At 66.7% G+C, this 45,454-nt stretch carries 38 protein-coding genes (1 of these 38 running past the window's edge); 23 read left to right on the forward strand and 15 right to left on the reverse strand.

Annotation, left to right across the window (positions count from 1 at the left end; all coding sequences use genetic code 11):
- The 3 genes in view from cysN to TSH20_RS21670 are tightly spaced (each overlapping or abutting the next) and all read right to left on the reverse strand, a layout consistent with a single transcriptional unit that may run on beyond the window.
- Positions 1 to 750, reverse strand: partial view of a sulfate adenylyltransferase subunit CysN gene (gene cysN, locus TSH20_RS21660; RefSeq protein WP_109156542.1) — the beginning only. It extends 1,200 nt beyond the left edge of the window; only the first 750 of its 1,950 coding nucleotides appear in the window; its start codon is at positions 748 to 750; its stop codon lies off the left edge, out of view.
- The gene (cysD, locus tag TSH20_RS21665; protein WP_282183581.1) at positions 750 to 1,763 is read right to left on the reverse strand and encodes a sulfate adenylyltransferase subunit CysD; all 1,014 of its coding nucleotides are present in this window, start codon (positions 1,761 to 1,763) and stop codon (positions 750 to 752) included. Before cysD ends, cysN begins: the two co-directional genes overlap by 1 nt.
- On the reverse strand, positions 1,753 to 2,517 hold the full coding sequence (locus TSH20_RS21670) for a sulfotransferase (RefSeq protein WP_247871402.1): 765 nt from the start codon (positions 2,515 to 2,517) through the stop codon (positions 1,753 to 1,755). The genes cysD and TSH20_RS21670 overlap by 11 nt, the downstream gene beginning before the upstream one ends.
- A gap of 6 nt (positions 2,518 to 2,523) precedes the next feature.
- Between TSH20_RS21670 and TSH20_RS35335 the strand changes: the two genes are divergently transcribed.
- The 10 genes from TSH20_RS35335 (at position 2,524) to TSH20_RS21715 (ending at position 14,867) form a co-directional block, all read left to right on the forward strand.
- The gene (locus tag TSH20_RS35335; RefSeq protein ID WP_199232022.1) at positions 2,524 to 2,754 is read left to right on the forward strand and encodes a hypothetical protein; all 231 of its coding nucleotides are present in this window, start codon (positions 2,524 to 2,526) and stop codon (positions 2,752 to 2,754) included.
- Between the two features lie 672 nt (positions 2,755 to 3,426).
- Positions 3,427 to 4,257 carry an ABC transporter permease gene (locus TSH20_RS21675; protein ID WP_109156541.1) on the forward strand — a complete coding sequence of 277 codons (831 nt, stop codon included), beginning with the start codon at positions 3,427 to 3,429 and terminating at the stop codon, positions 4,255 to 4,257.
- Complete coding sequence (locus tag TSH20_RS21680; RefSeq protein WP_109156540.1) at positions 4,247 to 5,683, forward strand: ABC transporter ATP-binding protein; 1,437 nt, start codon at positions 4,247 to 4,249, stop codon at positions 5,681 to 5,683. The genes TSH20_RS21675 and TSH20_RS21680 overlap by 11 nt, the downstream gene beginning before the upstream one ends.
- Before the next feature lie 428 nt (positions 5,684 to 6,111).
- Complete coding sequence (locus tag TSH20_RS21685; protein ID WP_146205394.1) at positions 6,112 to 9,297, forward strand: rhamnan synthesis F family protein; 3,186 nt, start codon at positions 6,112 to 6,114, stop codon at positions 9,295 to 9,297.
- 4 nt (positions 9,298 to 9,301) lie between these two features.
- Positions 9,302 to 10,231, forward strand: coding sequence for a glycosyltransferase (locus TSH20_RS21690; protein ID WP_109156538.1), 930 nt, complete (start codon positions 9,302 to 9,304; stop codon positions 10,229 to 10,231).
- A gap of 99 nt (positions 10,232 to 10,330) precedes the next feature.
- On the forward strand, positions 10,331 to 10,882 hold the full coding sequence (gene rfbC / locus TSH20_RS21695; protein ID WP_109156537.1) for a dTDP-4-dehydrorhamnose 3,5-epimerase: 552 nt from the start codon (positions 10,331 to 10,333) through the stop codon (positions 10,880 to 10,882).
- Positions 10,883 to 10,969: 87 nt separating this feature from the next.
- A complete protein-coding gene (rfbB, locus tag TSH20_RS21700) occupies positions 10,970 to 12,037 on the forward strand; it encodes a dTDP-glucose 4,6-dehydratase (protein ID WP_109156536.1) in 1,068 nt (355 codons plus the stop codon).
- The gene (gene rfbD / locus TSH20_RS21705; RefSeq protein ID WP_109156535.1) at positions 12,034 to 12,924 is read left to right on the forward strand and encodes a dTDP-4-dehydrorhamnose reductase; all 891 of its coding nucleotides are present in this window, start codon (positions 12,034 to 12,036) and stop codon (positions 12,922 to 12,924) included. Before rfbB ends, rfbD begins: the two co-directional genes overlap by 4 nt.
- A gap of 12 nt (positions 12,925 to 12,936) precedes the next feature.
- On the forward strand, positions 12,937 to 13,800 hold the full coding sequence (gene rfbA, locus TSH20_RS21710; RefSeq protein ID WP_109156534.1) for a glucose-1-phosphate thymidylyltransferase RfbA: 864 nt from the start codon (positions 12,937 to 12,939) through the stop codon (positions 13,798 to 13,800).
- Between the two features lie 110 nt (positions 13,801 to 13,910).
- Positions 13,911 to 14,867, forward strand: coding sequence for a UDP-glucuronic acid decarboxylase family protein (locus TSH20_RS21715; RefSeq protein WP_109156533.1), 957 nt, complete (start codon positions 13,911 to 13,913; stop codon positions 14,865 to 14,867).
- 67 nt (positions 14,868 to 14,934) lie between these two features.
- On the opposite strand, the gene galE is transcribed toward TSH20_RS21715, so the two are convergent.
- Positions 14,935 to 15,951 carry a UDP-glucose 4-epimerase GalE gene (galE, locus tag TSH20_RS21720; protein WP_109156532.1) on the reverse strand — a complete coding sequence of 339 codons (1,017 nt, stop codon included), beginning with the start codon at positions 15,949 to 15,951 and terminating at the stop codon, positions 14,935 to 14,937.
- A 236-nt stretch (positions 15,952 to 16,187) separates the two neighbouring features.
- Here galE and TSH20_RS21725 point away from each other — a divergent pair, with 236 nt between their 5' ends.
- Positions 16,188 to 18,866, forward strand: a complete 2,679-nt coding sequence (locus tag TSH20_RS21725) for a hypothetical protein (protein ID WP_146205393.1) — start codon at positions 16,188 to 16,190, stop codon at positions 18,864 to 18,866.
- Here the strand turns inward: TSH20_RS21725 and TSH20_RS21730 are convergent.
- The 5 genes from TSH20_RS21730 to tnpA all read right to left on the reverse strand — a co-directional run bounded on the left by TSH20_RS21730 (position 18,829) and on the right by tnpA (position 24,837).
- Entirely contained in the window at positions 18,829 to 20,322 is a 1,494-nt protein-coding gene (locus TSH20_RS21730) for an HlyD family type I secretion periplasmic adaptor subunit (protein WP_109156530.1), read from the reverse strand. The two genes, TSH20_RS21725 and TSH20_RS21730, sit on opposite strands and share 38 nt — an antisense overlap.
- 3 nt (positions 20,323 to 20,325) lie before the next feature.
- Complete coding sequence (locus TSH20_RS21735) at positions 20,326 to 22,533, reverse strand: peptidase domain-containing ABC transporter (protein WP_199232020.1); 2,208 nt, start codon at positions 22,531 to 22,533, stop codon at positions 20,326 to 20,328.
- Positions 22,534 to 22,536: 3 nt separating this feature from the next.
- Entirely contained in the window at positions 22,537 to 22,947 is a 411-nt protein-coding gene (locus tag TSH20_RS21740) for a hypothetical protein (protein ID WP_109156529.1), read from the reverse strand.
- Between the two features lie 345 nt (positions 22,948 to 23,292).
- A complete protein-coding gene (locus TSH20_RS21745) occupies positions 23,293 to 24,435 on the reverse strand; it encodes an RNA-guided endonuclease TnpB family protein (protein WP_199232019.1) in 1,143 nt (380 codons plus the stop codon).
- Between the two features lie 3 nt (positions 24,436 to 24,438).
- Positions 24,439 to 24,837, reverse strand: coding sequence for an IS200/IS605 family transposase (tnpA, locus tag TSH20_RS21750; protein ID WP_109156527.1), 399 nt, complete (start codon positions 24,835 to 24,837; stop codon positions 24,439 to 24,441).
- A 124-nt stretch (positions 24,838 to 24,961) separates the two neighbouring features.
- Here tnpA and TSH20_RS21755 point away from each other — a divergent pair, with 124 nt between their 5' ends.
- Entirely contained in the window at positions 24,962 to 25,084 is a 123-nt protein-coding gene (locus TSH20_RS21755) for a BrnT family toxin (RefSeq protein ID WP_247874505.1), read from the forward strand.
- Positions 25,056 to 25,343: a BrnA antitoxin family protein gene (locus TSH20_RS21760; protein ID WP_247874509.1), complete on the forward strand. Its 288-nt coding sequence runs from the start codon at positions 25,056 to 25,058 to the stop codon at positions 25,341 to 25,343. The genes TSH20_RS21755 and TSH20_RS21760 overlap by 29 nt, the downstream gene beginning before the upstream one ends.
- Positions 25,344 to 25,406: 63 nt before the next feature.
- On the opposite strand, the gene TSH20_RS21765 is transcribed toward TSH20_RS21760, so the two are convergent.
- On the reverse strand, positions 25,407 to 26,879 hold the full coding sequence (locus TSH20_RS21765) for a mannose-1-phosphate guanylyltransferase/mannose-6-phosphate isomerase (protein ID WP_109156525.1): 1,473 nt from the start codon (positions 26,877 to 26,879) through the stop codon (positions 25,407 to 25,409).
- A gap of 238 nt (positions 26,880 to 27,117) precedes the next feature.
- Between TSH20_RS21765 and TSH20_RS35340 the strand changes: the two genes are divergently transcribed.
- From TSH20_RS35340 to TSH20_RS21775, 3 genes are all read left to right on the forward strand, one after another.
- A complete protein-coding gene (locus tag TSH20_RS35340) occupies positions 27,118 to 27,531 on the forward strand; it encodes a helix-turn-helix domain-containing protein (RefSeq protein WP_199232018.1) in 414 nt (137 codons plus the stop codon).
- Positions 27,532 to 27,538: 7 nt separating this feature from the next.
- Positions 27,539 to 28,261: an RNA-guided endonuclease TnpB family protein gene (locus tag TSH20_RS35345; protein ID WP_199232017.1), complete on the forward strand. Its 723-nt coding sequence runs from the start codon at positions 27,539 to 27,541 to the stop codon at positions 28,259 to 28,261.
- A gap of 627 nt (positions 28,262 to 28,888) precedes the next feature.
- On the forward strand, positions 28,889 to 29,833 hold the full coding sequence (locus tag TSH20_RS21775) for a replication protein RepA (protein ID WP_012978551.1): 945 nt from the start codon (positions 28,889 to 28,891) through the stop codon (positions 29,831 to 29,833).
- A 197-nt stretch (positions 29,834 to 30,030) separates the two neighbouring features.
- Here the strand turns inward: TSH20_RS21775 and TSH20_RS21780 are convergent, their stop codons facing one another.
- A complete protein-coding gene (locus tag TSH20_RS21780; RefSeq protein WP_247871400.1) occupies positions 30,031 to 30,522 on the reverse strand; it encodes a hypothetical protein in 492 nt (163 codons plus the stop codon).
- Positions 30,519 to 32,363: an ABC transporter ATP-binding protein gene (locus TSH20_RS21785; protein WP_158282044.1), complete on the reverse strand. Its 1,845-nt coding sequence runs from the start codon at positions 32,361 to 32,363 to the stop codon at positions 30,519 to 30,521. Before TSH20_RS21785 ends, TSH20_RS21780 begins: the two co-directional genes overlap by 4 nt.
- A 216-nt stretch (positions 32,364 to 32,579) precedes the next feature.
- Here TSH20_RS21785 and TSH20_RS21790 point away from each other — a divergent pair, with 216 nt between their 5' ends.
- The 6 genes from TSH20_RS21790 to TSH20_RS21815 all read left to right on the forward strand — a co-directional run bounded on the left by TSH20_RS21790 (position 32,580) and on the right by TSH20_RS21815 (position 41,022).
- Positions 32,580 to 33,878: a glycosyltransferase family 4 protein gene (locus tag TSH20_RS21790; protein WP_109156523.1), complete on the forward strand. Its 1,299-nt coding sequence runs from the start codon at positions 32,580 to 32,582 to the stop codon at positions 33,876 to 33,878.
- A gap of 142 nt (positions 33,879 to 34,020) precedes the next feature.
- Entirely contained in the window at positions 34,021 to 35,097 is a 1,077-nt protein-coding gene (gene pseB, locus TSH20_RS21795; protein WP_199232016.1) for a UDP-N-acetylglucosamine 4,6-dehydratase (inverting), read from the forward strand.
- Complete coding sequence (locus TSH20_RS21800) at positions 35,097 to 36,353, forward strand: aminotransferase class I/II-fold pyridoxal phosphate-dependent enzyme (protein ID WP_109156522.1); 1,257 nt, start codon at positions 35,097 to 35,099, stop codon at positions 36,351 to 36,353. Before pseB ends, TSH20_RS21800 begins: the two co-directional genes overlap by 1 nt.
- Before the next feature lie 184 nt (positions 36,354 to 36,537).
- Positions 36,538 to 38,082 carry a flippase gene (locus tag TSH20_RS21805; RefSeq protein ID WP_109156521.1) on the forward strand — a complete coding sequence of 515 codons (1,545 nt, stop codon included), beginning with the start codon at positions 36,538 to 36,540 and terminating at the stop codon, positions 38,080 to 38,082.
- 132 nt (positions 38,083 to 38,214) lie between these two features.
- Positions 38,215 to 38,511: a hypothetical protein gene (locus tag TSH20_RS21810; protein ID WP_044553747.1), complete on the forward strand. Its 297-nt coding sequence runs from the start codon at positions 38,215 to 38,217 to the stop codon at positions 38,509 to 38,511.
- A 72-nt stretch (positions 38,512 to 38,583) separates the two neighbouring features.
- On the forward strand, positions 38,584 to 41,022 hold the full coding sequence (locus TSH20_RS21815) for a hypothetical protein (RefSeq protein ID WP_109156520.1): 2,439 nt from the start codon (positions 38,584 to 38,586) through the stop codon (positions 41,020 to 41,022).
- Between the two features lie 446 nt (positions 41,023 to 41,468).
- On the opposite strand, the gene TSH20_RS21820 is transcribed toward TSH20_RS21815, so the two are convergent.
- Complete coding sequence (locus TSH20_RS21820; RefSeq protein ID WP_146205392.1) at positions 41,469 to 41,717, reverse strand: hypothetical protein; 249 nt, start codon at positions 41,715 to 41,717, stop codon at positions 41,469 to 41,471.
- Positions 41,718 to 42,296: 579 nt separating this feature from the next.
- Between TSH20_RS21820 and TSH20_RS21825 the strand changes: the two genes are divergently transcribed.
- The gene (locus TSH20_RS21825) at positions 42,297 to 42,887 is read left to right on the forward strand and encodes a YigZ family protein (RefSeq protein WP_109156519.1); all 591 of its coding nucleotides are present in this window, start codon (positions 42,297 to 42,299) and stop codon (positions 42,885 to 42,887) included.
- 263 nt (positions 42,888 to 43,150) lie between these two features.
- Here the strand turns inward: TSH20_RS21825 and TSH20_RS21830 are convergent, their stop codons facing one another.
- A complete protein-coding gene (locus TSH20_RS21830; RefSeq protein ID WP_146205391.1) occupies positions 43,151 to 43,618 on the reverse strand; it encodes a DUF6262 family protein in 468 nt (155 codons plus the stop codon).
- A partial coding sequence (locus tag TSH20_RS21835) for a tyrosine-type recombinase/integrase (protein ID WP_211100360.1) occupies positions 43,542 to 45,454 on the reverse strand: 1,913 nt, incomplete at its 5' end. The genes TSH20_RS21835 and TSH20_RS21830, both read right to left, overlap by 77 nt.

The raw sequence follows: 45,454 nt of genomic DNA on the forward strand, positions 1-45,454 counted from the left end.
ATCCACGCTCTCCAGATGGCCGAGCAGGGTGGGGCCGCCGTACCAGCCTATGGCATCCGACGGCTTGGTGACGTTGTCGCCGGTGAGCGCGGAGACCGGGATGCAGGTGACCTCGGTGATGCCGATGCGCGCCGCGAAGACGCGGTAGTCGGCGGCGATGCGCTCGAAGGTCTCGCGGTCCCAGCCGACGGCGTCCATCTTGTTGACCGCCAGCACGACATGGCGCACGCCCAAGAGCGAGACGATGGTGCTGTGGCGCCGGGTCTGGGTCAGCACGCCCTTGCGCGCGTCGACCAGCAGCACCGCGGCGTCGGCGGTGGACGCGCCGGTGACCATGTTGCGGGTGTACTGCTCGTGGCCCGGCGTGTCGGCGACGATGAACTTGCGGCGCTCGGTGGTGAAGAAGCGGTAGGCGACGTCGATGGTGATGCCCTGCTCGCGCTCCGCCGCCAGCCCGTCGACCAGCAGCGCAAGGTCGAGCTGGCCGGCGCCGGTGGTGCCGAAGCGGCCGGAGTCCGTCTCCAGGCTGGCCAGCTGGTCCTCGAAGAGGCATTTGCAGTCGTAGAGCAGCCGGCCGATCAGCGTCGACTTGCCGTCGTCCACCGACCCGCAGGTGATGAAGCGCAGCAGATCCTTGCTGTTCTGGCGGGCCAGGTACTCCTGCACTTCCCTATCGGCATCGGGGGCCGCGGCATCGGCGGGAGTGATGTCGGCGACGGTGATGGCGGCGGGATCGAGTTCCTTCAGCATCAGAAGTAGCCTTCCTGCTTCTTCGCTTCCATGGAAGCGGCGGCGTCCTGGTCGATCACGCGGCCCTGCCGTTCCGAACTGGTGGACAGCAGCATCTCGCGGATGATCTCGGGCAGGGTGGCGGCGGTGCTGCGCACGGCCCCGGTCAGCGGATAGCAGCCGAGCGTGCGGAAGCGCACCCAGGCCATCTCCGGCGTCTCGCCGGGCTTCAGCGGCATGCGGTCGTCATCGACCATGATGAGCGTGCCGTCGCGCTCCACCACCGGACGCGGCTTGGCGAAATAGAGGGGGACGACCGGGATGTTCTCCTGGTGGATGTATTGCCAGATGTCCAGCTCGGTCCAGTTCGACAGCGGGAAGACGCGGATGCTCTCGCCCTTGTTGATCCGGCCGTTGTAGAGGCTCCACAGCTCCGGCCGCTGGTTCTTCGGCTCCCAGCGGTGGGAGGCGGTGCGGAAGGAGAAGATGCGCTCCTTGGCGCGGCTCTTCTCCTCGTCGCGGCGCGCCCCGCCGAAGGCGGCGTCGAAGCCGTGGGCGTCGAGCGCCTGCTTCAGCGACTGGGTCTTCATCACGTCGGTGTGGACGGCCGAACCGTGGGTGAAGGGGCCGATGCCCTGGCGCACGCCCTCCTGGTTGATGTGGACCATCAGGTCGATGCCCAGCTCCCGCGCCGTGCGGTCGCGGAACTCGATCATCTCCCGGAACTTCCAGGTCGTGTCGACATGCAGCAGCGGGAAGGGCGGCTTCGACGGATGGAAGGCCTTCATCGCCAGATGCAGCAGCACCGAGCTGTCCTTGCCCACCGAATAGAGCATGACCGGCTTCTGGAACTGGGCCGCCACCTCACGCATGATGTGGATGCTCTCCGCCTCCAGCCGCTGGAGGTGGGTGAGGCGGGCCGGCGTGGTCAGGATGGCGGGCAAGCTGTCCTCAGAACCGGGTGCGGAAGCGGGGACGGAACCGGGAAGCTCCCTGGCCGCGGGGCGGGGGGCGAGCAATGGATCAAGCAGCATAGCCGGCCTTCTTCTGCATGTCTCCGGCCACGGCGTCGAACACGGTCCGACGCTTGCGCGGCCAGTCGATCTGGCGCTTCGACGGGTCGAAGCCTTCGGGTTTCTTGACGGGTGTCCAGCTGACCTCGCCATCGCGGCGCGAGACGCGGGACGATCCCAGGATGGGCAGGTCGCCGATCCGCTCGAACGGATAGCGCTCCTCGTTCAGGTCCAGGAAGCGCAGCAGGTCGCGGGCGGTGCCGTCGGGGGAGGCCACCGCGTCCTCGAAGCGGACCAGACGGCAGGCGTCGGCGCTCATCCGGCTCTGCGCCTCCAGCGCCGCCTCGGTGCCGAAGCTCCATTCGCGGCAGACGTCGGCGAAGGTGCGGCCGAGGAAGCGCAGCGGCCAAGTGTCGATGGTCGACTGCACGGCGCGCTTGCCGTCGCGGAGCACGATCAGGCAGCGTTCCGTCGGGAACAGGTAGGGGAAATAGCGCATCATCCGGGTGTGCGGCGACTTGATCAGCACCGTCTTGTCCGCCGGGAATTCGGCTTCGATGCGACGGAGGAAGCCGCTGACCATATAGCAAAAGGTTTCCAGATCGCCGAACGACTCCCGGTTGCGCTGATAGAGGCGCAGGAAGCGCCCCTCATAGATGCGCGCGTCCTCCACCGTGTTCAGGAAGGGAAGCTCCCGGACGCCGTAGGGGTTGACCACCACGTCGGGATGCAGCTCCAGCAGGCTCTGGAGATAGTTGGTGCCGCTGCGCGGCATCACCCCGTGCAGGAAGACGATGCGGGGGGTGGCGCGAGGAGTGGCACCGGCGGCATCCGGCGCGATCCCGCGGACCGCCTGGGCGACGGAGCGCAGATGACGCGCGTTCTCCTCCGTGAACCAGGGATCAAAGAAGCTCGATCTTTCCGTGCTGGGAAGTCTAAGAAGCCGCTTTCCAACAAAACCGATCTCTTTTTGAAGACGATGAACCGCACCATCACCGAAATGATTTCTTAATGATGTGGCATAGTGATCGGCTGTCAGAGTCTTTGCATTCCAAAACACAACGGCCTCCTTTTGCGTCACCGCTCTGCCGGGCACTCCGGTTTTTCCCGGTCTTCGGCAATCGGTGCGTCTTTCCTGCAAATCGGGCAATCGCCGCCTCTCAGGGCTAGTTATGGCCATATCTGATGGGCTTTTTTAGCTCTAATCCGGATCTAACCCCATGGGCTTATAAAGTTGCCGATGCGACCCCCAATGGTGGATCTCGCATCGGATAGCAACCTCATGACAAGGCATGTCCCTATCCTGCGAATAGGAAAGTCACGTTTGATTTCAACTTCAAATTTACTGATACGCATAGGACACAGAACTCCGTCGCTGCCTGTGGCATTAGCCCGGATAGTGCCGTCCTCCCAAATGTTTACTGTGGATTTTTCTTTCGTGATAACGGAAATCCCTGCGCAGAGTCACCATCTCTCCGATATTTCGAGTAAACGGAGGAAACCGAAGGTCTGTTCCCCCCCCTGCTCTTTTTCAGGAGAGTCCACCCGGCCGGCCGGTCCCGCTGCCGCCCCTCCGGTGCCGGGGATGCTTTCGCTTGAACGCCGCCGGGGCGGGGGGTATGGTCGGCCGGCCGCAGACGGGGAATACTTTAAATTGCTTAACTCTCAGTCGAGAAACCCTACGGTGGCGGGTTTCGGCGCCAGTCCCTTTGCCCTTTTCCAGACCGCCTGGCATCACAGGTCCCTGATCCTGCGGTTGGCCCGGCGGGAGATCGACGCGCGGTACCGCGGCTCCATGTTGGGCATCGTTTGGGCGGTGCTGAACCCGATCCTGATGCTGGCGGTCTACACCTTCGTCTTCTCGGTGGTGTTCCGCGCCCGCTGGGGCACGCCCGACGGAGCGGCGGGGGAGAGCAACACCGAATTCGCCCTGCTGCTGTTTTCCGGCCTGATCCTCTTCAACGTGCTGGGCGAATGCCTGAACCGGGCGCCCGGGCTGCTGCTGGAGAATGTCAGCTACATCAAGAAGGTGGTCTTCCCGCTGGAGATCCTGCCGCTGGTGTCGCTGGCCGTCGCCCTGTTCAACGCCGGCATCGGCTTTCTCATCCTGGTGGTCTTCCATCTGGCCGTGGCCGGACTGCCACCGCTGACGGCGCTGCTGCTGCCGCTGGTGCTGGCGCCCTTGTGCCTGACCACGCTGGGGCTGAGCTGGTTCTTCGCCGCCGCCGGCGTCTTCCTGCGCGACCTGCGGCAGGTGGTGGGGGTGGCCGTCACCATACTGATGTTCCTGAGCCCGATCTTCTATCCGATGAGCGCCATCCCCGAGCGCTTCCGCGCCATCCTGCACCTGAACCCGATGACCGCGATCCTGGAGCAGTCGAAGGACCTGCTGTTCTGGGGCCGCGTCCCGTCGCCGGTGGAATGGGGGCTGGCGATGCTGGGCTCCTGGGCGGTGGCCTGGCTCGGCTATCTCTGGTTCATGAAGACCCGCCGGGGGTTTGCCGATGTCGTCTGAGATCAAAGCTCCCGCCGCGGCGGCTGAAACGTCCCCTGCCGAAGCCCCCACCGGCTCCGCGTCCCAAGCCCCCGTCGTCATCCGCGCCGAGGGGCTGGGCAAGGCCTACGCCATCTTCAAGCGCCCGCAGGACCGGCTGAAGCAGATGCTGGTGCGCGGCCGGCGCAAATATTACGACGAGTACTGGGCGTTGCGCGGCGTTGACCTGGAGGTCCGCCGCGGCGAGACGGTCGGGCTGATCGGCCGCAACGGCTCGGGCAAGTCGACCTTCCTGCAACTGCTCTGCGGCACTTTGACGCCGACCTCCGGCCGCATCGCCGTCGATGGCCGGATCGCGGCGCTGCTGGAGCTGGGCGCCGGCTTCAACCCGGAATTCACCGGCCGCGAGAACGTCTATCTCGCCGCCTCGGTGCTGGGGCTGTCGAACGAGCAGATCGCCCAGCGCTACGACTCCATCGCCGAGTTTGCAGGCATCGGCGACTTCATCGAACAGCCGGTGAAGCTCTATTCCAGCGGCATGTACGCCCGCCTCGCCTTCGCGGTGGCGGCCCATGTCGATGCCGACATCATGATCGTCGACGAGATCCTGGCGGTCGGCGACGCCTCCTTCACCCAGAAATGCATGCGCTTCATCCACCGCTTCAAGGAGCGCGGCACCCTGTTCTTCGTGTCGCATGACACGGGGCAGGTGGTGAACCTCTGCGATCGGGTGGTGTGGCTGGACAACGGGTCGGTGCGGGCGGTTGGCCCGGCCAAGGAGGTCTGCCACGATTACCTCGCCGCGCTGTACAGCGACCAGGACACCTCCCGCGGCTTCCGCATCGGCGGCGCCCGGCAGGCGCTGCCCCAGGCCAAGCGCGAGGAGCCGGTGGAGGACGCTCGCGCCGAGCTGCTGAAATCCTCCCAGCACCGCAACGCCATCGAAATCTTCGATTTCGATCCCAACGCCCCCTGGTTCGGCGAGCGCGGGGCCAGCATCACCAGCGTCCGGCTCCTCGACAGCGGCGGCACGCCGCTGAGCACGCTGGAGGGCGGCGAGGAGATCGTCCTGGAGGTGGCCTGCCACGCCGAAAAGGATCTGTTCCAGCCCATCGTCGGCTTCTACGTCCGCGACCGGCTGGGTCAGAATCTGTTCGGCGACAACACCCATCTCACCTATCAGCTCGACCCCATCCGCGTGGTGGCGGGACAGGATTTCGCCGCCCGCTTCCGTTTCCAACTGCCCTATCTGCCGAGTGGCGACTTCTCCATCACCGTCGCGATCGCCGAAGGCACGCAGAACGACCATGTGCAGCATCACTGGATCGAGGACGCGCTGTTCTTCAAGGTCCATTCCAGCCATGTGGTGCAGGGGCTGGTCGGCATCCCGATGCTGAACATCTCCATCGACACGCTGGCCGGCGACACGCAGGCCGGCCCAGCCTGATGCGGCCCCATTTGATGCGACCCGGCCTGATGCGGCAATGACGCAAGACCTTGTGCAACTTGCGGGCCCGCCCGCGGCCGGCCGGGGGTCCAGGTTGACAGGGCTGGGGTTTGGCGATAAGCCACAGCATCTTGTGGTCTCTTGTCATTGCTGCCGGCCGCCGTGCCGATCAGCCGAATGCGTGAGAACTCCGTCGGGATTGGACAGGCCTTCAAGACGCCATGGCGCCACGCAACACAAAGCCGCCCCGCCTGTCGGCTTCCCGGCGCAGCAGCCAGCTTGATACCCCGCCAACCGTGACCAGCAGCGCCCTTTCCCCCGCCGCCGATGCGGCGGGCCGGGACGGCGCCGCCACGGATGGGGCTCCCACCGCGATGCCCCTCATTGTGCACAGCAGCCCCGAAGACCAGCCGGATATGCAGCATCAGATGCCCGATTCGACCCTCAGCCCCCACCCCGCCGACCATGCCGGGGACCGCCCTGAGACGCGGCCGCTGGATCTGCAGGCCCTCTACACGCCCATCACGCTGAGCGAACCGAACCGGCTCGTCTTCCCGCCGCCCTGGATCGGCCACATCCCCTTCGCCTTCTGGATCATCGAGGCCCTGCGGCCCACGTCGCTGGTGGAGCTGGGCACCCACAGCGGCAACTCCTACTGCGCGTTCCTGCAGGCGATCGCCGCCTGCGGCCTGTCGACCTCCTGCTATGCGGTCGACACCTGGGAAGGCGACCCCCATGCCGGGCTCTACGGCGACGACGTCTATGAGGATCTGCGCGCGCACCACGACGCCGCCTATGCCGGCTTCTCGCGCCTGCTGCGGATGACCTTCGACCAGGCGCTGGAGTATTTCCCCGACGCCAGCATCGACCTGCTGCACATCGACGGCCTGCACACCTACGAGGCGGTCGGCCAGGACTTCCGCAGCTGGCTGCCGAAAATGAGCGGCCGTGGGCTGGTGCTGTTCCACGACATCAACGTGCGCGAGCGCGGCTTCGGCGTCTGGCAGGTGTGGGAGGAAGTCAGCGCCGCCTATCCCTCCTTCTCCTTCCTGCACTCCAACGGCCTGGGCGTGGCTTATGTCGGCAAGCCCGAGGCGATGCCGCCCGCCTTGCGCTGGTTGTTCGAGGTCGCCGGCGAGCGCGAGCGGCTGGCCCTGGTCCGCCGCCATTTCGACCGGCTGGGGCAGGGGCTGATCGACCGCTTCTGGGCGCAGCACCGGCTGAAGCAGATCGGCGACTACACCAAGCATGCCGACGCCCTGTCCGCACAGGTCGCCGACCGCGAGGCGACGATCGAGCGGCTGACCGGCTGGGTCGCCGAGCGCGACACCGACCTCCGCGCGCTGCAGGCCCATGCCGCCGACACCGACCGGCAGCTCCATCTGCTGATGGACGCGCTGGGCGAGCGCGAGCATCAGCTCGCCGAGGCCGAGGCCGAGGCGGAGCGCCAGACGGCCGAGGTCCAGCGCCAGACGGCCCATGCCTGCGCGCTTCAGGACGAGCTGGCGCGCCAGACCCACCGGCTGGAGGCGATGGAACGCTCGACCTCCTGGCGGGCCACCGCCGGCCTGCGCTGGGCGAGCACGCGCTCGCGCACCGCCATCGTCAAGGCGCGCTTCATCGTCGGTATCTCCCGCCGCGCCCTGCCGATGCTGCTGAGCCAGCCCGAGTGCCGGCACCAGACCCTGGAGTCCGTGCGCCGCGAGGGCCTGCGCCCGGCATGGCGCCGGATCATCCAGCAGGTCCAGGGCAGCCGGACGCCGGTCCTGGCCCCGGCGGCGCTGGAGGCTCCCTCCTTCCCCGAGGTCGCCCGCCCGATCGAGATCGACCACAGCGTGGCCGTGCCTTTCGGCCACCGCCCGCCGCTCGCCGTCGATCCCAGCGGTACCCCTCCGACCGTCGCCGTCGTCTGCCACTTGTTCCACGAGAATCTCGCGGTGGAGTTCCGCCGCTATTTCCTGAACATCCCCGTTCCGGCCGACCTGTTCCTCTCGACCTCCGACCCCTTCAAAAAGTCGGTGATCGAGAAGGCCTTCTCCGGCTGGGACCGCGGCAGGGTCGAGGTCCGCGTCACCCCCAACCGCGGGCGGGACATCGCGCCCAAGCTGCTGGGCTTCCGCGACGTCTACGACCGCTACGAGCTGGTCTTGCACCTGCACTCCAAGCAGTCCGACCATGCCTCGGTGCTGGCCAACTGGCGCGGCCAGCTGCTGGAGACCCTGCTGGGCTCGCCGGAGATCGTGGAGAGCATCATCGGCGCCTTCGTCCAGCGCCCCGATCTCGGCATGATCGCCTCCCAGCATTTCGAGCCGGTGCGCCACTGGATCAACTGGGGCAACAACTTCCCCTACGCCGCCAAACTGATGGCGCGGCTGGGGCGGTCGCTGAGCGAGACCCAGGTGCTGGATTTCCCCTCGGGCTCGATGTTCTGGGCGCGCTCGGCCGCGCTGAAGCCGCTGCTCGACCTCGACCTGTCCTATGAGGATTTCGCCGAGGAGCGCGGCCAGATCGACGGCACGCTCGCCCACGCCATCGAGCGCACCTACTACCATGTCTGCGAAACCGCCGGCTTCGGCTGGATCAAGGTCGCCGTCCCGGACCTGTTCCCCAGCACGCCGGCGATCGCGCCGATCAACAGCCCGGCCGACCTCGACCGCTTTATCGTCGAGCATGGGCTCAAGCTCACCGGCAGCGAGCTGCCGGCCCCGCGCTCCGTCCATCCGACTCCGATCGCCCAGCCCGACCCGGCGCTGATCGACCGGCGCAGCGCCAAGGCCCTCGGCCTCGACAACGCGGTCGCACCGGCCGTCGTCGCCGTCGGCATCGTCACCTACAACAACGACGAGGCCGCCGTCCGCCGCATCGTCGAAAGCACCCGCCTTGCCCTGGTCGAAGCCGGCTGCCCAACCGACGGCCGCATCCTGGTCATCGACAACGGCGCCTCGACCGCGGCGACGACGGCCGGCGATCCCGCCATCCACCGCCTGGACAGTGCGGGCAACATCGGCTTCGGCGCCGGCCACAACCGCCTGATGGCCGCCGCTTTCGCCGCAGGCGCCGATCATTACATCGCCGCCAACCCCGACGGCGCCTTCCACCCGCAGGCGGTTCTGGCGCTGCTGCGCATGATGCAGGCCCAGCAGGACCGCGCCCTGATCGAGGCCCTGCAGTTCCCGGTCGAGCATCCCAAGCCCTACGACCCCTTCACCTTCGAGACCCCCTGGCTGTCGGGCGCCTGCCTGATGATCCCGCGCCGGGCCTTCGAGGAGCTGGGCGGCTTCGACGAATCCTTCTTCATGTATTGCGAGGATGTGGATCTGTCCTGGCGGGCGCGGGCCAACGGCTTCGTCCTGCTCAGCTGCCCGGCCGCCCTGTTCCTGCACGAGGTGACCAACCGGCCGCGCAATCCGACGGTTCTGCGCATGATCCACGAGTCCGGCATGCTGCTGGCGCGCAAATGGGGGGCGCCGCCGGCCTTCCACAGCTGGGTCGGCGGCGAGCTGCGCGGGCTCGGCCATCCGCCGCCGGAGACGCAGCCGGAACCGGTGCCCGCCGATTGGCGGCGCTACGCCGATTTCTCACATCACTTCAGCTTCGCGAAGGCCCGCTGGTAAGCCCATGCACGCCATGCAAGACGACACCCAACTGCTGGACTGCATCGTCCGCTTCCACGACCCCCGTCGGCTGGCGGAGCTGGAGCGCTGCGTCTTCTCCCTGACCGGTCAGCGCTATCGGCCGCTGAACATCGTTCTGGTGCTCCAGCGCTTCACGCCGGCCGAGATCGCGGCAACCGAGGCGGCGCTCGCCCCCATGCTGGCCCTGCCCGGCGCCCCGTCCCTGACGGTGCGGAACTGGAACGGGGAGGCGGTCACCGACGCCCGCACCCATCTGCTCAATTGCGGGGTGGAGGCCGCCCGGGGCCGCTATCTCGCCTTCCTCGACTATGACGACCTGCTGTTCCCCGAGGCCTATGAGCTGCTGGTGGAAAAGCTGCGCGACCAGGAGGCGGCGATCGCCTTCGCCTCGGTCCAGGTGATGCAGGTCGAGGTGCGCGACCGCTTCTTCCGCACCATCGGCCCGCAGACCCCGACCTACCGGGGCCGGGATCTGGGCGACCTGTTCGACCATAATTTCTGCCCGATCCACAGCTATCTGATCGACCGTTCGAAGCTTCCCGCCGATCTCCTGCGCTTCGACCCGACGCTGACGATCGAGGAGGATTATGACCTGCTGCTGCGGATCTGCGCCCAACATCCCGCCGATTTCTCGCTGATCGGCACCGAGATCGGCTACTACATCTACAAGACCGACGGCAGCAACACCGTCGGTCAGGCCGGCGGGCTCCATGGCGAGAAGCTGGCGCTCTACGAGGCGGTGCAGCGCCGCATCCGCGAACGCAAGGCGATGACCCCGGTGTCGATCCCGATCCAGGCGCGGCTCGGCCTGCCGCATCCGCGAGGTGGCCTGTCGATCCAGGACGTGCACCACCAGCTCCAGGCCAATGGCCGGATCAGGCAAAGGCTGGGTGACCTCATGGGTGCCCGCTGATCCTCCAGCGTCTGCCCTCCGACCATCGATTTGTCCAAAAATTTTGCAAACCGTGCCGCTGGCGGCAGTTCCGCCCGGCCGCCAGCCGGAGATTGAGTCATGGACGTCGTTTCTCTCGACATTCCCGACGTGAAGATCATCCGCCCGAAGAAGTTCGGCGATCATCGCGGCTTCTTCTCGGAGACCTACAGCAAGAAGGACCTCGAGGCGGCGGGGCTGCAGTACGATTTCGTGCAGGATAACCACTCGCTGTCGGCCGAGGTCGGTACCGTGCGCGGCCTGCATTTCCAGCTGCCGCCCTTTGCCCAGGACAAGCTGGTGCGGGTGGTGCGCGGCGCGATCCTGGACGTCGCGGTCGACATCCGCAAAGGCTCCCCCACCTTCGGCCGGCATGTCAGTGCGGTGATCAGCGCTTCGGAGTGGAACCAGATCCTGGTGCCGGTCGGCTTCGCCCACGGCTTCTGCACGCTGGAGCCCGACACCGAGGTCATCTACAAGGTGACCAACTATTATTCGCCCGAACACGACCGCGGTCTGCTGTGGAACGACCCGGAGCTGGGCATCGCCTGGCCGGTGTCGGCGGACAAGGCGCGACTGTCGGACAAGGATCACAAGCATCCGACCCTCGCCCAGCTTGGCGATCTGTTCTGACAGCGCTATGGAGTGGGGGCGGTCCCTCATGCTACCCAGATCGGACCGCTTTTCGATTTTCCTGCATGGTTGGGGCAAGGTGATTTGATGACGCGCATTCTCGTCACCGGCGGCGCCGGTTTCATCGGCTCGGCGGTGGTCCGCCAGCTTCTCGCCGAAACCGACGCCTTCGTCGTCAATGTCGACAAGCTGACCTACGCGGCCAACCTGTCCTCCCTGCCGGGCGCCGAGGGCAATCCGCGCTACGCCTTCGAGAAGGTCGACATCTGCGACGCCGCCGAGCTGAGGCGCGTCTTCGACACCCACCAGCCCGACGCGGTGATGCATCTGGCCGCCGAATCCCATGTCGACCGCTCGATCGACGGGCCGGGCGAATTCATCCAGACCAACGTCGTCGGCACCTTCCGCCTCTTGGAAGCGGCGCGCGGCTACTGGTCGGCGCTGCCGGCGGAGCGCAAGGAGCGCTTCCGCTTCCACCACATCTCCACCGACGAGGTGTTCGGCACGCTGGGCGACGACGGCTTCTTCACCGAGACCACCGCCTACAGCCCCAACTCGCCCTATTCGGCCAGCAAGGCGTCGAGCGACCATCTGGTCCGCGCCTGGCACGAGACCTACGGGCTGCCGGTGGTGCTGACCAACTGCTCCAACAATTACGGCCCCTACCATTTCCCGGAGAAGCTGATCCCGCTGATGATCCTGAAGGGTCTGGCGGGCGAGAAGCTGCCGGTCTACGGCAAGGGCGACAACATCCGCGACTGGCTTTATGTCGAGGACCATGCCCGCGCCCTGCGACTGGTTCTGGAGAAAGGCAAAATCGGCGAGAGCTACAACATCGGCGGCCACAACGAGCGCACCAACCTGGAGGTCGTCCGCGCCATCTGCGCGCATCTGGACGAGATGCACCCGGCCGGCGCCCCGCACGACCGCCTGATCAGCTTCGTCACCGACCGCCCCGGCCATGACAAGCGCTATGCCATCGACGCCGGCAAGATCGAGCGCGAGCTGGGCTGGACCCCGCAGGAAACCTTCGAAAGCGGCCTGCGCAAGACGGTCGCCTGGTATCTGGAGAACCGCGACTGGTGGCAGGCCATCCTGAACGGCTCCTACCAAGGCGAGCGGCTCGGCCTGACCGAAGACGGAGCCGCGCAATGAAGGTCCTCGTCCTCGGCAGCAACGGCCAGCTCGGCTTCGAGCTGATGCGCGCCAACTGGGCGCCGGGCACCGAAATCGTCGGTCTGCCCTATCCCGAATTCGACGTGACCCGGCCGGGCGACGTGGAGACGGCGGTCGCCACCCACGCGCCCGACCTGCTGGTCAACGCCACCGCCCACACCGCCGTCGACAAGGCCGAGAGCGAGGTCGACCTGTCCTTCGCCATCAACCGCGACGGGCCGGGCGCCATGGCGGCGGCCTGTGCGGCGCGCGGCATCCCCGTCATCCATGTGTCGACCGACTATGTGTTCGACGGGACGAAGGACGGCATCTATACCGAGGACGACCCGATCAACCCGCTGGGCGTCTATGGCGCCAGCAAGGCGGCGGGCGAGGAGGCGGTGCGCCAGGCCTCCCCGCATCACGTCATCCTGCGCACCTCCTGGGTCTACAGCGCCTACGGCAACAACTTCGTCAAGACGATGCTGCGCTTGGGCCAAGAGCGCGAGGAGATGCGGGTGGTCGCCGACCAGCACGGCTCGCCCACCGCCGCCGCCGACCTCGCCGCCGCCATCGTGCAGATCGCCCAGACCATTGAGAAGACGGGCGCCGCCGCCTGGGGCACCTACCACCTGACCGGCAGCGGCTACACCACCTGGCATGAGTTCGCCGAGCACATCTTCCGGCGGCTGGAAGAGCGCACCGGCAAGCGGCCGCGCCTGACCGCCATCGCCACGGCCGACTACCCGACCCCGGCGCGCCGCCCGGCCAATTCGCGGCTGGACTGCTCCCGCGCCAAGGAGCGTCTCGGCGTCGCCTGCCCGCCGTGGCAGGAGAGCGTTGACCGCGTGATCGACGAGCTGTTCACCAACCCGCCGCAGGCGTGAGGACGTAAGACCATGAAGGGGATCATCCTGGCCGGCGGATCCGGCACCCGGCTCTACCCGGTGACCCGGGCGATCAGCAAGCAGCTGCTGCCGATCTACGACAAGCCGATGATCTATTTCCCGCTCAGCACCCTGATGCTGGCGGGCATCCGCGACATCCTGGTCATCACCACGCCGCACGACCAGCCGCTGTTCCAGACGGTGCTGGGCGACGGGTCGCAGTGGGGCCTGAACCTGACCTACGCGATCCAGCCCTCGCCCGACGGGCTGGCCCAGGCCTTCATCATCGGCCGCGAGTTCGTCGGCAACGACAGCTGCGCCCTGGTTCTCGGCGACAACATCTTCTATGGCCACGGCCTGACCAACATCCTGCGCGCCGCCGGCGAGAAGACCGAGGGCGCCAGCGTCTTCGCCTATGCCGTGCGCGACCCCGAGCGCTACGGCGTGGTGGAGTTCGACAGCGAAGGCCGGGCGCTGAGCATCGAGGAAAAGCCGGTCCAGCCGCGCTCCAAATGGGCGGTGACGGGGCTCTATTTCTACGACAACGACGTGCTGGACATCGCCGCCGCGGTAAAGCCGTCGGCCAGAGGTGAACTGGAGATCACGTCCGTCAACGCCGCCTATCTCGACTTGGGCCGGCTGTCGGTCGAGCAGATGGGCCGCGGTTACGGCTGGTTCGACACCGGCACCCACGACAGCCTGCTGGAGGCGGCCGAGTTCGTCCGCACCATCCAGCACCGCCAGGGCCTGCAGATCGCCTGTCCGGAGGAGATCGCCTACACCTCCGGCTGGATCGACGCCGAACAGGTACGCCGCTTGGCCGAGCCGCTGAAAAAAAACGACTACGGACGCTATTTGCTTGGGCTGCTAAGCTGAAGGATCAACCGGCGCCCCTGCCGTGTTGTCCCTTCGTGGTTGCCCGGCGCTCCGCCTTTTGACGGTCGCCGGCGCTGCCAACGCCAACAGCCAAGACAGGAAGGCAGCCCGTGCCGGCTCTCACCAACCGAAAGCGTGTCCTCGTCACCGGCGGCGCCGGCTTCCTGGGCTCCCACCTGTGCGAGCGGCTGCTGGCGGCCGGGAACGACGTGCTGTGCGTCGACAACTTCTTCACCGGCAGCCGCGACAACGTCCTGCATCTGCTGGACAACCCGCATTTCGAGCTGATGCGCCACGACGTGACGTTTCCGCTCTATGTCGAGGTCGACGAGATCTACAACCTCGCCTGCCCGGCCTCGCCGATCCATTACCAGCACGATCCGGTGCAGACGACCAAGACCAGCGTGCACGGCGCCATCAACATGCTGGGGCTGGCCAAGCGGGTGGGCGCGCGGATCATGCAGGCCTCGACCTCGGAGGTCTACGGCGACCCGGCGGTGCATCCGCAGCCCGAGGACTATTGGGGCAACGTGAACACCATCGGTCCGCGCGCCTGCTATGACGAGGGCAAGCGCTGCGCCGAGACGCTGTTCTTCGACTATCACCGCCAGCACAAGCTGGACATCAAGGTCATCCGCATCTTCAACACCTACGGCCCGCGCATGCACCCCAACGACGGGCGCGTGGTGTCGAACTTCATCATCCAGGCGCTGAAGAACGAACCGATCACCATCTACGGTGACGGCCAGCAGACGCGGTCCTTCTGCTATGTCGACGACCTGATCGAAGGATTCTTGCGCTTTATGGACACGCCGGCCGGCGTCACCGGCCCGATCAACCTGGGCAACCCCGGCGAGTTCACCATGCTGGAGTTGGCGGAGAAGGTGATCCGCCTGACCCGTTCGAACTCGACGATCGAGCACAAGCCGCTGCCGCAGGACGACCCCAAGCAGCGCCAGCCCGACATCGCCAAAGCCCGCGCCCTGATGGACTGGGAACCGGCCGTGTCGCTGGACGAGGGTCTGGCCCGCACCATTGCCTATTTCCGCGGGCGGTTCTTCGGCTGAGGCAAACCATCTGTGAAAAGGGCGCCGGCCTTTCGACCGGCGCCCTTTTCTCTTTGCTCTTCCGCACTCACCCCTGGCGGACCAGCCGCTCCTCCCAGGAAAGCGCCGAGGCGACGATGGTCTCCAGGTCGGCGTGGCGCGGGGTCCAGTCGAGCGTGCGGCCGATGCGCTCAACCCCCGCCACCAGGGCCGGGGGATCGCCGGCGCGGCGCGGGCCGATGCGCATGGGCAGCGGCCTGCCGGTCACCCGCTCCACCATCGCCAGCACCTCGCGCACCGAATAGCCGCGGCCGTAGCCGCAGTTCAGCACCTCCGACGCGCCGCCCGCCTCCAGATGGCGGAGCGCCGCGACATGGGCGTCGGCAAGGTCGCTGACATGGATGTAGTCGCGCACGCAGGTGCCGTCCGCCGTGTCGTAGTCGTCGCCGAAGATCTGCAGCTCCGCCCGCTGGCCGGTGACGGTCTGGGCGGCGATCTTGATCAGGTGGGTGGCGACCTTCGACACCTGCCCCGAGCGACCCTGCGGGTCGGCCCCGGCGACGTTGAAATAGCGCAGCGCGACATACCGCAGATCATGCGCCGCGGCGCTGTCGCGCAGCATCCACTCCGTCATCAGCTTGGAAGAGCCGTAGGGGTTGATCGGCCTGGTTGGCGTCTGCTCGTCGATCGGCAGCCGGTCGGGCATGCCGTAGACGGCGGCGGTGGAGGAGAAGATGAAGCGGCCGATCCCGGCCTCGACGCAGGCCTCGATCAGGGCGTGGCTCTTCACCGTGTTGTTGCGGTAGTAGGCGAGCGGCCGCTCCACCGATTCCGGCACGACGATGCTGCCGGCGAAATGCATCACGGTGCCGATGCCGTGGCGGGCGAAGGTCTCGGCCAGCAGCGCCTTGTCGCCGACATCGCCCTCGACCAGGACCGTGCCCTCGGGGAGGGCCTGGCGCCGGCCGGTGGACAGGTCGTCCAGCACCACGACGTCCCGTCCCTGGTCGCGCAGCGCCAGCACCACATGGGAGCCGATATAGCCGGCGCCGCCGGTCACCAGCACGGTCGCGTTCGATGCCGAATGTTGGAGCGAAGTTACCATGACCGTCCGTTCACGCTGCGTTGCAACAAACCGACCGGATGCTATCATCTCCACACCGCACCCTTTGAGCATTTTTCCGTATCAGTCCCCAGTGCTTTCGAAGGAATACAGACGTTCTCAAGGGCGTATTACGATTGACGAAGGATGAGGGGACCGCCATAAGCAAGGCGCTGCCATTTGGCTTCTCCTGCCGATAGCAATTCCTTTCCAGACCACTTCATCAACGGTTTTTTCCAATGCTCCAAAGCGGTTTCTCGAACAGAGGCTGGGCAAACTTTCTCTCTGTCCTGATACTTCTGGCTGCGCCTGTCCTGGCAAAAATCCATCTGGTTTTTAACGTGCTGCTGGCCAATCCGTTGTTCAGCTATAGCGGATTGACCGCTGTGCGTGCAGGCGGATGGCTGAACGGTAACCCGCCGACCATCGATCCCAACATCGCCTTCACCAGTCACGCCTTGGGTCATAGAGCCGCGGCCGACCTGATCAACGGCATCATACCGTGGTGGAATCACTTCGAAGGGGTCGGGGTGCCGCTGGCCGGCGAGATGCAATCTGCCGCCCTTTTCCCTCTGACGCTGCTTTTGTATTTTCCAAACGGGCAGCTCTACGCCCATATTCTTTTGCAAATCATCGCGGGCGTGTTCACCTATTTTCTATTGCGCCGTTTGTCCTTTTGCACATTGGCTGCCTGTTTGGGAGGATTGCTGTTTCAGTTCAACGGGTCCTTCGCTTGGATGGCCAACGCAGTCATCAACCCGATCCCGTTCCTACCCGTCGTTCTGCTTGGTGTTGAAGCCGTGCGCGACCGGTTGCTTGCCGGTCATCGTGGCGGCTGGTTCTGGATCGCAGCCGGTCTTGCATTGTCGCTGTATGCAGGCTTTCCCGAGGTCGCCTATCTGAACGGGCTCCTGATTGCCTGCTGGGTTCTCGTGCGGGCAAGCGAAATGTCGGGACGGACCGCCATCGCCTTCCTGGTCCGCATCGCAGCCGGAACGATCGGAGGCCTGCTGCTGGCGGCGCCGATCCTGATCGCCTTCCTTACTTTCCTGCCGCATGCCTTTGTCGGCGGCCATACGGACAACGCCTTCGGCGGCGCCCATCTGGCGTCCGATCACTTGGTGAATCTTTTCCTTCCTTATCTCTACGGCCCGATTTTCCAGCAGGTGGAGTATTGGGGGGATACCGGCGGCTATGCCGGCGTCGGGCTCACCATTCTGGCCGTGATCGGCTTTTCGGTCGCAAGGATCGGTCGGCTGCGCAACCTGCTGGCCGGTTGGACAATCCTGTGCATTGCCGCCTCTTTCGGAACGCCCGGCATCCAGGAACTGGTCACAGCGGTGCCTGGGGTCGGCCTTTCCGCCTTCTACCGCTATCTCCCCCCCTCCTGGGAGTTTTGCCTTGCGGTGCTTGCCGCCGGCGCTCTGGATGCCGTGCTGAAGGACGGATGCTCCCGCCGGACCATGTGGATCGGGATTGGAGGGGCAAGCCTGCTGATGGCCGCCGCCTTCGCCCTGTCTGCCGGCCTTCTGGTCCGACCGCCGGTTCCCTTCTGGTTCGCCGGTTCCCTGGCCCTCGCCGGAGCCGGTATGGCCATCGGCTTGGCCAGTTTCCTGTTCATCCGCAAGCCGGTTGGCAGGGCAACGACGCTGTCGCTGCTGGTCGCCGGCGAGGCCATCCTTTACTTCATCCTTCCAACTTTCTTTTATCCGGGCGGAAAAAGCCGGATCGATCTGGGCGGCGTCGAGTTTCTTCAGAACAATCTCGGTTTCCAGCGCTTCTACACGCTGGGGCCGATCATGCCGAATTACGGGGCTTATTTCGGCATCTCCAGCATCAACCACAACGACCTGCCCTTGCCCAAAGAGTGGGTGGACTTCGTCACCCACCGCCTGGATGACAACACGGTGGACATCCTGTTCACAGGCTTCAGCCGTGCCAAACCGGACGGTCCGACCGCTGGCGAAGCGCTCATCCGGAATCTGGATGCCTATCGGCAGACCGGCGTCAAATACATCGTGAGCCCGGCCGGCATGAATCCGTTCTCCTGGCAGCCGAAGGAGTTGCGGCCGAGCCCCGGTCCAAGCGAAGTGATGCGGTTGGAAAACGGCAGCCGGTTCACCATCACCGTACCGACACCTCCGGTCGGCACCGCCGTCGGCGGCGTGGCGATCACCATCGCCAATTACGGCTCGCAAAGCGATGGCGCCTTCCGGATCACGATGTGCTCAGCCTCCCAGTGCGTGGCCGGCCACCGGATGCTAAAGGAATCGCGGGACAATACCTATTTCTTCATTCCATTGGACCGCGGCTTGAACGTCGCCGACGGGCCTTTGACCATCGAAGTGCTGTATGACGGCGGCCAGTTTCCGGTTGCCCTTTGGGCTTTCCCACAGACCACCGACAACACCCTGTCCCGCGACGGTCAACCCATTCCCGGTTACATGGCCAAGATTTGGCTGGAGGTGAGCGGCCGCTCCGCCGTCCGTCACGTTTATGGCGATGGCGTGATGGACATCTACGAGCTTGCAAACCCATCCCCCTATTTCAGTGCCGCCGATTGCCGCATCACCCCGCTGTCCCGAGACAAGGTGGAGACATCCTGTTCCAGCGCTTCCACCTTGCAGCGCCGGGAACTGCTCATGGATGGATGGCGCGCCTTCGTGAATGGGCAGGAATCCCCGATTGCTCGCGTCGATGATCTATTTCAGCAGGTCGCCATACCTGCAGGCACCGCGACCATCGAATTCCGCTTCCGCCCGCCTTTCATGCCGGCCGGCTACCTGGCTGCCTTGCTGGGACTCCTGATAACGGCTCAGGGACTTTTGCCGCGCAAAGCGGCGATGCCGCCGACCGGCAGCCATGCGGACACCGGTGACGCTACGGCTCGCGGATGCTCTCGTCGAGCGCGCGGATGACCGGGTAGAGGAAGTAGGACAGCACCGAGCGGGTGCCGACCCGGATCTCCGCAGAGGCGACCATGCCGGGGCTGAGGTTGGTGCCCTCCGGCACCTCCTCCAGATGGGTACCGGTCAGGCGAATGCGGGTGCGGAAGACCGCAGCCGCTGCGGGCCGGGGGCCATCGGTGTTGATGGGAGTGGCGGCGCCCTGAGCCGCCTGGGCGGCGTCGTGGGTGAAGGCGTCGGCGCTGATGGTGCGGATCTCGCCGGGCAGGGTGCCGTGGCGCTGGAAGGGGAAGGCGTCCAGCTTCACCCGCACGACGTCGCCGACCCGAACCAGACCGATGTCGCGCGACGGGATGTCGGCCTCGACCTCCAGCGGCACGTCGGCGGGGACCAGGGTGACCAGCGGTTCGGCCTCGCGGATGACGGAGCCGACGGAGCGCTTGGCCACCTCCAGCACCACCGCGTCGACCGGGGCGGTCAGGGTGACCAGCGAGCGGCGGCGCTCGGCCTTGGCGATCTGCTCGACCAGGGTCGCCCGCTGGCGGGTCTGCTCGACGAGATCCTCCGCCGTCTTGCGGCGCCATTCATCGACGAAGGCGGCGCGGTCGGCCTGGACGCCGCGCAGCTCGTGTTCGCTCTCCCGCTCGCGGTCCTGCAGGGCGGTCAGGTCGTCGCGCATGCGCAGCCGCTCGATCCGCGCTTCGAGGTAGGTCAGGCGCGAGCCGGTCTGGCGCTCCTGAAGCTGGCGGCGGATGTCCTCCACCTCGCCGACCACGGCGAGCCGCTCGGCAAGGCCGGCCTGGGCGCGGCGGCTGGCGGCGATGGCGCTGTCCAGCTGTCCGGCCTTCTCGTCCAGCGAGGCGAGGCGGGCGCGGTATTCGGCGCGGCGGCGCTCCAGGATGGCGGCCTGCACGGCAAAATCGGGATTGTTGGTGGCGGGGGTGAAGTCGCTGCCGTCCAGCTCGGCGCGCAGCCGGCCGATCTGCGCTTCGACGCCGGCGAGCTTGCCGGTCAGGTCGGCCAGATCCGCCGCGGCGAAAGTGGGGTCGAGCGTCGCCAGACGGTCGCCGGCCCGGACCCGGTCGCCGACCTGCACGTCGACGCCGCGCACCACCGCGGTCTCCAGCGGCTGGGCCACCACCAGCGGCGCCGTGGTCACCAGCCGGCCGCCGGCGGTGACGATGCGGTCGACCTGGGCGAAGCCCGCCCACAGCACCAGCGCCACCAGAAGCCCGGCCAGCACATAGAGGGTGGACCGCGCCAACCAGGGCAGCGGCGCATGTTCGATCGCCGCCCCGTCCGGCAGGTAATCCAGCGCGAAGCCCGGCGGCGGTGACGACGGGGCGGGCAGGACGGCGCGGCGGCGCGACGGGGGAGAGACGGGAGCGGGTTTGGCCGGGACGACCTCGCGGCCAGTCTCCACCGTTTCGACGTCCTGATCCGCTTCGGGTATGCGTGTGTCGGGCATGGCTCAGCGCCCCCGGTTCTGCTGCTGCCACAGATGCCGGTATTCGGCGCAGCGGTCGAGCAGGATGGGATGGGGGGCGAGGTCGAGCAGGCGGCCCTGCTCCAGCACGGCGATGGTGTCGCAGCCGGTCAGGGTGGAGAGGCGGTGGGTGACGATCAGCACGGTGCGGCCGCGGGCGATGCGCCGCAGATTGGCCATGACGATGGCCTCGCTGTCGGGGTCGAGCGCGCTGGTCGCCTCGTCCAGGATCAGCAGGCGCGGCTGGGGCAGCAGGGCGCGGGCGATGGCGATGCGCTGCTTCTGACCGCCGGACAGGTTGGTCGCCCCCTCCTCCACCAGCGTGTCGTAGCCGTCGGGCAGGCGGTGGATGAACTCGTCGGCACCGGCCAGCCGGGCGGCCTCGACGATCTCCTCGCGGCTGGCCTCGGGCATGGTCATGGCGATGTTGTCGCGGATGGTGCCGCGGAACAGGAAGTTCTCCTGCAGCACGACGCCGATGGAGCGGCGCAGATGGGCCAGATCCAGCTCGCGGATGTCGAGCCCGTCATAGCGGATGCTGCCGTCCTGCAGCGGGTAGAAGCCCTGGAGCAGCCGCATCAGCGTGCTCTTGCCCGAGCCGCTGCGCCCGACCAGCCCGACGACGGAGCCGGCAGGCACGGTCAGGGTGACGCCGTCCAAGGCCGGCGGGCGGTTACGGTCGTAGCGGAAGCCGAGCCCCTCGATCTGGATGCGGCCGATCAGGGCGGGGCAGGCGCCGCTGCCCTCGCGCCTGGGCTCGGCCGGGTGGTTCATCACCTCGCCCAGCATGCGCACCGACAGCGCGGTTTCCTGATACTGGTGGATCAGCGAGACGATCTGGACCAGCGGCGTCACCACCCGGCCCGACAGCATCTGGAAGGCGATCAGGGCGCCGACCGACAGCTGGCGGTCGAAGACGTCGAAGGCGCCGACGGCGACCACCGCCACCATCATCGCCTTCTCCAGGAACTCGGTCACCGTGCGGGCGGCGATGGAGATGCGGCCGACCCGGTAATGGCTGGTCACCGCGCGCGCCGCCTTGCGGTCCCAGCCGCGCCGCTGCTGCGGTTCGAGCGCCGAGGATTTGACGGTGCGCATGCCGTGGATGGTCTCCACCAGCATGGCCTGCCGCTCGGCGTCGGCGTTGTAGAGGTCGCGCAGGCGGCTGCGGTAGACCGGCACCAGGGCGACGACCACCCCGGCGATCAGGGCCGCGAACAGCAGAGCGACCAGCGTCAGCTTGACCGAATAGAAGAACAGCACCGGCAGGAAGACCAGCAGCACCAGGCTGTCGAGCACGGTGGACAGCAGGTTGCCGGTCAGGAATTCGCGGATGCGCTCCACCTGCTGCATGTGGCGCACGGTGACGCCGGCCGAATGCCCGTCGAAGAAGGTGATGGGCAGGTCGAGCAGATGGCCGAAGGTGCGGTTCAGCAGGCGGATGTCGATGCGGTTGGCGGCGGACAGCAGGATGAACTGGCGCAGGAAGCGGAAGGCCGCCTCGAACAGCAGGGCCGCCAGCACGCCAATGGTCAGCACCTGCAAGGTGGCGACGGTCTCGTTCACCAGCACCTTGTCGATCACGATCTGGAAATAGACCGGGACGGCAAGGGCGAGCGCGTGCAGCACCAAGGCCGCCACCACCACGTCGCGGAAGGCGGATTTCTGGCGCAGGATCTCCGGCACGAACCAGCGCAGGCCGAAGGGCTGGCGCGGGTCGGAGAGGCCGTGGCGCGGCTTGAGGAGGACCAGTTCGCCGTCCCAGCGCTCCAGGAAGCGGTCGCGCGGCACGTCGATCACGTCCAGCCGGTCGGCCAGCGGGTCGACGACGCCGACCATGGGTTCCTCGGCGGGGTTGGCCGGGCGGGACAGCCCGACCAGGATGACGGTGTTGCCGTTGGACAGCCGCGCCAGCAACGGGAAGACGGGGGGCAGGGCCTGCAGGGCCTTCCAGTCCAGCCGGCGGGCGGTCGCCTTGAAGCCGGTGGCGGCGGCGATGCGCAGCAGGTCGGCGGTCGAGGGCTCGCCTCTTCCAGGGGCGACGCGGGCGCGCAGGGCGGCCGGCGAGGCCGACAGGCCGTGATGGCGCGCCACCAGCGTCAGACAGCGCAGCGCGGTGCTTTCGTCCGCATCGGGGCCGGCGTCCGGACCGGACGGAGGGGGCGGCGCGACGGTCGTGCTGGCGTCTGGCATCGGTCAGCCGAAATTCGGCGAGCGGGGCCGTCCGGGCGGGGGGACCGGCGTCGTGGGGCCAGTGGACGGACCGGTGGGGGAGGCCGGCTGGATCGGGACCTGTACCGGGCTCTGGAAGGCCGGGGAAGGAGCAAGCGCGGGGGCCGGCACGTTGCCGGAATTGGGCGGCAGCACGCCGGCGGCCTCCAGCCGCTGGCGCATGCCCTCCAACGCGGAGAGGCTGGCGAGGAAGCCGGGCAGGCTCATCACCACCCGCTGGCGGATGGCGGGCAGCGGCTGGCCGTTGGCGTCCTTGCGCAGAGCCGACAGGCTGAACAGATCGATGCGAACCATGCCGTTGCCGAAGCCGATGTCGAAGACCCCGTCGGCATAGAGTTCGGGGATGCGGTCGTCCGGCGGCGGCTCGATGGTCATGATGGTCCCGGCAGCGAAAAGGCGGGGCGCCGCTGCGGCACCCTCGCATCCTCTTTCTACCGGAAGGCGGCGATCCGGACCAAGCCGCCATTATCCGAGACCGCAGGAAGACACAGGCGACGCTCGTGCTTGCACGGAAGCGCCTGTCGTCATCGGGGGTAGGGCAGGAACGCAGGACAGGGTCTTCGCGAAGGATGCATCGACAGGGGGCTGCGCGAATTGTATATACGTCTGTATCTCTTCCTGATCTCTGCCCACCATCCGGTACGACAAGGGTCCGACGAGTATTGGCAATATCTGAAGTGACAACTCCGTCGCCTGAAGGGCGACGGCTTCTCGGACCAGCTATGCGGCACCCCGCTGGCTTGGCGTCCGAAGGCCGTGTCCCGGCCCCGTTCCATGTCCCGCCCTCTGCAGGATGACCCTCGCCGCCGCAACGTCCCGATCCATCACGCATCCGCAGTCGCAGCGGTGCGTGCGGTCGGACAGCGTCTTGGCGACGACGGTCCCGCACTCCGGGCAGGTTTGACTTGTTCCGCGCGGATTGACGGCTTCCACCCGAACACCAGCGTTCGCAGCTTTGTATTCGAGAAACAATCGAAGTTGGCCCCAGGCGGCGTTGTGAACGGCCTTGGCCAGCATCGACCGGGCCAAGCGGTCAACGTCAAGGTCCTCCAAGGCGATGAAGGCGTAGCGGTCCACAAGCGAGCGGGACAGCTTGTGCAGGAAGTCGCGGCGCCGGTTGGCCGTAGCCGCGCTGTGACGCGCCAGCCTGCACTTCGCCTTGAGCCTGCGCTTGCCGCCCCGCTTGGCGCGGGCAAGCGCACGCTGAAGACGACGCTGCTTTTTGGCTGCGTGCTTCGTCCACTGCGGAGCAGCGACCGTTTCTCCGTCAGAGGTGGCGATGAGCGACGACAGGCCCAGATCGAGGCCAACCGACGCGCCGTCGCGCGGCTGACCCTCTTCGTCGGGCATCGTGATCTGAAAGCACACGAACCACTTTCCGGCGGCGCGCGACAGCACGGCAGCTCTGACCTTGGCGAAGGCCGGAAGATCGCGGTGCCACTTCACCTTCACCTCGCCGGGGATGCCAACGAGACCAAGGCGCTTGCTCTTGCGGATCGTCAGCCCGTCGCCAACCCGGAACTCGGCGCTGTCGAACATGCTCTTGGCGCGGAAGCGCGGGAACCCCGTCTTGCCCTTCTTCACGCGACCGAAGAACGCCACGAACGCCTTGTCCAGCCGGCGGAGCACCTGTTGCTCAGCGCTAAAGCTGTAGCCGGCCAGCCGCTCGTCAGCCGCCCGGACGGCCTTCAATTCGCCGGCCTGATCGACGTACCGCAGGGCTTTCCCGGCCCGGCGGTACGCTTCGATCCGCTGCTGGAGGGCAGCGTTGTACAGGTCGCAGAAGGCGCCAAGCATCGCCTCCAACCCGGCACCCTGCGCCGTGGTCGGGTAGAGGCGATACTTGTAGCTCAGGACCGGCATCAGTCACTTGCCCTTCTGGTCTTCGATGTAGCGGCGGATCGTCTCTTCCGAGACGCTGCCGACCGTTGCGGCAAAATAGCTGCGGGACCAGAGCGTCGGAAGCCTGGACCGCAGCGCCGGGAACTCTTGACGAAGAACCCGGCTGGACTTTCCCTTCAGGCGGTTGACGATTTCGGCAACACCAAGTGTTGGATCAGCCTCAACGAAGACGTGAACATGATCGGGCATGATGTCTATCGTGTGGAACGTCATATCGTACTCGGACGCCACTTCGCCAAGAACGTCTTTGAGCCGGCCGTCAATCGGAGGCGTCAGTACGGGGCGCCGGTATTTTGGGCACCACACGATGTGGTACTGCAGCGAAAAGACCGCTCCGGCGTTCTTAGCAGAGCGCGTCGTCATGCAAGATATTATGCTTCTGCCAGAAGCCTAACGTAACAGCAAAGGAGGCGCGGCTTCCGCTGCCGGCTTAAGCCGGCAGTCCCCGCCGCGAAATCATGATGGCGAGGTCGACGGCCGGCTGCTGGTGGTCGTCTACACATGGCGCGACGGCGCCCGCCGCATCATCTCAGCAAGGAAAGCCAATGGACGCGAACAACGAGCGTATCACGCGACGCTCTCTGGCGTCGCCCCGCAAGCGGACGGCTGACTGGTCGCGGGCCGACCGCCAGACCGATGCCGACATCGACGCCGCCGTGCGCAGCGATCCCGACGCGGCACCGCTGGCCGACGAAGCATGGTTCGAGACCGCCCGCATCGTCGAGCCGCCGGCCAAGCAGGCGATCAGCATCCGCCTGGATTCGGATGTGCTGGAGTGGTTCCGCACCAACAGCGACCGCTACCAGAGTAAAATCAACGCCGTGCTCCGGGCTTACATGGAGCATGAGCGCGCCAGGAAGCGCGCCTGACCCCCACTGGACCGTCAGCGGCGCCTTGGACGACCCGTGGCGCCGCTCTGGGTTGCCGGCCGCTCAGTTGCGGCCGTAGACGTCCTCGAGCCGGACGATGTCGTCCTCGCCGAGATAGGAGCCGGACTGCACCTCGATGATGGTCAGCGGCACCTTGCCGGGGTTCTCCAGCCGGTGGACCGTGCCGATCGGGATGTAGATCGACTGGTTCTCGTAGACCATCACCTGCTCCTCGCCGCGGGTGACCAGCGCGGTGCCGTTGACCACCACCCAATGCTCGGCGCGGTGATGGTGCTTCTGCAAGGACAGGCGCGAGCCGGGGGCGATGGTCAGGCTCTTGACCTGGAAACGGTCGCCGGTGTGCAGCGACTGGTAGGAGCCCCAGGGGCGGTGGACCCGGCGGTGGCTGACGGACTCGCTGCGCCCCTCCGCCTTCAGCCGGTCGACGATGCGCTTGACGTCCTGCGCTTGGGCCCGGTCGGCGACCAGCACGGCGTCGTCCACCACCACCACCACGGCGTTCTCCACCCCGACCACGGCGGTCAGGTGGTTGTCGCTGCGGACATAGCAGTCGCGGGCCCCCTCCAGCAGCACGTCGCCGACGACGACGTTGCCCTCGCCGTCCTTGGCTCCGACGTCCCACAGCGCCGACCAAGCGCCGACGTCGGTCCAGCCGATCTCGCAGGGGACGACGGCGGCACGGTCGGTGCGCTCCATCACCGCATAGTCGATGGAGATGCTGGGCGCCTTGGCGAAGGCGGCGGCGTCCAGGCGGAAGAAGTCGAGATCCCTGGAGCCCTGCTCCAGCGCCTCGCGGCAGGCGGTCAGCACCGCCGGGGCGTGGCGCTCCAGCTCGGCCAGCAGGCGGGCGGCCGGGAACAGGAACATGCCGCTGTTCCAGGCATAGGTGCCCTCGGCGAGATAGCGCTCGGCCACCTCCAGCGACGGCTTCTCGACGAAGGCGGCGACGTTGTAGGCGCCGTCGGCCTCGTCCATCGAATGGCCGCGGCGGATATAGCCGTAGCCGGTCTCCGGCCGGGTCGGGGTGATGCCGAAGGTGACCAGCCGGCCGGCCTGGGCGGCGCGGGCGGCGATGGCGATGGCGCGGCGGAAGGCGTCGGCGTCGCGGATCTCGTGGTCGGCCGGCAGGATCAGCAGCAGCGCGTCCGGGTCGTCGGCCGTCACCGCCAGGGCGGCAAGCGCGCAGGCGGCGGCGGTGTTGCGGCCGGCCGGCTCCAGGATGATGCCGCGCGGCGTGCAGCGCGACTGGCGCAGCTGCTCGGCGGCGAGGAAGCGGTGTTCCTGGTTGCAGATCACCAGGGGGGCCGAGAAGGCCACCACCTCCGCGGCCGCGCCGGACTGTGTGGAACCAGGTTGCGCGCTGACCCGCAGGGCGGTGTCCTGGAGCATCGTCCGGTCGGAGCAGAGCGGCAGGAACTGCTTGGGATACAGTTCGCGCGACAAGGGCCACAAACGGGACCCCGTACCGCCGGACAGCAGCACCGGGACGATCTTCTGCGCGGAATTGCCGTTCATCCTGCCGCCATTCAGTGTGTTGAGCCTGTGGCCGGGCGCCGGAAAACCAAAGGCAGGACCAATGGCCGGCGCCACGGCGGTTCGTTATAGACCGCGCTTTCCACGCTCCACAAGCACCCCTCCGAGACCCACCTGACATTCCGGCTGGGGATTACCGCTTTGGGAGCATCAGGAAAGTCAGGGAGGAGCAGGCGCCATTTGATTTAAACAAATCATGAACAGACTGTAGGGTCTTCCGATGATCCAGCGGAGCTACACATACCGGCTTTATCCGAGCAACGCCCAAAGCGTGGTCCTGACGGAGATGCTGGGCGCCTTCTGCGATCTCGACAACGCCGCCCTCCAGCAGCGTATCGAAGCTTACCGCCGACAACACAAGACGTTGGGCTACTTCGACCAATCAAGCGAGTTGAAGGCGGTGCGGACCGTCGACGAGCGCTTGGCCCACTTCAGCTACTCCGCCGCACAACAGGTGCTCCGCCGACTGGACAAGGCGTTTGCGGCCTTCTTCCGCCGGCTGAAGACGAAAGCCAAGGCCGGCTTTCCGCGCTTCCAAGCAAAACACCGCTTCGACAGTGCAGCGTTCCGCGTCGGCGACGGGCTGACGATCCGCAAGAGCAAGCGCCTCGCGCATTACCGGCGTCCCTGGTGAGATCAAGGTGAAGTGGCACCGCGACCTTCCGGCCTCCGCCAAGCTCGGGGCCGCCGTCTTATCCCGCTCGGCTGGCAAATGGTTCGTCTGCTTCCAGGTCACGGTGCCGGACGGCGACGTTCAGCACCGCGACGGCGCGTCGGTCGGCATCGACGTCGGACTGTCCAGCCTGATTGCCACCTCGGACGGCGAAACCGTCGCAACGCCGCCCTGGACGACGCACGCGGCCAAAAAGCAGCGTCGCCTTCAGCGTGCCCTTGCCCGCTGCAAACGGGGCAGCAAGCGCCGGCTCAAGGCCAAGCAGCGGCTTGCCCGCCACAGCGCCCACACCGCCACCCAGCGCCGCGACTTTCTCCATAAGCTGTCGCGCTCCCTGGTGGGGCGCTACGCCGTCATCGCCTTGGAGGACCTCGACGTTGACCGCTTGGCCCGGTCGATGCTGGCCAAGGCCGTTCACAACGCCGCCTGGGGCCAACTCCGCCGCTTCCTCGCGTACAAGGCTGCAAGTGCCGATACCCGTGTGGAGGCGGTGGACCCTCGAGGCACGAGCCAGACTTGCCCGGCCTGCGGAGCCGGTGTCGCCAAGACGCTCGCCGAGCGCACGCACACATGCCCGTGTGGCTGCGTGATGGATCGCGCCGTCGCCGCGGCAACGGTCATTCTGCAGCGGGCGCAGGCAATGGGGCCGGGAACCGGCCTTCGGTCGTCAAGCCAGCGGGTTGCCGCCTAGCTCGACCGAGAAGCCGTCCCTGTCCAGGCGATGGAGTGTTCACCCGACCGGAGCGCCTCTTCCAAGAGGGAGCGAGACAAGACTCCAAACATTCCCCTGCCGGCAGCACCAAGGCCAGGGTCGAGGTTGGAGTCTTGTCGCGCCCCCCTGCCGGCCGAACCCCTGATCCATCCACGGATCCGGGGCCGGCGGCCCCGGCAGGGACGAATAAGGACGGCGATGCGGCAAAGGCTGGACGGAAGGGGGCGCGACAGAACTCCAAACCGCGGGTCCGGATCGGATCGGCGCGGGGCATGAATCATGGCCGAGCGGCGGTCGATTCGGCTCCGCGACTCGGAAACAAGCGAATCGGAAGCGATTCGGGGCCGAATCGAAATGTCCCGCCTGGAGTCTTGTCGCGTCCGGCGAAAAATCCACAGGCAATCGGGACTATCCGCTGGAGTCTTGTCGCGGGAGTTCTGGAGTTTTGTCGCGCGACTCGCGATTCTCTACTGGAGTCTTGTCGCGCAAACTATTAACTGAATCAAATAACCGTACAAATAGTTTGAGCGACAAGACTCCAAATTGCTGGCACTAACCGGCCGTGATATAGGGTTCCTCGCAAAGTCGTGCCAAGGTCAGCTCGCTATGGGACAGATACATACCCTGATCACCCAGCTAGGACGTGACCAGGCGAAAGCGCTCCAGACCGATCCGGATCAGCGTTCGCTAGTCGATGTCGCCGCTGCCGTCCTCGAAGAGGAGCGGCAGGAGCTTGGCATCACCTATTCAGGCTTCGCGCTGACGGCTCTTCCGCATCGTCGTCTTCCCGATGACCAGCCGTGGGAGCGTCGCGGACATAAGATTCGCTTGCTGATCGAGCCGGGACGACTGCCGATCCGCAACGGTGGCTTTAAGCTTTACGGCGTTCCGTACGGCAGCCGCGCGCGGATGATCCTGCTGTATCTCCAGACCCGGGCGATCCAGACCGACAGCCGCGAGGTCGAACTGGGCCGCAGCATGCACGAATGGCTGGACCGCATGGGCCTGTCGGTCGGCGGCCAGACCTATCGCGACATCCGCGAGCAGGCCTCGCGCATCGCCGCCTGCAACCTGACCTTCGCTTGGGAGGATGCCCACAGCATCGGCTTCGAAAAGGGGTCGATCGTCAAGGGCGGCATCCATTTCTCGGCCAATGCCGGGGCGGAGCCGGGCCAGGGGTCGCTGTGGGAAGACCGCGTCCTTCTGTCCGAGGCCTTCTTCCGCGAGCTGAAGGCCCACCCGGTGCCGATCTGGGAGCCGGCGCTGCGCCACATCCAGAACAACAGCACCAGCATCGACATCTATATCTGGCTGGCCTACCGGCTGCACAGCCTGAACCGCTCCACGCCCATCACCTGGCCGGCGGTGTTCGAGCAGTTCGGCGCCGGATACAGCCGCCTGCGCGATTTCAGGAAGCGGTTCATCGAGGCTCTGCAGCTTGCGCTTGCGGTTTATCCCGACGCGCGGGTCGATGTGGAGGAACAGGGGCTGATGCTGCACCCATCGCCGCCGCCGATCCCGGAGCGCAAGTTCGCCCAGCTTTGCCGGTAGGGGCTTGTGCCTTTGCCCCCTCCCCATCCCTCTCCCGCTTCGCGGGAGAGGGGGCAGGATGCTTGTTAACGTGAACTGATCCCCGAAGCGGCAGCAGTTCCCTCTCCCGCTTTAGCGGGGGAGGGTTAGGGAGGGGGGCAAGAGCACCTCACCGAACCCGCACTCCCCCCTGCGACAAGACTCCAAACTCCGCCCCCTCAGGGGTTGGCGCGCAACGCTCCGGCCAGCGGGGTCAGCAGGCGGCGGAGCGCCTGCTCCAAAAGACTTTCCTCCAGCGTGCCGGACAGCGCCACGGCCTGGGGCGGCATCATGAAGAAGGGTGCGCCGCCGACGGATCCGCTGCGCTGAAGGGTCGCGGCGACCGACAAAAGCCGCTTTCCGTCGTCCGGCCGCAATGTGGCGTGGACCAGCAGCAGCAGGGTGCCGGGATCGGCGATGCGGGCGTCGTTGGGGACGAGCGCCGTGACCGCCGGGCCGGAGGCCAGCAGTCCCGACAGCACCGCCGCGGCGCGACCGCACAGCGCGTCATCCCCGAGATCGGCCGCCGGGCCGCCCTCGGCATCCACCGCGCAGAGCAGGCCGACACGCTCGACCCGCTGGAAGAAAGGCAGTGGCGACATGGCGGCGGCCTTCGTGGCAAGGGTGATCAGGCTGGCGGCGAGCAGCAGCGCCGGGCGGATCCGCATCATCGCACCTCTTCCAGGCTGGTGGCGCCGGCATCGTCCGGCAAGAAGCCGCCGACCTGCCGGCGCCACAGCCGGGCATAGGGGCCGTCGCGGCGCAGCAGGGTGGCATGGTCGCCGTCCTCCAGGATACGGCCCGCTTCCATATAGAGGATGCGGTCCATGCCGGTGACGGTCGACAGCCGGTGGGCGATGGCGATCACCGTGCGCCCCTCGAACAGGCCGAGCAGGGCGTCCTGGATCAGATGCTCCGTCTCGGAGTCGAGCGACGAGGTCGCCTCGTCCAGCACCAGGACCGGCGCGTCCTTCAGGAAGGCACGGGCGATGGCCACCCGCTGGCGCTCGCCGCCCGACAGCTGGATGCCGCGCTCCCCCACCACGGTGTCGTAGCCGCTGGCGCGCCCCTCGATGAAGCGGTCGCAATGGGCGCGGGCCGCAGCCGCGCGGATGGCGTCGTCGCTGGCTCCTTCGCTGCCATAGGCGATGTTGTCGCGGATGGAGCGGTGGAACAGGCTGGGCAGCTGCGGCACCTCGGCCACCGCGCGGTTGAGCGAGGCGAGACTGACCTGGGCGATGTCCTGGCTGTCGATCAGGATGCGGCCGCCCTGCACGGGGAACTGGCGGCGCAGCAGCCGGACCAGCGTGCTCTTGCCCGCCCCCGAGGGACCGACCAGCGCCACCCGCTCCCCCGGCCGGATGGTCAGCGACAGGCCGTCGAACACCGCCCCGCCTCCCGGATGGGCGAAGCGGACATCCTCGAAGCGGATGGCGCCCGCGGTGACGGCCAGATCGGGGCGGCCGGGCGGATCCGGGATCTCGTGCGGGCGGACGATCAGCTCCAGGGCGCCGGACAGGATGCCCAGCTGTTCGAAGAAGCCCAGCATGCGCGTCGACAGGCCCCAGACATTGGTGCCGACGATGCTGGCCAGCGAGAAGACCATGGCGAAGTCGCCGACGCTCATCCGGCCAGCCGTCGCCTCCGACACGGCGATGCCGATCAGGGTGATCTGGAAGACCAGCAGGGCGTTGAACAGCCAGAACCACATCTTGGTCAGGAACCAGCGCAGCTCCTTGGAGCGGTCGATCTCGCCGGTCAGCGCGTCGGACAGGCCGGACAGCTCCTGGCGGCGGCGGGCGAAGGCGCGCACCAGCTCGGCGTTGGCGATGACGTCGACCATGCGGCCGGTGGTCGACGACACCTCCTCGGAGAAGGCGTGCGACAGCCGCAGGCAGCGCCGGGCCAGCAGCGCCGACAGGGTCAGGTGCGCGGCGGTCCAGCCGACCAGCAGCACGGCGAACAGGGTCTGGGCCGAGGCCAGCAGGGTCAGGCCGATGGCGAGGATGACGACGATGCGGATGATGTCGTTGGTCAGGATTTCCAGGATCTGGATGGCGCTCTGCCCGGCCTGCTTGACCTTCTGGCCCAGATTGCCGGCGAAATTGTCCTGGAAGTAGCGCGGCGAATGGTCGATCAGATGGTCGAACAGCCGGACCTGGATGGCATGGCGCAGCGCCGGCGAGGTGTGGAGGTCCACCAGCTCGCGCAGGCGGTTGAACAGGGCGGACGCGATCCACAGCCCGCCCAGCAGCAGGAACCAACGCATCACCTCCGCCGTCCAGGCGGGGGAGCCAGAGGGTTGGTTCCCTGACAGTCCAGCCCCCGATATCCCGGCGAGTGCGTCAACCAGCCCGCGCATCGCCACCGGCTCCATCCCCATCAGCCCGATCCCGCCGGCGGCGGCGAGGTTGAGCAGGATGGCGCGGCCGAGGAAACGCTCGCGCACGAACATCCACAGGAAGCGCCAGGGGGAGGACGGCAGGGGAGAAAAGGTTTCGGGACAGGACAAGGGGCGTCGGCGCTCCGTCGCGCGATGGGCCGGGCGGTGCCGGCGGACGCGAGACCTTATAGGCGCAAGACGGCGGACGCGGAACGGATCCTTCGTGGGACTTGAGAAGGCCGGGTTCCGGGTCTCGGGGCCGATCATGGTCATATGCATCGACAGCGCCGGCGGATGGTTGCAGGCTGTCGCTCCGTTTCTCCGTCGTCCGGACATTGTTTTTCCATGCGGATCCTGTTCGTCCACCAGAACACCCCTGGCCAGTACAAGCATCTGGTCCGCCATTTCGCGGCCGACCCGGCCCATCAGGTCGCCTTCATCGGCAAGGTCCGGCGCGAGCTGCCGAAGGGCGTGCAGATGGCGCTCTACCGGCCGACGCGCGAGCCGGGGGAGGGCACCCACCCCTATATCCGTATGTTCGAGGGGCAGGTCCTGCATGGGCAGGGCGCGGTGCGGGCCGGGCTGGCCCTGCAGAAGGCGGGCTTCACCCCCGACGTGATCTGCGCCCATCCCGGCTGGGGCGAGGCGCTGTTCCTGAAGGACCTGTTCCCGGACGCCCGGCTGCTGCTCTATTGCGAGTTCTTCTATCGGGCCGACGGGTCGGACGTCGGCTTCGATCCGGAAAAGCCGGTGACGCTGGAGACGCGCTGCCGCATCCGCACCAAGAACGCCGCGCTGCTGGCCGGGCTGGAGGCGATGGACTGGGGCGTCAGCCCGACGGACTGGCAGCGGCGCCAGCATCCCGACGCCTTCCGCCCGCGCATCTCGGTGATCCATGACGGGGTCGACACCGCGGTCTGCCGGCCGGATCCGGCTGCCACCGTCACCCTGCCCGACGGCCGGACCCTGTCGCGCGAGGACGAGGTGGTGACCTATGTCGCCCGCAACCTGGAGCCCTACCGCGGCTTTCCCACCTTCATGCGGGCGGCGGCGGAGCTGCTGCGGCGCCGGCCCAACCTGCACATCCTGGTGGTGGGCGGCGACGAGGTCAGCTATGGCGCTCCGCCCGAGGGCGGCGGCACCTGGCGCGAGACGATGTGGCGGGAGACGATGCTGGACGCCGCCGGCAACCCGCGGCACGAGGCGGCAAGGCTGCATGTGCTGGGCAAGCTGCCCTATGAGGACTACCTGTCGGTCCTGCGCATCTCGCGCGCCCACATCTACCTGACCTTCCCCTTTGTCCTGTCCTGGTCGATGCTGGAGGCGATGGCCTGCGGCGCCGTCATCGTCGGCTCCGACACGCCGCCGGTCGCCGAGGTGATCGAGGACGGCGTGAACGGCCTGCTGACCGGCTTCTTCGATCCGCTGGCGCTCGCCGACCGGGTGGAGACGGCACTGGACGATCCGGAGCTGCGCGCCGCCCTGTCGGCCGCCGCAAGGATGACGGCGGTGGAGCGCTTCGACCTTGCCACAGTCTGCCTGCCGGCGCAGATCCGCCTGCTGGAGGACGTGCAGGCGGGCAGGCTGCCCGGTCCGTCCGCCGGAGGAGCTGTGCCGGGGGCCTTGCGCCGGGAGACAGAGTGAATTAACCCGATCGTCAGAAAGCACCGGCTACGGTCGGGGTTCATTTCGATCCCGACTTGGCGCCCGCCCGGACCATCCGGAGCGCGGGAGGCCAGCCGGCGGTTTCGAGCGATATGCGGACCTTCAACGGATGGAACCGGCGGTGACGACTCATTCCAGCAAGGCCAGCGGACCCGAGGCATGGACCCCGGACGGGGCGGACGGAGGTCTGGAGGCGGGGTTGCGCATGCTGGACGGCCGCTCGGTCCTGGTGACGGGGGGCACCGGATCCTTCGGCCGCCGCTTCGTCGAGACGGTGATGCGCCGCGCCAAACCGCGCCGGGTCATCATCTTCTCCCGCGACGAGTTCAAGCAGTACGAGATGCAGCAGCGCATGCCGGCGGAGTGGGCGCCGACGCTGCGCTACTTCATCGGCGACGTGCGCGATTGCGAGCGGCTGAAGCTGGCGATGCGCGGCGTCGATTTCTGCGTCCACGCCGCGGCGCTGAAGCATGTGCCGGCTGCCGAATACAACCCGATGGAATGCATCAACACCAACGTCTACGGGGCGGAGAATGTGGTGCGGGCAGCGCTGTCGGCGGGGGTGCGGCGCGTCGTCGCGCTGTCGACCGACAAGGCGGCCAATCCCATCAACCTCTATGGCGCCAGCAAGCTGGCGTCGGACAAGATCTTCATCGCCGCCAACAACCTGTCGGGCACGCTCGACACCCGCTTCGCGGTGGTGCGCTACGGCAATGTGGTGGGGTCGCGCGGCAGCGTCGTGCCGCTGTTCCGCAAGATGATCGCCGAGGGGGCCGACCATCTACCGGTCACCGACGAGCGGATGACCCGCTTCTGGATCACCCTGCAGCATGGCGTCGATTTCGTGCTGTCCTGCTTCGCCATGATGCAGGGCGGCGAGATCTTCGTGCCGAAGATCCCCAGCATGCGCATCGCCGACCTCGCCCGCGCCATGGCGCCGGATCTGCCGCAGCGGATCGTCGGCATCCGGCCGGGCGAGAAGCTGCACGAGGTGATGATCACCGAGGATGATTCCCGCCAGACCTACGAGTTGGAAGACCGCTACGTCATCGAGCCGGCCTTCACCTTCTGGCAGCATGCGCCGTACGAGCGGCTGAGCGCCCGCCCGGTGGCCGACGGCTTCCGCTATGCCAGCGACGGCAACGACGACTGGCTGGACGGCGAGCGGCTGCGCCGCCTGCTGGCGGAAGCCCCCTGATGGCGGACCCCCTGCCGGCGGAGTTGCCCTTCCTCCCCTACGGCCGCCAGTCGGTGGAGGAGGAGGACATCGCCGCGGTGGCGGCGGTGCTGCGCGGCGACTGGCTGACCCAGGGGCCGGCGGTCGCCGGCTTCGAACGCGCGTTGGCCGCTCGGGTCGGGGCGGCCGAGGCGGTCGCCTGCGCCAATGGCACGGCGGCGCTGCGGCTGGCCTATGCCGCACTGGGCATCGGGCCGGGCGACGCGGTGGTGGTGCCGTCCAACACCTTCCTCGCCACCGCATCGGCCGCCCGCCATGCCGGGGCGGAGGTCGCCTTCGCCGACGTCGATCCCGACAGCGGCCTGATGGGCGTCGCCGAGGCCGAGGCCGCCATCGCCCGCGCGGCCAAGGCCGGCTGGCGCGTCCGCGCCCTCGCCCCCGTCCATTACGCCGGGCAGACGGCCCAAATGACCGGACTGGCCGGGCTGGCGGCACTCGCGCAGGCCGAAGGGCTGGCGCTGGTCGAGGATGCCTGCCACGCCATCGGCACGGTGGATTTGTCGGGAGGCAGCGAGACGCCGGTCGGCGCCGGGCGGGCAGGGGTGGAGGCGGGGTCGCTGACCGTCTTCTCCTTCCACCCGGTCAAGACCATCGCGGCGGGGGAGGGCGGGGCGGTCACCGGCAGCGACCCGGCGCTGATGGCGCGGGTCCGCCGCCTGTGCAACCACGGCATGATGCGCGAGCCGCAGGCGGGGGAGGGCTTCGCCGATCCCGAGGCAGCGCTGGACGCGGAGGGGAAGCCCAACCCCTGGTATTATGAGATGGCGGAGCCGGGCTTCAACCATCGCCTCTCCGACATCCACGCGGCATTGGTGCTGAGCCAGCTCGGCCGGCTCGACCGCTTCGTCGAACGGCGGGCGCGGCTGATGGCGCTCTATGCCGAGCGGCTGGCGCCGCTGGCCCCGCTGGTGCGGCCGCCGGCCCTGGTCCCCTGGTGCCGGCCGGCCTGGCACCTGTGCGCCGCCCGCATCGACTTCCGCGCCGCCGGGCGGACCCGGTCTGCCGTGATGGCGGCCCTGCGCGCCCTGGGCGTCGGCACCCAGGTGCACTATATCCCGGTCCATCGCCAACCCTACTGGCGCCGCCGCTACGGCGATCTCGCCCTGCCCGGCGCCATGGCCCATTATGCCCACACGCTGTCGCTGCCGCTGTTCCCGGCCATGGCCGACGTCGACGTCGACCGGATCGCCGCGGCGCTGGAGCAGGCCCTGTCCTGACGGAAGATCAGGGTCCAGACCGTTTCATCCAAGCGATTCCGTTAGCGTTTTGGACAGGATGGACGGATAACAATGGCGTCGTCAGGACGGCATAGGCTTAGGTCCAACGGCTGAAGAGCCGCATGGCCGGGGTCGGGTCATCCCGAACGCCACTCCACAGTGTTTCGCGTACGGACCTTCGATTTTGCTTCGCAACACGCTTTGGAATCTGCTCGGCGAGGGGCTGCCCATGGCGGCGGCCCTGCTGTCGATTCCGTGGCTCATCTCCGCCGTCGGGATGGAGCGCTTCGGCGCGCTGACCCTGATCTGGGCGCTGCTCGGCTATCTGGGCGTGCTGGATCTCGGGCTGGGACGGTCGCTGGTCCAGGTCGTCGCCGACCGGATTGGGCATGAGGCGGAGCAGGCCAACGGCTCTGCGAACACTGCGGGCATCGCCGGGCCGGCCATCGCCCTGATGGGGGCCATCGGCCTGCTGACCGGCGGGGTGGTGGCGCTGGGCGCCGGGCTGCTGGCCGACCGCTTCCAACTGGAGACCGGCACCTCGCCGGACGAAATCCGGCTCAGCCTGCTGGTGGCGGCGGCCATCGTGCCGATCGCGCTGGTCTCCGCCGGCCTGCGCGGCGTGCTGGAAGCGCACCAGCGCTTCCGCCCGATCAGCCTGGTGCGGATGACGGTGGGGGTGCTGAATTACCTGAGCCCGCTCTGCGTGCTGCCCTTCAGTCAGAGCCTGGTGCCGGTGATCGCCGCCATCGCGGTGGGACGCTTCATCGGGCTGGTCGGCTACGGCGTGCTGGCGGTGCGGCAGCTGCCGGACCTGCTGCATCCCGGCCGCTGGGGGCGGCCGAGCTTGCGCGGGCTGTTCACCATGAGCGCCTGGATGATGCTGAACAATCTGGTCGGCCCGGCGATGCTCTATGCCGACCGCTTCATCCTGCTCAGCCTCGTTCCGGCGGCGATGGTCGCCTTCTACACGACGCCGTTCGAGCTTCTGTCGCGGCTGATGGTGATCCCGGGCGCGCTGTCGCTGGCGCTGTTCCCGCTGGCCTCCAGCCTGTTCCGGCGGGACCCGCCGGCGCTGGGCCGCATCCTGGACGCCGGCGGCCATCTGACGCTGGCGGTGTTCCTGGTCATGCAGGCCGCCACCATCGTCGGCGGCGAGACGGCGCTGGAGCTGTGGCTGGGGCCGGCCTTCGCCACCAACAGCGCGTCGGTGCTGTCGATCCTGATGCTGGGCGTCTTCTTCAACGCCACCGCCTATGTGCCCAACACCCTGATCCAGAGCGTCGGGCGGGTCGACGTGACCGCAAGGCTGCAGATGGCCGAACTGCCGGTCTATCTGGGCGTGCTGTGGCTGCTGGCTGAGCGCTACGGCGCGGCCGGCGCCGCCATGGCCTGGAGCCTGCGCACCGCGGTCGATTGCGGGCTTCTGCTGGTGCTGCTGCCGCGGCTGGCGCCGGGAACCGGGGCGGTGGCGCTGACCATCGGCTTGCGCGCTCTGCTGGCCGGTGCGGCCGGGCTGGCCGGGCTGCTGGTCGGCGGGCCGGTGGGGGCGGCGATCAGCCTGACCGGGCTGCTGGCGGTCGGGCTGGGGGTGGCCGGCCGACTGCGGCGCACCCGGTCGTGGGAGAAGCTGGCCGCCCCGCTGCGCAAGACGCGGCCGGCCGCCGCGCTGCCGGCGCCCATGATCGACGGGCGGGCCATCGACGGAGCGGCGGCGGACCGTCCGTGACATCGTTTCATCGGGTGTGGCCGGACCGTCCGGCCGCGCTCGACCGCTGCGGCGCGCAGGTGGTTCCTTTGCCGCCGGAAATGCGCTATGTGAGCGGAAACTCTGTGCAACGCTGGTTGGAGTTCGAAGGCCATGGCCGAGGGTACTGTGGACTATTACGCGATGGTCGAAGAGGCTTGGCAGCTCAGCGACACCGCGCGCGACTATGTGAAGAACGCCGGCCGCGAGGTGGACAACACCGAGCTGTGGGAGAAGGTGTTCGCCTCCTCGCCGCTGATCGACCTGGAGCGCACCCGCGCCGAAGGCGGCCAGCCGCTGCAGAAGATCTTCTTCAAGAACCCCTACGGCCTGCAGTACCGCGCCGACCACAAGGACTGGATCCCGTTCCGCCACGGCGCGCTCGACCCGGCCTATCTCCAGGTCATCTGACCGGTTCATCCGGCCTGATCGGCCGGTCGGTGCCGCCTTGCGGCGCCAAGGGGGACGGCTAGGGGGGCGTGCATGGCGCGGCTGGTGGCGGGGCAGGGCTTCGCCCTCGATATGGACGAGTCCCGGCTGGCGAACGGGTTCGTCGCCGACGCCTTCACCACCCTGCCGGATGCCGCCTCCATCGCCGCCGGGACCGGCAGCCAGACCGTCACCCGCACCGCCGCCGGGCGGGCGCATGCCGCCACGCTCGACTATGCCGCCACCGGCAGCGGGGCGGCGGCGAGCGTCCGCTTCACCGGCCTGACCGACCGCGATCCGGCCGGCGCCCTGCGCTACCGGATCGAGGGGCTGACTGTTCCGCTGACCGGCGGGACGCTCGACCGGCTCGGCGCCCGGATCTTTCAGCAGATCGACGGCTTCGTCGGGGCGGACGGCAACGACAGCGTCTATCTGGGCGTTCCCGGCGGGCGCAGCTTCGATGGCGGCGGCGGCACCGACCGCGCCATCTACACCGCAGATCCGCGCCGCTATGCCCTGCAGGGCGGCAGCTACCGGGCGGAGACGCCGGTGGTGGTGGCGCTCGACGGCAGCGGCCGGCGCTATGCCGTGGTGTCGAGCCGCAGCATCGATACTCTGACCGACGTCGAACTTCTGACCATCGACGGCCGCACCGCCGCGCCGGCGGCCTTCGCCTTCGACGCGCGCAGCTACCTCGCGGCCAACCGCGACCTCGCCGTCGCCTTCGGCGACAACACGATCGCGGCGGCGGCCCATTACGCCTGGAACGGCCGGAACGAGGGGCGCAGCCTCGGCGGCTTCGACGGGGTGAGCTATCTGGCCGCCAACCCGGACGTGCTGGCGGCGGTCGGCGTCGATGCCGAGGCCGCGAGGCAGCATTATCTGGTCTATGGCGCCCGCGAAGGGCGGAGGACCGGCTTCGATGCGCTGGGCTACCTCGCCTCCTATCCTGACCTGATCGCCGCCTTCGGCACCGACAGGCGGGCCGCGACCCTCCATTACCTGAGCTTCGGGCGGAGCGAGGGGCGCGGCGTCACCTTCGACGCGGCTGCCTATCTGGCGGCCAACGCCGATGTGGCGGCGGCGACCGGCGGCGACGCCACGGCGGCCGAACTCCATTACCTCGTCTTCGGGCGGAACGAGGGCCGGCCGCTGCGGGCGACGCCCCGCCTGTCCGGAGCGGCGTCCGTCCTGGAGACGGCTGCGGCATCAGCCCTGCAGGCCGCGGCTCCCCCTTGGGCGGCGGATCTGCTGTCCAGACAGGGTGCGCCATTGGGCGCGCCGCTGCCGGTGACCGGCACGACCGGCAACGACACGCTGAGCGGCAGCGCCGCTTTCGACGCGCTGGGCAACCCGATCACCGACGCGGTGGACGGGTTGGGCGGCATCGATACCTTCGTGCTGACCGGGGCGCTCGCCTCCTATTCGTTGTCCATCGATGCCAACGGCACCCTGCTGGTCAGCGGGCCCGACGGCATCGACACGCTGACCGGCATCGAGCTGCTGCAGGCCACCGACGGGGTCTATCCGATGGGGTCGCTGCTCAGCTTCTCCCAGCCCTCGCTGATCGGGCTGACCGTCTCGTCCTCGGCCTCCACCGGCAACGATTATCTGGTCGGCGGGATCATGGGCGACGCCATCGGCGGCGGCGCCGGCAACGACACCATCGCCGGGCTGACCGGCAACGACACGCTGTTCGGCAATGCCGGCAACGACCTTCTGCTGGGCGGCGACGGCGCCGACGAGCTGGAGGGCGGGGCGGGCAACGACCTGATGTTCGGCGGGGCGGGGGACGATCTGATGCGCGGCGACGTCATCGACGTCGTCGGCAACGATACCCTGCTGGGCGAGGAGGGCAACGACTGGCTCGATGCCGGGGCCGGCAACGACTGGCTGGACGGTGGCGGCGGCAACGACACGCTCTATGGCGGGCTGGGCAGCGACGTGCTGCGCGGCGGCAACGGCGACGACGTGATGTTCGGCGACGTCTATTCCGACCGCAGCCACGAGATCTCGGTCAATGCCAGCGACACGACGACGACCTACGAGGACGTGCTCCTGGGCGGCAACGGCACCGACACGCTGATCGGCGGCTATGGCGCAGACCTGATGGACGGCGGCGCCGGGGCGGACGTTTTCTCCATCCGCAACCTGACCGAATCCACCCTGGCCGCCCCCGACGTCATCATCAACTTCAACGGCGCCGTCGTGGCGGCGGAGGCGCTGCAGGGGCTGGCGAGCTATGCCACCGTCGGCGCCGAGGGCGACCGCATCGACGTGTCGGAGATCGACGCCATCACCGGCACCACCGACAACGACGCCTTCACCTTCATCGGCACCGCCGGCTTCAGCGCGGCCGGCCAGCTGCGCTATCAGGCCTCCGGCGCCGTGACGCTGATCGAGGGCGACGTGAACGGCGATCGCACGGCCGATTTCCGCATCCAGGTCAACATCGCCAACTACGGATTTTCCGCCTTCGACTTCGTGCTATAGTGGGGCACTCTACGGAAATGCGCAGATTGTCCGAAGTATGAACGACCCCAGCCAAGCCTATTCGGCTCTGGCTGGAGTTTTGGGGCTGACCCCCAGGGCTGGTTTCCAACCAAAGTGCATTAGGCCGACACGAAGCATCGTCAAAGCCGCCGCCTCGTCACGTCCGATCACCCAGCCGTAGCTCTCATTCGGGAACAGCGAAGGCCAGGGCCTGGATGCTGGCAACATCTCTGTTGCAGAATGGTAGGTCTCCAACATAATGGAAAAGTAAATATGGCGTTGGTTTAATTCAAAATCGGGAGAGTAGGCTCCTTAATCTTCCGAATCACTATGCTCATAGAGCATAGTAACAAGAATGCGCAGCCCGTTCGCCACCAATTATGCCCTTCTCATGAGCCAATTTGGTTGATGACGAGACCAAAATTCTTGGGTCGAATGGGTATCTCCTATCCGCTCACAATTGCGCCTGGGCCAAGCTTCTCTTGGTCTGCCAGCACGTTCGGTTCGGACCAGCACACGATCTCAGCGGGTACGAAAGACTGTGGCGTTGGCCATCCCCATACGAACATCACGCGCTCGCCGGCACCTGTGCAGCGTTGCTCAAGCAAGATCATGCCGGGTTTCGGCGGCGTGTGGCGATCCAACCATTCGACTTCACGGTGCTGATCGGTGTAAGAGAAAATGGTGTTCAGCATAATTATCTCCAAAGAAATCAATATAGCTATCATAAATTGCGTGCAGACTTCCGCAAATATTCAAAAGGATACTTAGAGAGATCTTGAGAGCTCTCTCGATATGATCAGTAAGGCATAACGTGTGCGTTTGATAATCTTTCTCATTCACTGTGTTCATAACAGTAGGATGCTACCTGTATACATCAGCATCATCCACTGGGCATGGCTGTTCGATCACCCGGAGCACCCAAAACCTCACATGCATTGATGGCTTTGACGCAGAAGCGGCAGGAATGGTCGGCCTTTGTTGCTTGAGCGGTCGGCTGCAGCAGCAGGTGCTAGCCGTTGATGGAGACAGGTGCTTAGCCGATGGGCGAGACACCTGTTGCAAAAGTCATCGCGAAGCCCTTTCTTTTCGTGACGGACTTTTGCCGTATCAAAATCCCTCGCGTTTTCGCCCGCAGTCCAAGTGTGGAGAAATTCAGGATTTTTGGGAGGAAGACGGCCGTTGCAGGGTCACCATATCGTCCATGTCCTCAGCCCGTTCTCAGATCCCGAACAATAACCACCATTCGTGTCGTGACCCCCGGTAGGCATAAGATGTTCACCCTTACCAAGCCCGAGCGGTTCGAGCAGGAGATCAAGAAGAGCCGCTTTTTCGCCCAGGCCGCTCCGGCCAGCAGCGAGGAGGAGGCGCGCCGCTTCATCGCCGAGTGCAGCATGCTCGACGCAGGACACAATTGCTGGGCCTTGCGGGTGGGCGACGTCTATCGCTTCAGCGACGACGGCGAACCAGGCGGGACGGCCGGGCGGCCGATCCTGCAGGCCATCGAAGGGCAGGATCTCGATCGGGTGGCGGTGGTGGTCAGCCGCTGGTTCGGCGGCATCCTGCTGGGGGCGGGCGGGCTGGTGCGCGCCTATGGCGGCACGGCGGCCAGCTGCCTGAAGGCGGCGGAGCGCGAGCCCATCGTCGATTACGCCACCCTGTCGGTCGCCTGCGCCTTCGCCGACGAGGCGCGCATCCGCTCCAGCCTCGGCGGCTTTCCCGGCACGCGGGTGGAGACGACGGGCTTCACCCCCGACGGAGTCCGGCTTCACGTCACACTACCCCGTGACCGGGCCGACGCGTTCATCCGGCTGGTCGCCGACATCTCCCGCGGGCAGGCGGTGGTCGAATCCGCCGGGGAGTGAGCGGCCGAAGCTGGAGCTTGGCTGTTTTTCCATTTACCTGTAGGAAGTGCGCTGAAGTGGCTGAAATTCAGGATCTAACACGCTGTTGACATGTCCACTTAGCGGGATGGTTAGCAATAAAGAGGGTATTTGAACGCCGTACTTGAGCGGGTTTCAGGAGTTGGTTTAGCCTCGTATTGCGGTACAGGCTGGGGAGCCGATGGCCGCCGCCGAACTTGAAACTGTCCTGGGGTGCGCTACGGCGGCCCCAGGCTCGGCGCTCATCAGCCGTCGTTCCGGATCAGCCGTCCGCGCAATTCCAGCAGTTCTGCCAAGGCGCGCTGATGCCGTTGGCGCCATTCCTCGGCCTCGCCCAGGGCCCTTTCGTAGCGGCGCTCCAGCGCAGTCTTCTGCTTGCGGAGTTCCGTGGCCTCCTCTTCCAAGCGCGTGATCTTGTTGCGCAACGCCGCCTCGATGGTGGCCGAGCGGCGGGCGGTGCGCATTGGCACCGGTTCGCCCTCCATCTCGATGCGCCGGTTATGCGTCGCTGTCCGCAGCTGCTCGATGTCTGCCTTGAAGTTCTGGTAGAGGTATTCGCGGCTGACGCCGGCTTTCTCGGCGATAGTCTTGAAGGTGATCGCCTCGCCGGCGTGCCGCATGTCCTGGATGGCGGCCTCAACGGCCCGGCGCTTGCGGATGCGCTTCTCCTCCGTTGCTGCCCGTAGGCCGCTGGTATTTGCGGGTGTCGCCACGGTAGCTGCCTTCTGCCTTGATGGTCGCGATGATGGTGGTGAGGTTTATGAATAGAGCTTGGTTGTGCGCCAGCCGCTTTTCGCCAATCTCCGCCATGCGAGTCCGTCCCTGCTGGCGGTATTCGGCAACCTCCTGCTTCAAACGGGCGATGGTGTCGGTAATGGCCGCGTACTCCTGGTCGAAGAAAGCCAGTTGATCGACGTCTGCGCGGAAATGGATGCAAGTCATGCAGGCGCGGTTGTGCTCGCACCATTCGCCCAGTTGGCCAGGTAGGGAGCACAGGCCGCCAGGCACATCCACGGCCAGCGTGGCATCCCGGCGCACGGCAAGGGCCGCCATCTTGTTGTCCACTTGGCCCTTGATGTCGATGAATCGGCCGCCGCCCTTCTCCAACAAGGCCTTCTTTTTCAGGTGCAGGCGGCGGTTGATGTAAACCATCGTCATGTCGGCGGAGCCATGGCCCAGTTCCATCTGGATCAGCGCAATGTCATGGCCTTGCAGCGCCAGTTCGGTGCCATGAAAATGCCGCAAGCCATGCCAACCGAATTCCCAAAAAACTCCATCCTTGGTGCGGATGCCTTCCGTAAGCATCCATTTCTTGATGGCATCGCGTGTATAGCCGCCGGTCAGGGTCGTTTCGCCGTCGCCGGTTCGTGTCGGAAACAAATACTTTGTCTCATGCTCCCATTGCTGGCGCACCTCGGTCTGCTGCTCGCGAATGGTCATGATTACAAGCGCGTGGGCGGCGTCTTCCCTCAGAAGAGGCTTGGTGTTCCAGCGTTGCACCTTGGATTGGTAGAACGTCAGAATCATAAAGCGTGGATCGTCAGGATCGTCCTTCAGGCAGTCGAAGTCGAGGGCGTGAAGATCTGCACTCCGCATGCCGGTGTAGCGGCCAAGAATGAGAAGGCGCTTCAGGACGGGGTCGAGACTGTCGAGCTTCTGGAACATCTGCTCGATAATATCATCGGGTATGGTGCGCTCCGTCACCTTCAACTGATAGCCACGTCCTCCAGGCCACATGCCTTCGACACGGCGGAGATCGCGCTTGTCCAGCATGAGGTTTGGCCAACCGCGGTCGGCCAAGTAACAGGAGGCGTAGCGAACGAGATTGCAAACGTCGGCGTACCAGTTCTTGCCGACGCACTTGCGGGTATTCCCCCAATTCAGGAAGCGTTCCCTAATAAAGGACTCGGTAACGTGCTCGATTTGAGGATCGGCATGCTCTTCGCGTAAGCAGGTTTCAAGCAATTGAAGGCGTGAAATGAACCCCGGCAATGATGTTGGGCGAAGTTCCCGGTGATTGATCTTGCTGAGAATGAAATGGCGAGCGGCATGGCGTAGCCAATCCAGCCGGAATCCGTAGAAATGAATATAGGACTCTCTTCGCGGGGCCTCAGCAATTTCCTCTTCGGGGTAGAGATCCCGCATAAGGATAAGATCACGCCGCTCAAGAGGCTTCATCCGCTCCCGCAGCAGAACCAAGATAAAGGCCAGCTCGTTGGCGGGCATGCTGTTTTGGCAGCGGTAGTTATGTCGAGTAATAACGCGAGAACCGCTTTCATCACGCGTAATGGTTTCCGGAGTGTCGATTGTCGTGCTCAGCCCAACCTCGTTCAACCATAGTTCCATAATATTCCGAAGCGGGGAGCTTCCATTTCCCGCTCCAAACTCTATAGGATGTCCGTAATCAATCAGCCGGGGTAGGGATGTGGGATTGGCAGAAAGCTGATGGCAGAACGCTATCAGCCGAACCGTACGGCAGTGTGGATCACGGGAACGATGCTGGGGCCGGGCTAGTCGCCAAGCAAAGAAAGCCTTCAGTTCGGTCCGAA

Origin of the sequence: Azospirillum sp. TSH20 (assembly GCF_003115935.1) — a bacterium.
GTDB lineage: Bacteria > Pseudomonadota > Alphaproteobacteria > Azospirillales > Azospirillaceae > Azospirillum.

Excerpts from the sequence above, each read along its gene's own strand:
- cysD (WP_282183581.1), bottom strand. The coding sequence starts at position 1,763 with ATGCTGCTTGATCCATTGCTCGCCCCCCGCCCCGCGGCCAGGGAGCTT.
- TSH20_RS21670 (WP_247871402.1), bottom strand. The coding sequence starts at position 2,517 with ATGCCGCGCAGCGGCACCAACTATCTCCAGAGCCTGCTGGAGCTGCAT.
- TSH20_RS21680 (WP_109156540.1), top strand. The coding sequence starts at position 4,247 with ATGTCGTCTGAGATCAAAGCTCCCGCCGCGGCGGCTGAAACGTCCCCT.
- TSH20_RS21685 (WP_146205394.1), top strand. The coding sequence starts at position 6,112 with ATGCCCGATTCGACCCTCAGCCCCCACCCCGCCGACCATGCCGGGGAC.
- TSH20_RS21690 (WP_109156538.1), top strand. The coding sequence starts at position 9,302 with ATGCACGCCATGCAAGACGACACCCAACTGCTGGACTGCATCGTCCGC.
- rfbC (WP_109156537.1), top strand. The coding sequence starts at position 10,331 with ATGGACGTCGTTTCTCTCGACATTCCCGACGTGAAGATCATCCGCCCG.
- rfbB (WP_109156536.1), top strand. The coding sequence starts at position 10,970 with ATGACGCGCATTCTCGTCACCGGCGGCGCCGGTTTCATCGGCTCGGCG.
- rfbD (WP_109156535.1), top strand. The coding sequence starts at position 12,034 with ATGAAGGTCCTCGTCCTCGGCAGCAACGGCCAGCTCGGCTTCGAGCTG.
- rfbA (WP_109156534.1), top strand. The coding sequence starts at position 12,937 with ATGAAGGGGATCATCCTGGCCGGCGGATCCGGCACCCGGCTCTACCCG.
- galE (WP_109156532.1), bottom strand. The coding sequence starts at position 15,951 with ATGGTAACTTCGCTCCAACATTCGGCATCGAACGCGACCGTGCTGGTG.
- TSH20_RS21725 (WP_146205393.1), top strand. The coding sequence starts at position 16,188 with ATGCTCCAAAGCGGTTTCTCGAACAGAGGCTGGGCAAACTTTCTCTCT.
- TSH20_RS21730 (WP_109156530.1), bottom strand. The coding sequence starts at position 20,322 with ATGCCCGACACACGCATACCCGAAGCGGATCAGGACGTCGAAACGGTG.
- TSH20_RS21735 (WP_199232020.1), bottom strand. The coding sequence starts at position 22,533 with ATGCCAGACGCCAGCACGACCGTCGCGCCGCCCCCTCCGTCCGGTCCG.
- TSH20_RS21740 (WP_109156529.1), bottom strand. The coding sequence starts at position 22,947 with ATGACCATCGAGCCGCCGCCGGACGACCGCATCCCCGAACTCTATGCC.
- TSH20_RS21745 (WP_199232019.1), bottom strand. The coding sequence starts at position 24,435 with ATGCCGGTCCTGAGCTACAAGTATCGCCTCTACCCGACCACGGCGCAG.
- tnpA (WP_109156527.1), bottom strand. The coding sequence starts at position 24,837 with ATGACGACGCGCTCTGCTAAGAACGCCGGAGCGGTCTTTTCGCTGCAG.
- TSH20_RS21765 (WP_109156525.1), bottom strand. The coding sequence starts at position 26,879 with ATGAACGGCAATTCCGCGCAGAAGATCGTCCCGGTGCTGCTGTCCGGC.
- TSH20_RS35340 (WP_199232018.1), top strand. The coding sequence starts at position 27,118 with ATGATCCAGCGGAGCTACACATACCGGCTTTATCCGAGCAACGCCCAA.
- TSH20_RS21775 (WP_012978551.1), top strand. The coding sequence starts at position 28,889 with ATGGGACAGATACATACCCTGATCACCCAGCTAGGACGTGACCAGGCG.
- TSH20_RS21780 (WP_247871400.1), bottom strand. The coding sequence starts at position 30,522 with ATGATGCGGATCCGCCCGGCGCTGCTGCTCGCCGCCAGCCTGATCACC.
- TSH20_RS21790 (WP_109156523.1), top strand. The coding sequence starts at position 32,580 with ATGCGGATCCTGTTCGTCCACCAGAACACCCCTGGCCAGTACAAGCAT.
- TSH20_RS21800 (WP_109156522.1), top strand. The coding sequence starts at position 35,097 with ATGGCGGACCCCCTGCCGGCGGAGTTGCCCTTCCTCCCCTACGGCCGC.
- TSH20_RS21810 (WP_044553747.1), top strand. The coding sequence starts at position 38,215 with ATGGCCGAGGGTACTGTGGACTATTACGCGATGGTCGAAGAGGCTTGG.
- TSH20_RS21815 (WP_109156520.1), top strand. The coding sequence starts at position 38,584 with ATGGCGCGGCTGGTGGCGGGGCAGGGCTTCGCCCTCGATATGGACGAG.
- TSH20_RS21820 (WP_146205392.1), bottom strand. The coding sequence starts at position 41,717 with ATGCTGAACACCATTTTCTCTTACACCGATCAGCACCGTGAAGTCGAA.
- TSH20_RS21825 (WP_109156519.1), top strand. The coding sequence starts at position 42,297 with ATGTTCACCCTTACCAAGCCCGAGCGGTTCGAGCAGGAGATCAAGAAG.